This window comes from Psychrobacter sp. PL19 (assembly GCF_017875835.1).
Classification (GTDB): Bacteria; Pseudomonadota; Gammaproteobacteria; order Pseudomonadales; family Moraxellaceae; genus Psychrobacter.
The window spans coordinates 230,687-288,357 of sequence record NZ_JAGING010000001.1 but is presented as its reverse complement, the minus strand read 5'-3'; the positions used below and the strand labels follow the sequence as shown (position 1 = coordinate 288,357).

43 protein-coding genes and 3 tRNA genes (2 of these 46 running past the window's edge) are annotated in these 57,671 nt (G+C 43.5%); 31 read left to right on the top strand and 15 right to left on the bottom strand.

Annotated elements, in window-relative coordinates; all coding sequences use genetic code 11:
- On the bottom strand, nucleotides 1-603 hold the 5' portion of the coding sequence (gene potA / locus H4W00_RS01100; protein ID WP_442966417.1) for a spermidine/putrescine ABC transporter ATP-binding protein PotA. The gene continues 738 nt to the left of window position 1, outside the view; 603 of the gene's 1,341 nt are visible here — the first part of the coding sequence; the start codon lies at nucleotides 601-603; its stop codon lies beyond the left edge, outside the window.
- 398 nt (nucleotides 604-1,001) lie between these two features.
- Between potA and H4W00_RS01095 the strand changes: the two genes are divergently transcribed.
- Complete coding sequence (locus H4W00_RS01095) at nucleotides 1,002-1,640, top strand: carbonic anhydrase (protein ID WP_209955619.1); 639 nt, start codon at nucleotides 1,002-1,004, stop codon at nucleotides 1,638-1,640.
- A gap of 204 nt (nucleotides 1,641-1,844) precedes the next feature.
- Nucleotides 1,845-2,408, top strand: coding sequence for a lactoylglutathione lyase (gloA, locus tag H4W00_RS01090; protein ID WP_209955617.1), 564 nt, complete (start codon nucleotides 1,845-1,847; stop codon nucleotides 2,406-2,408).
- Nucleotides 2,409-2,681: 273 nt separating this feature from the next.
- Here gloA and H4W00_RS01085 read toward each other — a convergent pair whose 3' ends face one another.
- From H4W00_RS01085 to ribA, 3 genes are all read right to left on the bottom strand, one after another.
- A complete protein-coding gene (locus H4W00_RS01085; RefSeq protein WP_209955615.1) occupies nucleotides 2,682-3,155 on the bottom strand; it encodes a c-type cytochrome in 474 nt (157 codons plus the stop codon).
- Between the two features lie 543 nt (nucleotides 3,156-3,698).
- Nucleotides 3,699-4,739: an oxygen-dependent coproporphyrinogen oxidase gene (gene hemF, locus H4W00_RS01080; protein WP_209955612.1), complete on the bottom strand. Its 1,041-nt coding sequence runs from the start codon at nucleotides 4,737-4,739 to the stop codon at nucleotides 3,699-3,701.
- Nucleotides 4,740-4,789: 50 nt separating this feature from the next.
- Nucleotides 4,790-5,464, bottom strand: a complete 675-nt coding sequence (gene ribA, locus H4W00_RS01075) for a GTP cyclohydrolase II (protein ID WP_209955611.1) — start codon at nucleotides 5,462-5,464, stop codon at nucleotides 4,790-4,792.
- Nucleotides 5,465-6,032: 568 nt separating this feature from the next.
- Between ribA and dxs the strand changes: the two genes are divergently transcribed.
- The gene (gene dxs / locus H4W00_RS01070; RefSeq protein WP_209955609.1) at nucleotides 6,033-8,165 is read left to right on the top strand and encodes a 1-deoxy-D-xylulose-5-phosphate synthase; all 2,133 of its coding nucleotides are present in this window, start codon (nucleotides 6,033-6,035) and stop codon (nucleotides 8,163-8,165) included.
- A gap of 318 nt (nucleotides 8,166-8,483) precedes the next feature.
- Nucleotides 8,484-9,311 (top strand): inositol monophosphatase family protein, encoded by an 828-nt coding sequence (locus H4W00_RS01065; RefSeq protein WP_209955607.1) that lies wholly within the window; start codon nucleotides 8,484-8,486, stop codon nucleotides 9,309-9,311.
- Nucleotides 9,312-9,417: 106 nt separating this feature from the next.
- On the opposite strand, the gene H4W00_RS01060 is transcribed toward H4W00_RS01065, so the two are convergent.
- Together H4W00_RS01060 and H4W00_RS01055 are read right to left on the bottom strand one after the other, a co-directional pair.
- A complete protein-coding gene (locus H4W00_RS01060; RefSeq protein ID WP_209955605.1) occupies nucleotides 9,418-10,812 on the bottom strand; it encodes a WS/DGAT/MGAT family O-acyltransferase in 1,395 nt (464 codons plus the stop codon).
- Between the two features lie 224 nt (nucleotides 10,813-11,036).
- Nucleotides 11,037-11,861: a thiazole synthase gene (locus H4W00_RS01055; protein ID WP_209958781.1), complete on the bottom strand. Its 825-nt coding sequence runs from the start codon at nucleotides 11,859-11,861 to the stop codon at nucleotides 11,037-11,039.
- 284 nt (nucleotides 11,862-12,145) lie between these two features.
- Between H4W00_RS01055 and gspE the strand changes: the two genes are divergently transcribed.
- Entirely contained in the window at nucleotides 12,146-13,684 is a 1,539-nt protein-coding gene (gene gspE / locus H4W00_RS01050) for a type II secretion system ATPase GspE (RefSeq protein WP_209955603.1), read from the top strand.
- A gap of 121 nt (nucleotides 13,685-13,805) precedes the next feature.
- Here gspE and H4W00_RS01045 read toward each other — a convergent pair whose 3' ends face one another.
- Nucleotides 13,806-14,516, bottom strand: coding sequence for a DUF4442 domain-containing protein (locus H4W00_RS01045; RefSeq protein ID WP_209955601.1), 711 nt, complete (start codon nucleotides 14,514-14,516; stop codon nucleotides 13,806-13,808).
- A 529-nt stretch (nucleotides 14,517-15,045) separates the two neighbouring features.
- Between H4W00_RS01045 and H4W00_RS01040 the strand changes: the two genes are divergently transcribed.
- The 23 genes from H4W00_RS01040 to H4W00_RS00930 all read left to right on the top strand — a co-directional run bounded on the left by H4W00_RS01040 (nucleotide 15,046) and on the right by H4W00_RS00930 (nucleotide 41,463).
- A complete protein-coding gene (locus H4W00_RS01040) occupies nucleotides 15,046-16,470 on the top strand; it encodes an McrB family protein (protein WP_209955599.1) in 1,425 nt (474 codons plus the stop codon).
- Between the two features lie 9 nt (nucleotides 16,471-16,479).
- A complete protein-coding gene (locus H4W00_RS01035; RefSeq protein WP_209955597.1) occupies nucleotides 16,480-18,192 on the top strand; it encodes a 5-methylcytosine restriction system specificity protein McrC in 1,713 nt (570 codons plus the stop codon).
- Nucleotides 18,193-18,437: 245 nt separating this feature from the next.
- A tRNA-Pro gene (locus H4W00_RS01030) sits at nucleotides 18,438-18,514 on the top strand.
- 108 nt (nucleotides 18,515-18,622) lie between these two features.
- Nucleotides 18,623-18,699 (top strand) — tRNA-Arg (locus H4W00_RS01025).
- A gap of 40 nt (nucleotides 18,700-18,739) precedes the next feature.
- Nucleotides 18,740-18,815 (top strand) — tRNA-His (locus H4W00_RS01020).
- Between the two features lie 483 nt (nucleotides 18,816-19,298).
- Nucleotides 19,299-20,381, top strand: coding sequence for a hypothetical protein (locus H4W00_RS01015; RefSeq protein WP_334684834.1), 1,083 nt, complete (start codon nucleotides 19,299-19,301; stop codon nucleotides 20,379-20,381).
- Nucleotides 20,382-20,491: 110 nt separating this feature from the next.
- The gene (gspF, locus tag H4W00_RS01010; RefSeq protein WP_209955595.1) at nucleotides 20,492-21,694 is read left to right on the top strand and encodes a type II secretion system inner membrane protein GspF; all 1,203 of its coding nucleotides are present in this window, start codon (nucleotides 20,492-20,494) and stop codon (nucleotides 21,692-21,694) included.
- A gap of 730 nt (nucleotides 21,695-22,424) precedes the next feature.
- Nucleotides 22,425-22,844, top strand: coding sequence for a type II secretion system major pseudopilin GspG (gspG, locus tag H4W00_RS01005; RefSeq protein ID WP_209958776.1), 420 nt, complete (start codon nucleotides 22,425-22,427; stop codon nucleotides 22,842-22,844).
- A 444-nt stretch (nucleotides 22,845-23,288) separates the two neighbouring features.
- Nucleotides 23,289-23,861, top strand: a complete 573-nt coding sequence (locus tag H4W00_RS01000; RefSeq protein ID WP_209955593.1) for a protein-disulfide reductase DsbD N-terminal domain-containing protein — start codon at nucleotides 23,289-23,291, stop codon at nucleotides 23,859-23,861.
- A 48-nt stretch (nucleotides 23,862-23,909) separates the two neighbouring features.
- Nucleotides 23,910-26,126, top strand: coding sequence for a cytochrome c biogenesis protein CcdA (locus tag H4W00_RS00995; RefSeq protein WP_209955590.1), 2,217 nt, complete (start codon nucleotides 23,910-23,912; stop codon nucleotides 26,124-26,126).
- A 235-nt stretch (nucleotides 26,127-26,361) separates the two neighbouring features.
- Nucleotides 26,362-27,021: a DUF3465 domain-containing protein gene (locus tag H4W00_RS00990; RefSeq protein ID WP_209955588.1), complete on the top strand. Its 660-nt coding sequence runs from the start codon at nucleotides 26,362-26,364 to the stop codon at nucleotides 27,019-27,021.
- A gap of 409 nt (nucleotides 27,022-27,430) precedes the next feature.
- The gene (locus H4W00_RS00985) at nucleotides 27,431-28,843 is read left to right on the top strand and encodes a phospholipase A (RefSeq protein WP_209955586.1); all 1,413 of its coding nucleotides are present in this window, start codon (nucleotides 27,431-27,433) and stop codon (nucleotides 28,841-28,843) included.
- Nucleotides 28,844-28,913: 70 nt separating this feature from the next.
- Nucleotides 28,914-29,750, top strand: coding sequence for a ComF family protein (locus H4W00_RS00980; protein WP_209955584.1), 837 nt, complete (start codon nucleotides 28,914-28,916; stop codon nucleotides 29,748-29,750).
- A 350-nt stretch (nucleotides 29,751-30,100) separates the two neighbouring features.
- Complete coding sequence (locus tag H4W00_RS00975; RefSeq protein ID WP_334684833.1) at nucleotides 30,101-30,598, top strand: pilus assembly FimT family protein; 498 nt, start codon at nucleotides 30,101-30,103, stop codon at nucleotides 30,596-30,598.
- On the top strand, nucleotides 30,595-31,161 hold the full coding sequence (gene pilV, locus H4W00_RS00970) for a type IV pilus modification protein PilV (protein WP_209955583.1): 567 nt from the start codon (nucleotides 30,595-30,597) through the stop codon (nucleotides 31,159-31,161). Before H4W00_RS00975 ends, pilV begins: the two co-directional genes overlap by 4 nt.
- On the top strand, nucleotides 31,161-32,144 hold the full coding sequence (locus H4W00_RS00965; protein WP_209955581.1) for a prepilin-type N-terminal cleavage/methylation domain-containing protein: 984 nt from the start codon (nucleotides 31,161-31,163) through the stop codon (nucleotides 32,142-32,144). The genes pilV and H4W00_RS00965 overlap by 1 nt, the downstream gene beginning before the upstream one ends.
- Before the next feature lie 22 nt (nucleotides 32,145-32,166).
- Nucleotides 32,167-33,027: a pilus assembly protein PilX gene (locus tag H4W00_RS00960; RefSeq protein WP_334684832.1), complete on the top strand. Its 861-nt coding sequence runs from the start codon at nucleotides 32,167-32,169 to the stop codon at nucleotides 33,025-33,027.
- Between the two features lie 42 nt (nucleotides 33,028-33,069).
- Nucleotides 33,070-37,176 carry a pilus assembly protein PilY gene (locus H4W00_RS00955; protein ID WP_334684831.1) on the top strand — a complete coding sequence of 1,369 codons (4,107 nt, stop codon included), beginning with the start codon at nucleotides 33,070-33,072 and terminating at the stop codon, nucleotides 37,174-37,176.
- A 12-nt stretch (nucleotides 37,177-37,188) separates the two neighbouring features.
- Nucleotides 37,189-37,740, top strand: coding sequence for a type IV pilin protein (locus tag H4W00_RS00950; protein WP_209955579.1), 552 nt, complete (start codon nucleotides 37,189-37,191; stop codon nucleotides 37,738-37,740).
- Between the two features lie 56 nt (nucleotides 37,741-37,796).
- Complete coding sequence (locus H4W00_RS00945) at nucleotides 37,797-38,216, top strand: type IV pilin protein (protein WP_209955577.1); 420 nt, start codon at nucleotides 37,797-37,799, stop codon at nucleotides 38,214-38,216.
- Nucleotides 38,217-38,674: 458 nt separating this feature from the next.
- On the top strand, nucleotides 38,675-39,130 hold the full coding sequence (locus tag H4W00_RS00940; RefSeq protein WP_209955574.1) for a pilin: 456 nt from the start codon (nucleotides 38,675-38,677) through the stop codon (nucleotides 39,128-39,130).
- Nucleotides 39,131-39,327: 197 nt separating this feature from the next.
- Nucleotides 39,328-39,690: a prepilin-type N-terminal cleavage/methylation domain-containing protein gene (locus tag H4W00_RS00935; protein WP_209955572.1), complete on the top strand. Its 363-nt coding sequence runs from the start codon at nucleotides 39,328-39,330 to the stop codon at nucleotides 39,688-39,690.
- Nucleotides 39,691-39,966: 276 nt separating this feature from the next.
- The gene (locus tag H4W00_RS00930) at nucleotides 39,967-41,463 is read left to right on the top strand and encodes a fused MFS/spermidine synthase (protein WP_209955570.1); all 1,497 of its coding nucleotides are present in this window, start codon (nucleotides 39,967-39,969) and stop codon (nucleotides 41,461-41,463) included.
- Between the two features lie 202 nt (nucleotides 41,464-41,665).
- On the opposite strand, the gene H4W00_RS00925 is transcribed toward H4W00_RS00930, so the two are convergent.
- From H4W00_RS00925 to mutS, 3 genes are all read right to left on the bottom strand, one after another.
- The gene (locus tag H4W00_RS00925; RefSeq protein WP_209955568.1) at nucleotides 41,666-42,367 is read right to left on the bottom strand and encodes a hypothetical protein; all 702 of its coding nucleotides are present in this window, start codon (nucleotides 42,365-42,367) and stop codon (nucleotides 41,666-41,668) included.
- Nucleotides 42,368-42,565: 198 nt separating this feature from the next.
- Nucleotides 42,566-42,889, bottom strand: a complete 324-nt coding sequence (gene fdxA, locus H4W00_RS00920; protein ID WP_209955566.1) for a ferredoxin FdxA — start codon at nucleotides 42,887-42,889, stop codon at nucleotides 42,566-42,568.
- A 94-nt stretch (nucleotides 42,890-42,983) separates the two neighbouring features.
- Complete coding sequence (gene mutS, locus H4W00_RS00915; protein WP_209955564.1) at nucleotides 42,984-46,247, bottom strand: DNA mismatch repair protein MutS; 3,264 nt, start codon at nucleotides 46,245-46,247, stop codon at nucleotides 42,984-42,986.
- Nucleotides 46,248-46,573: 326 nt separating this feature from the next.
- Here mutS and secA point away from each other — a divergent pair, with 326 nt between their 5' ends.
- Both secA and H4W00_RS00905 read left to right on the top strand, forming a co-directional pair.
- The gene (gene secA, locus H4W00_RS00910) at nucleotides 46,574-49,393 is read left to right on the top strand and encodes a preprotein translocase subunit SecA (protein ID WP_209955562.1); all 2,820 of its coding nucleotides are present in this window, start codon (nucleotides 46,574-46,576) and stop codon (nucleotides 49,391-49,393) included.
- 409 nt (nucleotides 49,394-49,802) lie between these two features.
- Nucleotides 49,803-50,333 carry a hypothetical protein gene (locus tag H4W00_RS00905; RefSeq protein ID WP_209955560.1) on the top strand — a complete coding sequence of 177 codons (531 nt, stop codon included), beginning with the start codon at nucleotides 49,803-49,805 and terminating at the stop codon, nucleotides 50,331-50,333.
- A gap of 111 nt (nucleotides 50,334-50,444) precedes the next feature.
- On the opposite strand, the gene H4W00_RS00900 is transcribed toward H4W00_RS00905, so the two are convergent.
- From H4W00_RS00900 to H4W00_RS00880, 5 genes are all read right to left on the bottom strand, one after another.
- Nucleotides 50,445-51,161 carry a YsnF/AvaK domain-containing protein gene (locus H4W00_RS00900; protein WP_334684830.1) on the bottom strand — a complete coding sequence of 239 codons (717 nt, stop codon included), beginning with the start codon at nucleotides 51,159-51,161 and terminating at the stop codon, nucleotides 50,445-50,447.
- 161 nt (nucleotides 51,162-51,322) lie between these two features.
- Nucleotides 51,323-52,171 (bottom strand): DUF2382 domain-containing protein, encoded by an 849-nt coding sequence (locus tag H4W00_RS00895; RefSeq protein ID WP_209955558.1) that lies wholly within the window; start codon nucleotides 52,169-52,171, stop codon nucleotides 51,323-51,325.
- Nucleotides 52,172-52,969: 798 nt separating this feature from the next.
- Nucleotides 52,970-54,151: a thiolase family protein gene (locus H4W00_RS00890; protein WP_209955556.1), complete on the bottom strand. Its 1,182-nt coding sequence runs from the start codon at nucleotides 54,149-54,151 to the stop codon at nucleotides 52,970-52,972.
- Between the two features lie 158 nt (nucleotides 54,152-54,309).
- A complete protein-coding gene (locus H4W00_RS00885; RefSeq protein WP_209955553.1) occupies nucleotides 54,310-55,665 on the bottom strand; it encodes a homoserine dehydrogenase in 1,356 nt (451 codons plus the stop codon).
- A gap of 127 nt (nucleotides 55,666-55,792) precedes the next feature.
- Nucleotides 55,793-56,578, bottom strand: a complete 786-nt coding sequence (locus H4W00_RS00880) for a DsbC family protein (RefSeq protein ID WP_334684982.1) — start codon at nucleotides 56,576-56,578, stop codon at nucleotides 55,793-55,795.
- A 578-nt stretch (nucleotides 56,579-57,156) separates the two neighbouring features.
- On the opposite strand from H4W00_RS00880, the gene H4W00_RS00875 reads away from it, so the two are divergent.
- Nucleotides 57,157-57,671, top strand: partial view of a DUF808 domain-containing protein gene (locus tag H4W00_RS00875; protein WP_209955550.1) — the 5' portion only. Its footprint extends 406 nt past the window's final position; 515 of the gene's 921 nt are visible here — the first part of the coding sequence; the start codon lies at nucleotides 57,157-57,159; the stop codon falls past the right edge of the window.

Sequence of the window (57,671 nt, the reverse complement as noted above, 5' to 3'; positions counted from 1 at the left end):
ATGATCGAGCGCTGACAGGGGTTCATCCAGTAGTAGTAATTTAGGACGATTGATGACGGCGCGCGCGATAGCAACCCGTTGCTGCTGACCGCCGGATAAATCTTGCGGCTTGCGGTTGGCCAAATGGCCAAGTTGTACCATCGCTAGAATATCGCGGACGCGCGTTTGAATCTCGTCTTTGGGAACTTTTTTGATTCTAAGACTATACGCAACATTTTGTGCCACGGTCATATGCGGAAATAGCGCGTACTGCTGGAATACCGTATTCACTGGACGTTTATCGGCTGGCAACCCAGCCATTTGTACGCCCTCTAAATAAATGGCCCCCGCTGTCGGCTGCTCAAAACCTGCAATTAGGCGCAGCAAGGTAGTCTTACCGCACCCTGATGGCCCAAGTAGAGTCAAAAACTCACCACGCTTAATATTCAGATTGATGTCTGTTAATACTTCAGTCTCATCATAGGTCTTTTTTAGCCCGGTCAATTGTAATAGCACATCAGTCGCCATGGTATCGATGGTATCGATGGTATCGATGGCATTAGTGCCAGAACTGGCATGAGAGGGCATAGCAGTTGCAGGCACGTTTGCAGGGGAGTCAGGCATGAGATAAATTCCTAAAATACCAGGGTATTAGTACCACTTGAATAGGGCTGTCGATAGCGAGCGCGGTATAAGCGGTATAAAAAGTGCTTTGGTATAAGTGTAAGCGCGGTCTAATAGCTGCGTATTATAACAAACCATCACTAACTATTAGTGCAAGTTCGTTACCAATTACGCAGGCTATAGCGTGGTCATTGATATGATTTGTATGGCTTCTCATCGAAAGCAAGAGGCTACTACACGTAGAAAATATTCTTGGGAAAGTAAATTTTTTAATATTTCCTTACTTTTATTCCTATACAATCATTTTAGGGCTAAAAATTTTTAGTTAAAAAGAGTTAGCCTAATAATCGTTAAAGCCACTTATTATTTTTATCACTCAGTATCCTCAAGGACACCTCATGACTGCTAATACGCGCCCAAAAACAGGTCAAGAAGCATTGGAGCTTCTTAAAGAAGGCAACACCCGCTATGTCGACAGTCTTAACAACGCTGATCCGATGATGCAAAAGCGGCCAGAGTTGGTTAAAGATCAAGACCCCTTGGCCATTATCTTAGGCTGCTCTGATGCACGCGTGCCGGTAGAGATTGTTTTTGATCAAGGTTTAGGCGACCTGTTCGTCATTCGTGTGGCTGGTAATGTGGTCGCGCCTTCACAAATTGGCTCAGTCGAATTTGCAGCCGAGGCGTTTGGTACCCAATTGGTCGTGGTACTTGGGCATTCACAGTGCGGCGCGGTGACCGCCTGTGTGGAGGCGCTGATTAATCCGGATCAACATTACTCACCCAATCTACAATCTATCGTCGATCGTATTCGCCCCAGCGTTCATAACTTGCACGAACTGGCCACTGCTAATGGTCAAGATATCGATACTGATCAACTGGTTGATCGCTCAATCCGTGCCAACGTGCGTATGTCCGTCAGCCAGCTTAAGCATGGTTCGCGCATTTTAGAGGACTTATCAAGTAATGGGCAGCTGTTAATTGTCGGTGCTGAATACGATTTAGAGACTGGCAAGGTACGCTTTTTAGACAGCTAGTTGATATAAATAAGCTCCATAAGTTTACAACACCCTATCAATAAAAATTTGTTTTTTAACTATGATAGGGTAGACATCTGTCCTATTATTGGTTTGATATGCCGATCCCTTTGCTGAGTTTGATTTCGTGATAGGACGACTTTTATAACAAGACAGTGCATTCACTTTATTTAATACATTTTTATAATTAGGATAATAATATTTATGTCTAACTCTACATCGGATTCAACCTCAATCAGCCCCCAACCTGACAATAGTATTCGGGCGGCTGGTGTTCAGCCTATTGCGGCGATAACCAGTGGTTTTACTTTTAACCACACTATGTTACGGGTAAAAGATCCCGCCAAATCATTAGAATTTTATACCGGTGTGCTAGGCATGACATTATTAGCGGTAAAGAAGTTTCCTGAAATGGAGTTTGATCTTTATTTTCTCGCAAAATTGACCGACGACGAGCGTGATAATCTACCAGCTGGTGATGACTTAGCGATTTATACTTTTCGTCAGCGCGGTATTTTAGAACTGACTCATAACTACGGTACCGAAACCCAAGATGACTTTAGCTATCATAATGGTAACCAAGAGCCGCAGGGTTTTGGCCACATTTGCTTTAGTGTACCTGACCTGCCTGCCGCAGTAGCTTGGTTCGATAGCCATGAGGTGGCATTCAAAAAACGTCCTGAACAGGGCAGCATGAAAAACATCGCCTTTATCGAAGACGTTGATGGCTATTGGATTGAAATTGTACAAGCGGACTTGATGGGCTAATTCATTGATACCGCCGGCATCAATATACCGTTGCCAATACGTACACTGGACTTGAGCGACCCTTCTGTAAGAACGGTCGTCAATAAGCTGAATAAGCAAGATAGTAATAGTGAAAATATCTTGAAGTTGTTTTTACTTGTTAATCTTTTTAGTTCAAAATAAAAAACCGCCAATATCTTGTATATTGGCGGTTTTTTACGTGCTAAACGATGGTCTGTTTGCCGCGTTATAGGTTCTATCGTTAACAGTAAATAGACAATACCCAGTTAGATATTAGTCCTCTTTTTTTACTTGGTAGTCATCGTGGCAAGACTTACAGCTTTTACCAACAGCGCCGAAGGCAGGCCTAAAACCGTCAACGCTAGTCGCTGTCTGTGCAGCATTGTTCAGCTCAGCGGTTGCCTGTTGAAAGTTCTCTGACTTAGTGCGGAAGTCATCAGCATTTGACCAAACGGCTTCGGTAGCATTACCAACGGCTTCTTGGTCCTCAAAATGACGCCAAGGGCTTTTAGACTCCTTGGCTAAGAAGGCGGCTTGCTCTTTGACTATTGCCGCATCAAAAGTATCCGGCGCTTTCATCATATCACCCATGACACCCATCGCATCGCCATAGTTTTTCATTATGTTTTGACGTGCTTTGACATCAGGGTTAGCAGGGGCACTACAAGCAGTTAGACCCAGTAAGGCGGTCATTAAAGTGATACCAACAATAGAATTTAACGATTTATTACTGTGAATCCGTGACATGTGTAGACTCCCTTATATGTGGCTTTTCATAAGATGCCGAAGCAAATAAATGCTCGCCAACAAATTAAATCACTGCCATTAAATGTTTTAAAATAAAGTTTTAAAACGACTGGTTTTCTTAATTTTTTCTTTGTTAGCAGGTTGTTAAAAGTATTGCCAAAAACGTAACTGTGACAGTTATAAGTAATGCACGTGAGTCACGTGCTGTATGTAAACAAATTTAATCCAAAATCCAATATAAGAATAAGGTTCTACCTACTAGGTTGGTAGTGGTTAAAGCAACTCCTAAAAAACCGACTAAAATTATTTATACATCATGAAAAACTATAAACACATATGAAACTTATATAAGTAAGGTCAGCTATCACAGCTGACCTTACTTACGGTGTAGCCGTTGTTTGATTGAGAACGGGTCTGGTTACAAACAATACACTACCGTTCAACTAGGCTTTGTTTATAGGTACGAAGCGCTATAGTTGTGAAAATAAGTAGTCCAGTAAAACATTTGTTTGTTTAATTAGTCTTTGATTATGCCAATAAGGACTATAAAGTCAACCAGTCTTGCGGTTTTAGATAGTAATTAGTCAATTCAAACTCTGGCGTGCCTTCAACAGGTTCAAAACGATAATGCCAGCTGGCAAGAGGGGGCATACTGACTAAAATTGACTCAATACGGCCGTTACTTTGTAGCCCAAACAAAGTACCGCGGTCATAAACTAGATTGTATTCGACATAACGACCCCGACGATATAACTGGAATTCACGTTGCTCTTCAGTATAGGGCGTATCTTGACGCTGCTCAAAGATCGGTAGGATAGCGTCAAGATAACCATTGCCGACTGCTTTCATAAACTCAAAGCAGGTCTCAAAGTCCCAGCCACGGCTTTCAGTATTGACATCATCATAGAATAGACCACCGATACCGCGCTGTTCATCACGATGACGCAGATGGAAGTATTCATCACACCACTGCTTAAAATCAGGGTAGATACTGTCGCCAAATGGCACACAAAGGTCATGACAGACTTGATGCCAATGCACGCAGTCTGCCAATACTGGATAAAATGGCGTTAAATCAAAACCACCACCGAACCACCAAATAGGATCTTCGCCCACTGCCTCAGCGACAAACAAGCGTACGTTCGCATGACTGGTTGGAACATTAGGATTTCTCGGGTGGACAACCAGTGAGACTCCCATCGCTTGCGCTCTGCGTCCGGCAATATAAGGATGGCGTGCAGTCGCTGAAGCTGGCAAGTTATGGACATGAATATGACTGAACATGACGCCTGCTTTTTCGATCACCTTGCCATCTGCCAAAATACATGAGCGCCCGCCACCGCCCTCAGGACGCTCCCAGTCATCGGGAATAAAGGTGGCATGATTACCGATATTATCAGAGTCAGACATAGACTCCTGTGTCTCCAACGCCTGACAGATACGTGCTTGTAAATCGACTAAAAAATCACGCACCTGCGTGATGTCATTAGCTGTTGGAACGATTGGATTTGAATCAAGAGGATTATTGGCTATACCGCTAGCTGCATCATCGGTCGGCTTGTTATTTACATTGGGAATGGTCATAAAAATATCTATAATAATGATTTATGTGATGTGTGATGTGAATAGTAACGTTATTTATTATGGTGCTTTTCTGTATAGAGCTCTTTGTCGAGTAAATGCCCCATGCGATCACGCTTGGTTGCCAAATAGCTGGCATTGATATCATTAACGCCCACCACCAGCGGCACGCGTTCAACCACATTAATACCATTTTCGGTTAAATAAGCGACTTTATCTGGATTGTTGGTGATAAGGCGTACCTCATTAACACCGATATGTGCCAGCATTGGCCCACACATCTCATAAGTACGCGCATCAGCGGGCAACCCTAACATCAGATTAGCATCTAGGGTATCATGGCCTTGTTCTTGTAGGGCATAGGCGCGAATTTTATTGGTCAGCCCAATACCACGGCCTTCTTGACGCAAATATAAAACAGCGCCACAGCCAGTCTCTTGGATTGCCTGCATGGCGGTATTGAGCTGGGCACCGCAATCACATTTTAACGAGCTAAAAGCGTCTCCTGTTAAGCACTCAGAATGAATACGTATCAGTGGAATGAGGGGCTCTGCCAGCTTATGATCGCCATTATTATTGGCCATGGTAGTAGCGATGGCGCTATCTACAACCGGTAAACCGACCGTAAGCATTACGTGCTCTTGACCGTCTTCATTTTCAAAGATATGAATATCAAACTCGCCGTGACGAGTAGGTAATTTGGCACTGGTGATAAATTGATATGACATTAATGTCCTGCATAAGCCGATCATCGTGGCGGTAGAGGGGTCTGGCATAGCCATGTTATAATAGCTATGTCGTGATAACCATATTATTATGGCTAGTGTTTATTAGTATAACCTGTTCGTAAGAATAGCACGCTTAGTGAATTTGCGATAAAAACACACAAAGTTCACAGACTACTCACGATGATTAAAGCGGCCGTTTAAAAAAAATGCTATTATGCCATACTATTTTGGAGGATACAGTGACAAGTCTTTGTCCTTAAATTACTGTATCGTCATTAACGCCTAATATTGACCAAATATAACAAGATATAATGATTGGTGGCACTATAGTAAACACCTAGTAATAAAATAAAATAAAAAGACACATCGTAATTTATTATGAGCTGGTAGTCAGTTTAACGTCGCTTGTAGTTAAATTTACGGTTATATAAATCTCAACCCCATAAATCTCAACCTTATAAAATAGTATTAAAAACTTTATTAACGTAGCCGTATCAATACGATAACGGTGCATAATGATATGGCAAGATAGCATCTTGTCAGTAGATGAGTAGGTATCGTACGGTTTATGCAGCAGTCACCTCTTTCCTCACAGTCTCGGTCACCAACGTCGTCACATGGGCCATCTGCCTCTGATTCTGCTGCACATCTATCAAGTTTGCAACAGACATTCACTCAGATTCCACGTGAGCGCCCTCGTACACCCTTGCTTGACGCTATTGACGCGCCTCTTGATCTTAAAATATTTACCACTGCTCAGCTAATAAACTTGGCTGATGAGCTGCGGCTGTTCCTGTTGTATTCAGCGGGTCAAAGTGGGGGACACTTTGGGGCAAATTTAGGCGTGGTTGAGCTGACCATTGCGCTACATTATTTGTTAGATACGCCCCAAGACCAGATTGTTTGGGATGTGGGTCATCAAGCTTATGCTCATAAAGTCTTGACTGGTCGCCGTGATCAGCTAGGTAGCATACGTGCCAAAGGCGGCTTGACGGCTTTCCCTGAGCGTATAGAGTCTGTCTATGACACTTTTGGGGTTGGACATTCATCGACCTCGATTTCAGCCGGCCTTGGTATGAGTCTAGCGCTACGCTACCAAGGGCGTGCGCAGACAGTCGCTTGTGTGATTGGCGATGGCGCTATGACAGGCGGTATGGCCTTTGAAGCGATGAATGATGCGGTGCAACAGGACGCTGATCTATTAGTGATTTTGAATGATAATGATATGTCGATATCCTGCTCTATTGGTGGGTTTTCACGGCATTTAGCGATGCTGTGGGAGTCAGGGTATCAGGTCAATATTTCAGAGTCAGGTGCCCCCGTATTACGCCAACGTCCAATTATGCAGGCTTTTACTAGACGTAAGCGTCATAAAGAACAACGTGATGTAGCGCAATTAGAAGATAATTTATTTAAAGCGATTGGCTTTACTTATTTTGGTCCATTCGATGGCCATAACATCCCTGAGCTATTGCGCGTTTTATCATTAGCGAAACAAGTTAAAGGCCCAGTTCTAGTTCATATTTATACCACTAAAGGTAAAGGTTTTGCGCCCGCTGAGGTAGACCCAGTCGGTTATCACGCGATTAGTAAATTACCTGTTGAAGACAGCCGTGAGCTAGTAGACAGCCATGAGCCAGCAAACAGCCATAAGCCAAAAAGCACGCCTGCTTTAAAATACTCACAAGTATTTGGACAGTTTTTATGTGACACAGCCGCTCAGGACGATAGGCTACTAGCGATTACTCCGGCTATGGAAGAAGGTTCGGGGATGATCGAGTTTGCCCGTCAGTTTCCAGAGCGGTTTTTTGATGTGGCTATTGCCGAGCAACATGCCGTCACGTTGGCTGGTGGTATGGCAACGCAGGGTGTCAAGCCGATCGTAGCAATCTATTCGACATTTTTGCAGCGTGGCTACGACCAGCTTATTCATGATATTGCGCTACAAAATCTTGATGTGACGTTTGCTATCGATCGTGCCGGGCTAGTCGGTGAAGATGGTGCGACTCACGCTGGCGTATTTGATTTTGCATTTTTGCGCTGCGTCCCTAATATGCTGATTGCGGCGCCCAAAGATGAAAATGAATGCTATCAGTTACTCAACACTTGTTATGAATACCAAGGGTGTACGGCGGTACGCTATCCACGTGGTAGTGGTACGGGTGCGACAATTATACGCCCCGCGCAATACTATAAAGTCGGTCAAGCGCTGATAGAGTCAACCTTAGGCTCTGAGAATGCGCCAATTAAATTAGCGCTGCTTGCATTTGGCACCATGGTCGCAACCGCGCAGCACGCTGCAGAAATATTGACCGCTGCTCGTTTAGAGCCAGGTACTCATGAAACGTCTACTCTTGAAATAGACCATAATATAAATGATGCTGTCGACAACTGTCAGGTGCAAGTGGTGAATATGCGCTGGGTGAAACCTTTAGATGTTGAACTATTAGAGCGCTTGCTGGTGCAAGGAATCACTCATATTGCAACTTTAGAAGAGCATATGATTATGGGCGGTGCAGGCAGTGCCGTAAATGAGTATTTGCTTAATGAGTCTGCTGCCTTTAAGAATAACCGTCCGGCAATCTGTAATATTGGCATTGCCGACCGCTTTTTAGCGCATGGCTCGCAAGCTGAGCAATTAGCAGATTGTGGTTTGGATGTTGTCGGTGTCGTTAAGCAGCTCCAGCGTCTGCTGTCATAAGTTAGGATTTATTTTAAAATCGTTTTACCGTAAAAGTATTAAGTTAAATAGATGAAAATAACGCCTGCTAGCCGTAGGTGCTGACTGTTTTAAAACTTGCGCTGTGTGATGGCAACCATTAATGATGGTTAGCTTGGTGAGCACGACGATTTTTTTCGTCTCTACTTAATATTTTTAGTACAATGACGTTAAGATTTTTGAGAGCGTGCAAAAATGGTGTGAGACAACGGCCAGTTGGCAAGTTGCAAACACCAGATTAGCATTATTAATTGGTATTATTCGTTCGTTTTATTCATTCATCAAGCAAATAGGTTATTTATGGAACCCATGGTCGTTATCGCAGCGCGTGCTGCCGAAAAAGTCGGTAAAGAGATTTTATACGCGCATCAAAACCGCCACAAAATTGAGCTGGATATCGAATCCAAAGGCCTTGATGGACTGGTTACGCGCATTGACCGATTTAGTGAAGAGCTGACCATTGAGACCCTGAAAGCCAGTTATCCAAACCATTCGTTCTTGGGTGAAGAGTTTGGTATGGAAGAGGGTAAAGGCGAAGATGCTGACTGGTGCTGGATTATTGATCCGTTAGATGGCACCAAAAACTTTGTTCACGGTGTGCCACAATTCTGCGTATCTATTGCAGTGCAGCATAAAGGTGTCACTCAGCATGGTGTGGTCTATGACCCCGTTCGTGATGAAATGTTCTCTGCCAGTCGTGGTAAAGGTGCGCGTTTAAACCAGCGCCGTATCAGCGTTAGTGAGCGCAAAACTCTCGAAGGTGGTCTGTTTACGACTGGTCACCCACTTGAGCGTAAGCGTAATGGCGAAGTTATTTCTTACGCTAAAGAACATTTTGAAAGCCTACAAAAAGTCTGTGAAGCGGGCGGTCAAATTCGTCGTTTAGGCTCAGCCGCATTAGATTTGTGCTATGTCGCGGCCGGTCGTTTTGATGGTTACTTTGAGATGTCTATTAAACCGTGGGATATCGCGGCCGGTGAGCTTATCGTTACCGAAGCACGCGGTGTGGTTGTCGATCATACTGGCGCCCATGATTCTATGAAAACCGGTTCGATCTTTGCCTGTAATGTGAAGTTGCTAAAACCACTGATGCAAATAGTCGTACCGACATGGCGTGATGCGGTATAAGTAGTCACCTCTCAAAATTTTAGTGTTAAAAAAAGCTGACTTCCTATTGGAGTCAGCTTTTTTATTGTGCTGCTATTAACACTATCATAATGAATAACTACTAAAGTCATTCAGGCAACTCTAACGGCTTCTCTTTACTGACATGTTCCAATAACTCTAGTTCTTCATCAATCAAGGTCAACATATCTTGCACATGCGGTAGCAGCTTACTACAGGCGATAATCCCAAATTCAATTTTATCCAAATAGCTGGCAAGGGTAATGTTGATTCCTTGGCCGTTAAATATAATAGAGGCGGGATACAAGGCCTTGAGTGGTGCGCCATTCCAGTACAGCGGCTTTTTGGAGCCAGGAACGTTAGAAATAATGAGGTTAAAGGCTTGTCTTTTGGGGAACAGACCGGTCAACAAGTTGAAGCCTCCCCAGGCATAAGAGATAGCGCTGTAGTTAATAACCTGTGCTTGATTCATCCGGCTAAAACGGCGTTTACCACTATTCATGCTACGGTGAATCAGCTGTAGTCGGCTTATAGGATTATCCAAATGTGTGCCTAAATTGGCCAATAAAAATGAAATCTGATTACCATTTGAGCTGTCATCACGGCGCAATGAGATCGGCACAAACGCAATGAGTGGCTTACTTGGTAAGGCGTCCATCGATAACAAGTAACGGCGAATAGCGCCTGCGCACACTGCCAAAACCACATCGTTCATACTGACACCCAGCTCATGAGCAATATTGCTAAAGCGTTGCATCTCATAAGATTGTGCGGCGATTCGCCTAGAAGCTGAGATACGCTGATTAAAGATACTCATTGGTGCATCGAAGGTACCGACATAATCGTCATCACCATGATGTTTGATATTGTCCAATAGCTCGGTAAACACGGGTTTGATAGTGGACAGTTGCTCTTTAATAATGCGTCTCACAGAGCGAGCAGCGGGAATTAAGGCATCAACTTGGTTACGATGGCGCGTCATTAGCGACCACACCGGCAGAGTCATGGGCTCGGTTGGGGACTGTGACAGCGACTTTTGAATAAGGCGCATGGCCGCGATGCCGTCAACTAAGGAATGATGAATTTTAAAATATAATGCAAAGCGTTCTGGGCTATCGTCGGACTCGGGCACAATACCTTCGATAACCTGACATTCCCATAATGGCATGGCACGATCTAGCAAGCGCCCATGCTCTCTTGAAACGTACGTGAGCAGCTCGCGGACGCGCCCTGGTTTGGGTAGGGCGATATGGCGAAAGTGATGCTCAACATCGAAGTCCTCATCTTGTTCCCAAAACAATAGATGCTCGAGCACCTGGTTAAATGGGAAACTTGGCGGCACCGTAGACGTTTGCATCTGCTTTACCAACTGATAGACAAAATTGCTATCAGCGTCCTGTGCACCTGCTGGTAATTCGAATAAGAATAAACCACCAACGTGCATGGGTTGTTTACGCGACTCAAGAAGTAAGAATAATTGATCAACTGCCGTCAACAATCGCATGGCGTGTCCTTTAAGGTCAATGAGCTGTGCGTTATAAGTGGCCATTATGACGGCGCATCAATACCAACAGCGGTTAAGTTAAGTTTTTTTAGTATTCCATTACTCGCTTTTTATTATTAAATTTTCCCTATTAAACGGTCATTAAAAAGACTATTAGCTGACAGCTAATCACTTAAAAAATGGCTACTCAAAAATTTATGACAGCAAGCTATGAAGTACTTATTTTACTGAAAAAAGTATCCGGTCTGCGGTGAGCTGGCATGTGCTATTTTACGCATCGGCATACGACCTGCCAAAAACGCCTCACGACCTGCCCAAATAGCGTGTTTCATTGCCTGCGCCATCAGTACTGGATTTTGGGCATTGGCAATCGCTGAGTTCATCAGTACGCCATCACAGCCAAGCTCCATAGCAATTGCTGCATCCGAGGCGGTACCAACACCAGCATCTACCAGTACAGGGACTTTAGCATTTTCTATAATCAAACTGAGCGTATGGCGATTGAGTACACCAAGGCCAGAACCGATCAAGCTACCAAGCGGCATAATGGCCACACAGCCCATACTCTCTAATTCTTGGGCGACTATCGGATCGTCCGAAGTATAAACCATCACTTCAAAGCCATCATCAATTAATACCTTGGCCGCTTTAAGGGTTTCCATTATATTAGGATAGAGGCTTTTTTCATCGCCCAATACTTCCAGTTTAACGAGGTTATGACCACCGAGCAGCTCGCGGGCGAGCTTGCAGGTACGTACTGCGGTTTCGGCATCGAAGCAACCAGCAGTATTAGGTAATATAGTATATTTATCCGGTGAAATGACATCAAGCAGGTTAGGCTCATCCTTGTTCTGGCCAATATTAGTACGGCGGATGGCGACAGTCACTATCTCCGCTGCCGAGGCAGCTATCGCTATGCCAGTTTCGGTCATGTCTTTATACTTGCCCGTACCTACGAGTAACCGTGACGAAAACGTCCGACTACCAACGGTAAAGGTATCTTGAGCAAGAGAGATGGGGTTGGCAGCGTTAACCGCAGATGAGGTCATGACTTGTGACATATGTGGAACCTTAATAACAAGTGAGCTATAAAAGATAAAAACTTAAAATAAGAACAAACATCAAGGTAAGATATCAAGGATAAGGGGCAAATGACATCTTCAATGCAAAAATAAATCAGCATCGTAAATGGTATGTTAGCTGAGCAAAACAAAATGTTAGTATAACAAACTCATGCGGGCTTACTTATGTTGTTTATTAGATTTAATCCTTTAAGCGCTCAACGTTTTTTATATTAGATCCACCACGCTTTCTCACTTATCAGGTCGCCTCTATGATGCAACTGCCGTACAGTTTCGCAAAACGCCATCAGCTGTTGGCTATTCTTGCTATTGATCCTGCGCTGCCGCCAACACTGATATTGACTACAGCAACGCCGTTATCTGCCATCAATGAGGCCGTACGGTTTTTGCAGCAGCAAGGCGTCCGCGGTATACCTACTTACGAAAGTGTCGGTTCAGATGCTTTCGAAAAGCGCATGAACGCGGCCTACGCTGGTAATACTGGCGAATCACAGCACATTGCCGCTGGGCTTGAAGATCACCCTGACCTTGATAGCTTAGCGGATAGCGTCCCTGAAACTGCAGACTTGATGGATCAGCAGGATGATGCCCCCATTATTCGCCTGATTAATGCATTGCTATCAGAAGCTATTCGCCTTAACGCCTCAGACATTCATATTGAAACTTTTGAGAAGCGACTGGTAGTGCGTTTTCGGGTCGATGGCGAACTCAAAGAAATCATCACACCCAAACGCCAACTGGCCCCATTATTGGTGTCACGTATCAAAGTCATGGCTAAACTTGATATCGCCGAAAAGCGCGTGCCGCAAGACGGACGTATTAGCTTAAGACTGGCCGGGCGCGAAGTCGATGTGCGGGTATCTACTTTACCCTCCAGCTTCGGCGAACGGGTAGTGATGCGTTTGTTGGACAAACAAGCCGGTCATCTTAATATGACGTATCTAGGATTGCTAGATAACGATTATAGTGAGCTTAAACGCTTAATTCATCGACCTCATGGCATCATCCTAGTGACTGGCCCTACAGGTTCGGGTAAGACCACTACCTTATATGCTGCTTTGACTGATCTTAATGACCAAACGCGTAATATTTTAACCGCCGAAGATCCCATTGAGTTTCAATTAGATGGTATTGGGCAGACCCAAGTTAATAACAAGGTCGATATGACCTTTGCTAAAAGTCTGCGCGCAATGCTACGTCAAGATCCAGATGTGGTGATGGTGGGTGAGATTCGTGATATTGAAACTGCTGAGATCGCGGTACAAGCGTCATTAACCGGCCATTTGGTATTATCGACTCTGCATACTAACACGGCTATTGGCGCGGTGACTCGTCTGCAAGATATGGGTATTGAGCCGTTTTTACTATCGTCGTCACTGATTGGCGTGGTCGCGCAGCGCCTGGTACGTACTCTGTGTCTACATTGCCATACGTGGCAACAGGCAGATCCTGAGCAAGCAAAATTATTTGCTGAAATTGGTGTTGGAACAGAGGGTGTAGATTCGGTAGAAACCGTAATTAATCTGCCTAGAGCCGTTGGCTGTGATAAGTGTAATCAGTCCGGCTTTAAAGGCAGAACCGCAATATATGAAGTGGTCCCTGTTGATGATGCATTGCGACGGATGATTCATAGCAATACCGCAGAATATGAATTAGAAGCCTATGCACGGCAACAGACCCCATCCATTCGTGCTGATGGTTTGCATAAAGTGATAGCGGGACGTACTACCTTAGAGGAAGTATTGCGGGTGACCAAAGAAAGCGCCTTAACCGATGACGCTATTCTTTGATAAAGTAATTGGTTAAAAAGAGTCTATAGAATAATTGGTCAGCATCGCGCTACATATCGATAATATTAGACTGTTGAGCGTGTGCTGCTATTGCCGCTTGATAAGCGGCTGTCTCTAGGAATTAATTTGTTGTATTCGCACTAACATTTTCATTCTCACCTTTATAGTCATCAATGTTCTGAGTAGTCGATGAGGCACTGTCTTTTTTGCCTTGGCGACGCGCTTCTAGCTCAGCTTTAGGTACCCAGGCCCAGGTCATTTCAACGGTGATGGGGTCACGATCACTATCAGACTCGCGGTCATTTATGACACAGGGAATGACCATTTCGCCTTTAGGCGTATTCAAGATATCTAAGCGTTGCTCGTCAGACAAAGTAGCAACAGCGGCAACCTGACCTTTTTTAAGTGGGCGATAAAAATTGACTGAGTAGGACTTAACCAATAGTACTCGATCGGAAGGTAGGTTCAGTCCCAATATAAAACCAGTGGCAGTCTCGGCCAGTAGGGTAATGGCAACCGCATGGATAGAGCCAATATGGTTTTGGACTGCTTTGCTATTATTTAGACTGACCACCACTTTATTAGGGTCTACTGTTTCGTAATAAACACCAGTCGTGCCCACATACGGTACGACCTTGCCAAAGGCTTTGGATAAAATAGTAGAGCGCGCACCCGTAGGTAAATACTTAGTGACCGATAACAACTTGGTAAATTGATTGTTTATGGGTTTGAGCGTACTGTTTGGTTCTGCAGTTGGACTGAGGGCGTCAGATATCTTGGCTGGCAATTTAGTAGACAGCTTGGCTGGTAACTTTTTTAGTAATCCTGACATACAAAATTCCTCAACTTGAATTAGGGGGCAATCGCTTAAATAAAACAGGCATTTAGATAAAACAGGGGTTGAGCAGAGTTCAACGATAATACGATTGATCAAAAATAATCAACTGATATTAACTTTTGGCCGTTATATCGAACTCGATACAGGGTCAAGATAGCATCTATGCTCTAAGTAACTGTCTTTTGAGACCGCTTAAGGCTGTTGTTAACTATGGTACATTAACTTAAGCATGCCTGCTATTATTACCATAAACTGCTACAGTCATAAAATAATAGTAAGGTAACTGATAGTAGTGGACGTGTAGAAATGTATCTGGATGGCTCTTGAGTGTCATCTGCCACCGTACATAAAAATGATCGTTAGCTGGTATATGGATTGGAAGGACAAGGCTCAAATTCTTTGTTCGCAAGCCCCCAAGCCTGCTCGCTTACCCTTATGACATCACATCGGTAATCCTATCAAAAAACAGTATGCATATTTTTACTGCTTTGTTTTTAACCCTTTTTTAGTGCTGAGTTAAGTTATGAATGACCTGTCCATCAATGACGCTGTAAATATTATTTATACTGGGGTCGCTGGTACTGGTAAAACCTACCGCTTGTTACAAATTGCCAAGCAATACACCGATTATTTTCCTACAGCGGACGATGACCAGATGCTCGCACAGTTACTACAAGATTTAAGCTGGCGTGACGTATTGTGCTTGATATTTTTAGAATTTAAAACTGAGCATCAGGACCTGGTCAAGGTTCCTGAGATTGTTGCTCACGAATTTTTTATTGCCAAAGCGGCACAAAATTCTCGCGACAAAAACTTAAGCAACACCGCATGGTCAGTGCTGCAAATACACAGTTCTGTAACGTCGCAAACGGTGACTTATAAAAACCGAGCCAGCCAAGCTTATTTCGATAAAGATGAGAGCGGGGCATGGTATCTATTACCAGAGAGTATGGCGCTATTAACGACGTTATCGCAGCAGCTAACAGAATTTAAGCAAGCACAGCGTGACAATATAACCAAGCACAATCAGGGTCTTAGTAAGCAGCGCTTCAGTATGGTTAGCTTCCACCAAGCCTATGGTTATGAAGAGTTTGTAGAAGGCATTCGGCCTGTGATTGGCATCAATAGACAAGCACAAATCAGCTACGATATCCAAGATGGGGCGTTTTTGGCATTGTGTCAGCGCGCTGCTCGAGATCCTGAACAGCGCTATGCAATATTGATCGATGAAATCAATCGTGCCAACGTTTCTCGGGTATTTGGCGAGCTACTCAGTTTGATCGAAGCAGACAAACGCAGCGGATTACCAAATGCGATGCAAGTTAATCTGGCTTATTCTGGGCGTCCGTTTAGCGTCCCTGCGAATGTCGATATTTACGCCACTATGAATACTCAAGATCATTCGTTAGCGCCACTCGATATGGCCTTGCGTCGGCGTTTTCGTTTTATTGACTGTCCGCCGCAGCCAGAGCTATTACCCAGTATCAATGTTTATGAAAATTCGGCAGAGCAGAAGTCAGCAGCGATTGATTTGGCCAAGCTGTTATCTGGCTTAAACCAGCGCATTATGCAAACCCTAGGTCAGGAAGCACAATTAGGCCATGCGTTTTTGTTCTCAGTACAGAATTTAAGTCAGCTGCAGTCGGTATTGGTTGAACAGGTTATTCCGCAGTTAGCGCAAGCCGCTGGCGGGCAAATCGCCATTTTACAGTACCTGTTTAAAGACGAGCAGCAGCCCTATAGCGCACAGTTTATCCAGGATAACCAGGTGGCGACAGACGACCCTCTCAATAACCAGCCTAATATCAAAGCTCAAGCCCCAATGTTCGCAGGTCAAAATGCCTTTTTAGGCCAGTCGATGAGCACTGGTGGGTATAGAGTTAATCCAGACCTTGTCGCAAACACTGGTGAGTTCGTGCTGTCCTCTATCTATCAACGCCTGTATTAATCACTATAAATGATGAATAGCAATCAAAATGATTCTGCAAATAAGCCTATGTTAAGTATCGATACTCCTTATACCCCTGATACCCCTGATACCCCTTATACCTCTGATGCATTGATCATCACTGTATTCGAGCATCAACGTTTAACCAGTCATGATTTTGCACAAGATTCTGACTTTACATGGCTGCTCACCCAAGAGTTCGCAGTATTTAGTATTAAGCGCCAACGCGGACAATGGCAGCTTAAAGTGGGTCACTATATTGGACTTATTTTACTGCCTAGTGGCCTGACTCTTGAAATATTGCCCAAGCCTGTCGGAGAACAAGGCACACGGCAGCCTAGAAACCACAGTGATATTTTACAGACTCGTCAATGGGTACAGCGTATGCTGTCAGATTTGACTGATGGCAATAACCGCAAGCGGCCTAATACCAAAAACTTAGGTCAATTGAGTAATAATGTAGCGCCTTTACCGATACCAGCACCGCCGCTATCGCAGTGGTTGGTCGCGCAGTTTTTACAGCGTCTGTCTCGTTATCAGCCTATTAAGCATTATCAGGCGCAGATTCATAATCAGTCCTCACTTCAAGGCAAACTGCTCATTAAGGAGCAACTACGGCGCAACAGTACTCAACCGCACAAGTTTATGTGTGAGACTAGCGTCCTGAGCCCAGATATGTTGAGTAATCGATTGATCAAAAGTGCATTGCTGCTAATCGAAGCAATGGTGCAGGGGGGATTAAGCTATGGTCAATCCAAGCTTAAGCACTCAAGTTTTATTGATAATCAAAACATCAATAATCAAAACATCGATAATCAAAACATCGATAATCAAAGCACCGAGAATCAGAGCGCCGACAATAAAAATTATTATAAACACCATGCCAGCCCTGATCACAGTTATGCACAAGCAACATTATTTTCTGCAGCATTGTCCCCGTGGCGACAGATTGCAGCGCTTAGTCATCATGAGCGGCGGTCATTAGAGCAGATATATCAGCAAGCAAAGCGTCAACTCAACGCTCAGCCGTTGCAGCAACAGCAATTACAATCAGTGCAGCAATTATTAGACTTGGCCTATTGGTTATTACAGCAGTCAAGTTCAGACTCTGGTAGTGGGATCAATACCCAAACCTTACTAAGACAAGCCATAACACCGCCGCGATTATGTTTATTAATTGATATGAATCAGGCCTTTGAGCAATGGGCCAGTCAGCGTATAGCGAGGATATTCAGTCAGCTTGATCCTGTTTATCAAGCATTATATCAACCGCAACGGCTGTGGCTCAGTGATATGACAGGTCAAGCACGCTTATCTATCCGTCCTGACTTATTGATTTATCATGCCGATGTTAATGACGCTATAGCCGATAATTCGCATATTTGTAGCCGCGTTCACAGCCATGTTATTGATATTAAATGGAAACACTTGTCTCACTCAGGTGCTATCAGCGCTAGTGATGCTTATCAGTTGAGCAGTTATGCGCAGGCCTATCAGGCACAGCAAGTCTGGCTGGTATATCCGGTAACAGACAACACTCGGCAACCGCTAGCGTTAAGTCAACAGAGCTACCTGGATAGTGGGGGTAGCGATAATGCAAGTTACGCTAAGCTATGGCTAATGCCGTTTAATGTCCTGACTGGAACACCTAATGGTTGGCCGCAGCAAAATTTGGACAGCGGCCTAAACAGTGACTTAAACAATGATTTAAACAACGAGTAATGACTGTTACTAGATGAAAACTGCCCTCCCTAACGATACCGCTGAGTAAAATTTTTCCTGCTGGAACAGTGTTTCTCTACAGTTATATAAAATTTAGGCAAGTTTATTAAATTAATCAAAAATAGCTGTTGACACAAGCTACCTTACCCTTTAATATGTGCACCTCGATAGCGAGGAACATTAACCAGTTAGCGGCAATGCCAACGACCAGTTAATCAATAAACTATCGAGATAATAGAGTACATCGGAGTGTGGCGCAGTTTGGTAGCGCATCTGGTTTGGGACCAGAGGGTCGTAGGTTCGAATCCTATCACTCCGACCATCTATTTTAAGAGCCTTACAGGCTTTTTTTTATGTATAATGGTTTAGTCTGTGATATTTTAGTATATGTATTTTGACTGTAGCCTGAATATATAAAAAGCCCTTAAGAGCGCCTGTAGCTCAGCTGGATAGAGCATCTCCCTTCTAAGGAGGTGGCCGCAGGTTCGAATCCTGCCAGGCGCACCATTTAGCCTGAAAATCTTGCCTATTATTGGCAATAGTTATGGCGGTTGTAGCTCAGTTGGTAGAGCCCCGGGTTGTGATCTCGGTTGTCGTGGGTTCGAGTCCCATCAGTCGCCCCATATTTTTTATCCCCTCATTTACACAGTCAGTGCCATATTTGGCATTTTTTTGTGCCTGTCTTTTGGCCATAGCGCCTATTTCTACGTTTATATAGTCAATGAAAAGTAATATCGATACATAACCTACTGCTGGCATACGTTTTTCTTGCTTGCTGTGCCTACGCAGACAGAGGCGGCAAAAAGCTTATACCAGCAGTATCATCGCGTTTTTAAGGTATTTTAACTATATATCAAATGACCTTAATGCTCTAATGCTCTTTTTTTTGAGAATGATTTTTTAAGAGTGATTCTTCGAGAATAAGTCTTTGAAAAGTAGGCTTTGAGGGTATTTTGTTGCCAATCATTTCTTGGAGGCTGCAAAGCTGACAATTTGCTTAGGTTCAGGTACTATATAGTAGTCAGTCGCCTAGGCGGGGTAGCTCGTTTTTATGGTAATACCGTGTCATTCGGGTGACGTTTATTTTCTGCTGGTAATAGTATGCTATGACCCAACCGACCTTTAATCCAATTTTTAAGCCAAGTAGCCAACAAGGCCTTGTTGCGTCTGCTGTAGATGAAGACGAACTTAAAAGTAATCCGTACAATCCAAAGAATGTGCCGCAGCATAAGCAACAAAATAGCCCGCCTATAATACCTGATAAAGCTACTTTATTAGCGCTATTTACGTTGCAGTCTGCTGTGGTGAAATCTACTGAAGCCGCGTCTACTGAAACATTATCTGCTAACAGCGCTTCTGCTCAAATATCTGCCAATCAAAGCCTGACTAATGATACTAGCGAGACTAGTGTCGCAAGCCAACGGGTGGCGCTCTACCGTACGCAGCATCAGCGTACGCAGCTATTATATCTAGCGTCTGCCAATACACGCCCGACTTATTTGGTGCAAACCATCAAAACTCAGTTCGTAGAATATCAGCACTATATGCTTGCACAGCAGCTCGATAAGCGTGGTTTGCTTGATACCGAACCGCTAGAGCGTTTATGGCAACAGTTGCATGTGGTTGATGACATTATCGCTGACATTGTGAGTCATATGCCCGCCCAGCAGCCAGCAGGTTGGCAGCTCGCTACTCAAGATGGTCATAATCCGCTACGCTTTCCTACCGTAGGTAAGCTTAAGCATCCCAAGCCTATCCAAGACCAAGCCAGTCTTAACAGCTATGTGTTGGGTCATTTTGGGGTCAGTAGTTTCACTTATGATCGCGGTTATTATATCGGTCATGTGGTTGGCTATTTATTCAGCTGCTATTTCTTTGCTCATTTGTCTATCAGCTATGGCGTCACTACGCTGGGTGAGCAAGTCGTTGGCGATTATGATTATGCCAGTCTGGAGACCCCGCACATGGTGCGGTTGCTACAAGGGCTGGACAGCTACTGTAAAAAACGTATCTATCAGTTGGCCGTTATCTGCGCCCGCCTCAGTGTCTATGCTACTGATAAGCGTATTGAAAAAATGCTAATCGCTGAGGTCAATGACTTCGATAAAAAATTACAACAACAGCATTTAGATGTGTTGTTATTGCAAGGGTTGATGCCGGATAGTAGCGATTCCACACCGCTGTTCTAAATGTACAACTCTACTTGTTTTTACGACACTTATCATTACTACATTGAGTACCGCTAAAAATAACCACCCCTATACTGTCTGTTTTTGACCGCCCTAGGACATCTGCCGCTATGACTGCTTATCATTTTAAAGCGCTTGATGACCAAGGCGGGGCCCAAAAAGGCTTGCTCGAAGGGGATTCTGCGCGGCAAGTGCGTCAGCAGCTGCGGGACAAACACTGGACACCAGTCGAAGTCAGCGCGGTTCATGATAAGCAAAGCCGGAATAAGAGCCGCCATAAAAAACCCTCTGCTTATGAGATGGCCCTATTAACCCGGCAGCTGTCAGTGTTGCTGGCGGCTGGTATTCCCCTTGAAGAAACCTTGGCAGCAGTCGCCAAGCAATCGCCAAAAACCCACATTAAGTCTTTAATGCTTGCTGTGCGCTCGTACGTCCTAGAAGGCTTAACCCTAGCACGCGCCTTAGAGCAGGCCGCTAGCTTTCCGCCCCTATATATCGCCACTATTGCTGCTGGCGAAAAGTCTGGTCATTTGGATCTCATTTTAAATCAGCTGGCAGATTACACTGAAAATCGCTTTGCCCTACAAAAGAAAATCCAAGGCGCCATGGTTTATCCCATAGTGCTGATGGTAATGGCAGTAAGCGTAATCATGGGGCTGATGAGCTTTGTGGTGCCCAAAATTGTCAAGGTATTTGAGCAGTCCGAGCAAGCGCTACCCTTGATTACTCAAATAGTGCTTACCTTGTCAAATGTCATCACTCAGTGGTGGTGGCTAATGCTACTGGTATTAGGTGGTGCGGCTTTTTTGTCTTATCGCTTTGCTCAAACCCAAGCGGGTAAGCTGACCATAGATAGCATTGTACTTAAATTACCGATATTGGCTCGACTTTCTAAAGGTCTCAACGCGGCACGTTTTGCCAGTACTCTTGCAATATTGGTGCGCTCAGGCGTGCCCTTGATAGAAGCATTACACATTGGGGCGGCGGTCACGACCAATCTACATATTCAAAAAACTATTATCCATGCCGCTGATAGAGTAACGGAAGGCGCAAGCTTGTCCAGCCAGCTTGATAAATCGCGATATTTTCCACCGATGATGGTGCAAATGATCAAAAGTGGTGAGAATTCAGGTGAGCTTGAGAGTATGCTAAGCCGAGCAGCTAATATGCAAGAAGCCGAAGCAACCAACTTCATCAGTACCTTATTGTCGTTACTTGAACCACTGATGTTAGTCTTGATGGGTGTGGTAGTCATGATTATCGTGATGGCGGTGATGTTACCGATTGTGAATATGAACGATCTAGCAGGTTAAGTTCAACTCCGTATTACGCTAAATTCTAATTTTTATTACGTTGCTATTTTAGAAAAGGCTTCTTAGCTGTTACCCTATTATTGTACAATTCTAGGCGTTCAGTTGTGGCTTCTAAAACCTATCCCCTCGCTGCCCTTATGCCAAATTAATTTTGCTATTTATTTCTGATTTAATAATTAATCTTAACCTATATTTAGGTTTCTTAATTTTTTCTTAATGTTGTAGATTGTTGTCTAGCCCCTGCTTTTACTACCAGTCATCTAGTAGTTGAGCTATAGTCGCCGTTATTATGTTTTATTGTATTATGTTACCTGCATTAGATTACTTGTATTAGCAATGAATGTTGTTAGAAACAGCATTCTTCTAATATTATCACTTTTTAAGTACCCATAATTAAGTAATAACTATAGGGTGACGATAGAGTAATAGTAGGGTAGCGCGCTACGATTAAACTATCGCGCAAAGGTGTTATCGAAGGCTATGCAAAGAGCTATATTTTGATATTGATTGGGCAATAATCCGCGGCGAAGAGTAGATAAATACAAAATCATGGTCTATAGTAACAATCGTTTAAGCACTCATCTCTACATTATTTAAGCACCAGCTTCTAACAGTGACGACATCTATTATGACCATGAATACTCAAATCAAACCAAATATTATCGAGCCGTGCATGATTAATAATAAGCCGTCTGATTCTGCCATTGACGGTCGCCAAACGCTAGCCCAGATGCATCAAGGTCAGTCTGGCTTTACCCTGATTGAAATTATGGTGGTGATTGTCATTTTAGCCATTCTTGCCGGCCTAGTCGTACCAAAAGTAGTCGGACAAAGCGATAAAGCGCGGGTAAAAACGACAGAGACCGCGCTAGCGACAGTATCTAACGCACTAGACATGTATAAAATAGATAATTCGCGTTATCCCACCACCGCTCAAGGTCTGGATGCGCTCACTACGCCGCCCGCCGACGCCAAAAATTATCCTGAAGGGGGTTATATCAAAGGCGGTTATCCTACTGATGGTTGGGAAAGCGACATGCAGTATGTCGCTCCAGGCAGCGAAGGTCGGCCTTATGATTTGTTTTCTTTAGGGGCTGATGAACAGCAAGGTGGCGAAGGCCAAGATACGGATATTTATACCCGACTGTAGTGGTGCTTAGCGTTATTTATTATAGACAGCTTAATACTAAATGACCTATCAATAAGCAACTCATTATAAAAAATACAGCAGCAAGTCATTCGTATAAATAAGCTCAGTGGCAAATAACTTGATATCAAGCAACCAAATATCAAATAGTACAGCAGTTCGTAACAGGCTATTTAATAGCTAATGAGTACCAACTAATAAGTACCAACCAATAAGTACCAACTAATAAGTACCAATCAATAAGTACCAATCAATAAGTACCAATCAATAAGGCGTTATTGGTTGGTATTTTTACTATTATACGCCGTGGTAGCAATAGCAATAGCAATAGCAATAGCAATAGACATGACAAGTTCAATACTGCGCTAGACAGTCTTTTGTCCTTAGTGACCCTGCTATCAACAGTAAGTTTTGATTTTAAACATTAACCGTCAAAGGTAGGTATTTATGTCAATTAAGACGCCAGCATTAATAACAGTACCAACAAAAAAACCAGACTCTAAAAAGACTTATGTGCTGGCGCTGGTCATCGCAAGTACTTCGTTGATGACCGGCTTATTAATGACCTCTATGACTACTCAGGCTGCAGGTCTAAGTGATCTATTTGGTAATAATGGCAATACGGCGCAATCGAAGTTTTTGCCTGTTGATAAAGCTTTTCAAGTGAGTAGTCGTTCTAAAGCGATGGCCAAGGGCACGCGTTTATCGATCGCTTTTGATATCACGCCAGGTCATTATGTTTATAAAGACCAGCTCACTTTAAATTTTCCTAAAGGCGTGAGCGCCACCCCGTTTACTTTTAGTCAGCCGCCAGTCTCAATTAATGATCCAACTTTTGGTCAGGTACCGGTGTTTACGCAAAAAAGCGTCGTGGCAACCACGACCTTGACCACCAATAATGGTAAAGGGGCGAAGAATGCACCGCTTATTATTGGTTGGCAAGGCTGTGCAGAAGCAGGATTATGCTACCCACCAGTGAAGATTAAAACCACGGTTGATATTACGGTGTCCCGCAAATAAATATTGAATAGGTCGATTCAAATATTAGTAATAAATAGGTAGCCCTTCATGTCCATCAAGACCCCAGACAGCATCCCATCATTAAAAGCATCGTCGCTAACTACAAATGGCCCTGCAAAAAAGTCTTATTTATTGGCATTTGTTATTGCTGGTAGCTCGTTGCTTACTGGACTGTCTGCGACGTCAATGACAACCCAAGCGGCAGGGTTGAGCGATCTATTTAGTAGCAAAAAAACGGATACCCAGCCTAAATTTTTGCCAGTGGATAAAGCCTTTCAAGTCAGTAGTAGCAGCAAACCTGCCAGTATTGGCACCCGGTTGGCCATTAACTTTGATATCACGCCTGAGCACTATGTCTATAGAGATCAAATTAAGCTAACCTTGCCTGCTGGCGTGACCGCCGGGCCTTTTAGCTTTAGTCAGTCTCCTAAGTCAATTGATGATCCAACATATGGACAAGTAGCCGTCTTTGATCAGGCCAATGTAGTGGCGACCACCACGCTGACCAGCAGTAATGGCAAAGCGCTAAATAGTGCAGCAATTGTCATTGGTTGGCAAGGTTGTGCGTATGCAGGCCTGTGCTATCCACCTGAAAAGATCAAAACTACCGTCAATATTGCGGCTGCACCGCAACAGTCCGCGGTAAATAACGTCGGCACTGCTGCCAGAAACTCTGCAACTAAAAATAATCTTGCGAATAACGCCCAAGAAAACCTTAATCCTGTGAATGGAGTGGTAGCTGCAGGTACGACGACAGCAGCAATTAGCAATGTAACTGATGCTAATGGCCTCACGTCTGACGCGGGGCAAGCGCTAACCGATGATGAGGTTATTGACTATGCCTTGATAGATGATGATTCTTTAGAATACAGCTCTCTAGAAGACAGCGCTCTAAATGAAAACACTGCCAATACAATTTCTGGGGCAGATGGTAGCGTATTAGGTGACGCTACTGACGGTGATGCCGGCGCAGTCGATAATTTAGTAGAAAGCGATCCGTTTGGGCTGGCTTCTCATCCGTGGTTGGCCTTAGGCTTATTGTTTTTAGCGGGTCTGGGCTTGGCCTTGACCCCATGCGTACTACCGATGTTGCCCATCGTCGCTAATATCGTCGCGCGTGAGGAAAACCCAACGGTCAAAAGAGGGGTTATCTTAACCACTAGCTATGCCATAGGGGTCGCCACTGCTTACGGTATCTTGGGGGCATTGATTGCGGTATTTGGCGAGTCATTAGGTATCATCGGCTGGCTACAAAATCCCATTATCTTAATCAGCTTTGCTATTATATTTGTATTACTCGGCCTATATATGCTTGGAGTATTTACGGTTCGTTTACCACGATTCATTACCCGTAAAATGCAAGGCTTAAGTCAAGCGGGTGATAGCAAGCTTGGTAGTACCGGCGGCAGTCTAGTGGCTGGGTTTTTATCCGCCTTGATCGTTTCACCCTGTGTGTCCGCACCATTATTTGGGGCACTACTGGCGGTGTCTACCATCGGTAGTCCGTTACTAGGATTTGTGGCTTTATTTATGCTGGGCTTTGGCTTATCAGCACCGTTGATATTAATTGGGGCTACCCAAGGGAAAATTATACCGAAAGCTGGCGAGTGGATGGACTGGGTCAAGCAAGGTTTTGCCTTATTGTTATTCGCAGTTGCCCTGCTATTGATTGAGCGGGTCTTTATCTCGCCAGTAATGCTACTGATATGGGCACTATGGTTCATGGTGGTTGTGACATGGGCATGGAGCTGGATCGGTAAAGGCCGAATGCTCACGCAAGCACTGGGCATGGTAGCGGGTATTTGGGCGGCCTGTTTGATCATCGGTGCAGCACTGGGTAATGATGATAGCTTGCATCCGTTAGCGTCATTAGGCGCGGCGTCAATGATGCTCCAATCGACTGATGGTCAATCTATAGGTAATAATAAATCGACCGATGAGACTATTACCACCCTAGCACAGCTAGACCTCATCACTGCTGCAACCCCTAAAGTCTTGGTCGATGTCACCGCTGAATGGTGTATTGAGTGCCGTATTATGGATAAAAATTTATTCTATAATCGTCCCGCGCAAATGCAGGGTTGGAAGCTGGTCAAATTAGACATCACTGAGACCAGCGCTGACTCTAAAGCTATTTTAGCGCGTTATCAGCTATTCGGTCCCCCAACGCTACTGTACTATCAAGAGGATCAGCTAGTTGCGAAGCAAGTGGGTGAAGTGGGTCGGCAAGAGTTTGAACAGACGTTGACTAGACTCAATAAATAACGCAATATGCTGAGGGGTATAGATTGATATAATTGATTCAATATAAAACAGAGCCACTGGTATAAAATTTTCTTGCTTGCTGTGCCTACCCAGACAGAGGCTACAAAAATCTTATACCAGCAGTACCCTAGCGTTTTTAAGGTAGTTCATCTATAAACTATGGCTACCAAGGTATAACGTTAGTTTTTACTCAACCATACCCTTAAGACTATCCAGATAAATTGACTCTATCTCTATGACTATTTTTAATGTGGTAGCTACAGTTGCCAGGCCAACGCAGCATTTATCAATTGGCGTACTGACGGGTTTGCTTGTTAGTGTAGTGCTGCTTAGCGCCTGCCAACCAAGCGACTCCGTGTCTGCTGACCAGCAAAACAACCTCCAAGGCAGCACTGACCAACCCGTTAATAATGATGGGGTCAGTGCTGTAGTTGAGGATGATTTATTCTCTGATATCGTTCCTACTTACGCAGACGCACCAACCGATGAGGCGATAGCAAGCGGCGTAGACGTTAACAGAGATTTCAGCGTCATAACGGTTGCTACTGCCTGTCAAAATGAGACGCTAGTCAATGCTTTTAAAGCACAGCAATCAGACCGACAGGTTAAAGGTTGTGGGATAATTATCAAGGCCTTGCCTGACGACAACGACGGTAGCCGCCATCAAAAAATACTGGTCGAGCTTGAGGGGGTTAGTCCGAAGCAGACGGTATTGTTGGTACACAATATCGATTTGGCACCGCGGGTCGCTGAGGTTTCCAAAGGAACTTCGCTGAGCTTTTATGGCGAGTATGTTTATAATAATAAGGGCGGCTTGGTACACTGGACCCATCACGATCCGGCTGCTCGCCGTCAAGGCGGCTGGATTGACAGTAATGGCGTACGCTATCAATAATCATTCAGGCATGACAGTTGATTATAGTTGCCTGCATCCCCTATTATCAGCCAGCTGTTAAGTTGCTATCAACTAACTATCAACTAACTATAAACTAAATATCAACTAATTATCAATCAATTCCAAGCCAAAAAATATATCCTATAAAATGACCATAGAATGCTCAATCGCTGCTAGCAACTGGGACACATTTTCGTTACAATAAATCAACAATTTTGAAGTCACTGTTGCTGTTCTCAATATCCAAGTCCTGTTTATTTTCTAGCTCATTTTTACTATCGTTTATTCTATTTCCTATGTTAGCGGTTACGATAACTTTTATGTTAGTTACCTCATATGTTAGTTACCTCATATGTTAGTTACCTCAGATACTCTGCTGGCTGCAATGCCAGTAAGATAAAGGACATCTATGTTTGCCAGTATGAATTCACCGCGCCAAAGCATTAACTATCAAGGTACGCCGACTTATTTAACTATGGCTATTGGTTTGACGCTCAGCTGTTTTGCGTTATCAGCACAAGCAGCCACTAACGATTCATCGAAGGTAGAACCGCTAGCGATAAATGCCTCTGAATCGCCACAGGCCATTTATAAGGGTTTAAACAATCCTAATGCTGACTTTAATGACAGTGAACTGGCTAATGATGCCTTTGTTGCTCAGCAGACTCGATTGTTTTTTGAATGCACTCAAGTGCAGACCAGTGCGGCGCGGCTAGCCTGTTTTGATAAGGTGTCGCAAGAAGGCAAAACCCCAAGTTACACTACTATTAAGCAGCCGGTAGATCTAGTAAAAACCTTTCAAAGTACGCTCTCAGGCAATCCACAAGTAGTATTAGCTGAGAATGTGATTACCATTAATGCTGCTGCAGGCGACGACGCCAAAACCCTGTCGGCGACCAACCAGCCATTCACCCAAGGCAACTTGGAAACGGGTGAGTTTGTCAAAGATGAAGCGCAAATTTTAGAAGAAGTGGGCGTTACTCAAGATGATATCGACAAGTTCAGCGCACTAAGTCTAGCCTATGATTTAGATAAAAACAGTGAGCGTGGCACTTATTCGGTACGTCCGCATCGTCCCATGTATTTGTTACCTTATTTTTATAATTTCAAACCCAACCGTAATCCTGGTAGCCCGACTCGACAGCTAGAAGAGCCTTTCACCTCCAATGAAATGCGCTCTACCGAGCTGAAGCTACAAGTGTCTCTTAAAACCAAAGTCGCTGAAGATCTATTTGGCACCAGCGCTGATATGTGGTTTGCTTATACTCAGCAGTCGCATTGGCAGGTCTACAATGAAGACAACTCACGACCTTTTCGTGCCACTGATTATGAGCCTGAAGTGTTCATCACTCAGCCTGTGAAAGCCAACTTACCGTTTGGTGGACGCTTGCGCATGCTAGGGGCAGGGGCGTCGCATCATTCTAATGGGCAGTCTGATCCTCTATCACGCTCGTGGAATCGGGTGTTTTTGATGGGTGCTGCTGAATGGGGCAATTTTTCTATTCTACCAAAACTTTGGACGCGAATAGGTGAAGAGAATGGCAGTGATGATGACAACTCTGATATCGAAGACTTCATGGGTTATGGCGATGTAACTTTCTTATATAACTTGCCAAGTAAACAAAGCATCGGTGGCACAGTACGCTACAATACCAAGACGGATAAGGGCGCAGTACAGCTTGACTATGTTTATCCCTTAACCAGTAATGTGAATGGCTATTTGCAAGTGTTCCATGGTTATGGCGAGTCTCTCATTGACTACAACCATGAAAATACTACCGTCGGTTTAGGGATAGTGTTGAATGACTGGAAAGGTTTGTAGACTACGTCGTTGAATGGCTTATGTCATTGAATAATTTATGTTGTTGCCTAAATAACAGGTATGGTGTTTTATGCGACGTTTAGCACCTTACCAAAGTGGACTATGGTTGGCAGAGTATCTAAGGGTAAACTGCCAGCTATGCCGCATTTATCGCAGCGCCCCTAATCCGCAACCCACCACCGAAAATCCGCCACATACTGATATCTTACATACCTTACGTACCTTACATACCAATCATTCCTTTATTGCCAACCTGCGCCGTCGATTTAATAACCGTTTTAGTAGCGGTCTGCTCTGTCCGCGCTGTCATAACAGCATCGCGTGGCTACCCGAACCCTTTCATGTTGATCTTGCTGCTGGCACCGCGCTGCCCATTCAAGCAGCTAGCTATTACGACTACCCTATACGCCAAGTCATCCGTGCCTTTAAGCAGCATGAAGATATGACCAAGCTGCCTTTATTGCTACACATCTTGCGTCAACTGCCACGGCCACATGGTTGTCATCGTGATAACAGTGTCATTGTTGCTATGCCGACTACCAATCAGCGGTTGATCAAACGTGGCTTTGATCCGGTCAGTATTTTATCCGCGCAACTGTCCAAGCATTGGCAAATACCACTGTGGCAAGGCATACAGCGGGTCGATGATACTATCAGTCAGCAAGGATTGAGCCGCGCTGAACGCTTAAGCAACCTAAACGATGCCTTTGCCTTAACTGAAAATCCACCAGTTAAGCGCTTTTTGTTATTTGATGATGTGGCCACAACAGGTGCTAGCTTACAAGCGCTAGGACGCACATTATATAATCAGTCTACTGGCTCCTCAGAAGCAAATTCGCACATTTCTTCTAATCCCACTAATGCTTACCACCTCTCCGCTTATACCCTCGCTCATGGCAGTCAATAACCATATTCCACAATCATAGCCCCATCATCTCTCACCACTAGCGTGTTGCTTATGTACTATCTTAACGTTATATTATTTATACAGTGGGTCTAAACTTGTGTTTAATCTCATTAGAGGCAATCGCAGTCTTCTCTTATATACAGCAACGACTAGTAATTATGGAACAAGAATTGCACTGGTTGTAATATAAAATCATTAACCATAGTTTTAGTAAATAAACCATATAATATCGATAAATTAGAGTAGGAATAGACACCTTAAAAATAAGGTGTTAATTACCATTGAACGATTAGCGGCATTTATAGCTAGTGGCACTCATAACTAGCGGCGCTTATATATAGGAATATGATGTGAGCGCACCTGTTAATAGCTTGTCATACCGATTCACGACCAGTTTAGGATTTACCCTAATTGAGTTGATGGTCACTATTGCCGTGCTGGCCATCATCGTGAGTATTGCCGCGCCCAATATCAGTACTCAGCTGGCCAATCAGCGGATCAAGTCAACGACGGCAACTTTAACGAATGCTCTAAAAGAAGCTAAAGTTGAAAGTGTCATCCGTCGGCAAGTTTTGACCTTGAGCGTTAATAACAATGGCACGGCTTTAGGTACTATTATCATCAGAGATCCTGGCCTAGATCAAAAATTAAACATAGTGGCTACTTATCAATATGATAGCAAAAGTACGATAAATTCTACACAAAGTAGTATTGAGTTCAAGCCTAGTAAAACCACAAATGAGAGAACTTATACCATTTGCGATAGTAATACTAGTATCAGCCCTAGACAAATTATAGTCAGTACTATTGCGAACATTACTAACAAGTTGGGAGGAACGTGCCCATGAACAGTTTTATCTCGCAGCGTGGTGTCGGATTGGTGGAAGTACTAGTGGCGTTACTGTTATTGGCAGTGGCGGTACTGGGATTTACAGCCATGCAAATGTCGGCAATCAAGGCAACAGATGAAAGCTTAATGCGTACACGCTCTTTGACTATCATGAGAGGAGGGGCGGAAACTATGCGTGCTAATCCAAGTGGTATTGCAGCCTTTAAAACAGCGATAAATGGGGCTTCGGATTCTATAAGTGTTGGTAGTGTGAGTATAACAAAAGATAGTTGCGTGAAGAATACGAGTACTGTACCCATACCAGCAGATAGTTGTACTATCAATCAACTTGCGACACGTGATGGGTTATTAATTAAATCATATGCAACTGCAAATGACATTACTATTGGCTTAGTACCTGATGGTTGTCCTGGTACGTCAGGCAACCAAGAACGTCAATGCTTTGTGGCTACCTGGGGAGATACCACAGTGGCATTAGATGATACTTTAGCAAATGCTTGTGCCAATGCCAACGGCACTTATAAGAATGGAGCAGAGTGCTTCATTATGGAGGCTTACTGATGCTATCCAATCATAATTATGAATATATTTACGACCGTCAGGCAGGTTTTACATTAATAGAGTTAATGGTTTCTTTAGTGCTGGGACTTCTCATTTCCGCGGCTGTTATACAAATATATATAGTTAATATAAGAACGAGTAGTATCCAATCTAGTGGCAGTGAATTACAAGATGCAAGTGTATTTGGATTACAGCAGCTAGAAAAAAATGTTCGCTTAGCAAATTTAGGCAATCCTTCTACTCAAATCGACGGTACCACAGTCAATGGTGGTGTTGTATTAACGGGTGCTAACCTTGGTATTACCTCTGCACCTCTTATTAATACAGACTATCTAACGAGACGTGCTGGTGATACTCCTAACGGCACAAACGGATGGACAGGTATCTCCAACACAGCTATAAATAGTGATCAATTGACTATTCAGTATATAAATATAACAGGCAGTCCACTGAGAGACTGTGAAGGGTCGGTTGCTGCTGTTAACGATATCATCGTTGAGCGTTATTTTTTGCGACTAGCAACGGGCAATACTAGCAGTGGCGCTATCAAAAATTTAGTATTAGCCTGTGACGCAGGGCGCGTTAATAAAACAGGTGGCATAGAAGTTGTGACATCAGCAAGTGATTCGCGTAACTTTGGTCAAGCAGGACAAGAGTTTATGGTGAATGTTGATCAGTTTAAAGTTTTATTGGGTACACAAGCAACAGCCTCTACTAGCGTAGGACAGATGATGTATTTACCTAGCAGTGCCTATCTTAAAATAACAGCCGATAAGCCTGCCATAACGTCTATTAAGATGGGTTTTATTGTTCACGGTAGCACTCCTATATTAGGTAGTGATGATCAAACATCGTTTACCTTATTAGGTCAAAGCAACGTACTAAAAACAGATACCAGCCGTCAAAAACAAGTACGTACCACTTATGAGACTACAACTTTATTGCGCAACGCACGTGTGATAAGCATAAGTACTAGCTTATAACGTTTTAGTAGAGAGGCTAAAAATGGTTCATCGCTATTATTCATCAAGCGCAACAGGAAAAAATATCAATATGAACATGACATATCGGAGCTCCGAGCGAGGCGCAACGCTGATAGTGGTCTTGTTGTTTTTAGTGCTTATAATGCTAGCAGGTGCAATAGCGGTTAGACAAAGCAATACAAATCTTAAAGTTGCGACTAGTGATCAAATCAATACGGTTTTATTACAGTCATCAGATAGCGCTAACCAAAAGTTAGAGATGATGATTAATGGTAGTCCAACCACTTCTGAATACCAGGATGTGGTAAGTGTGGCAGGCGTATTTGGTCATTTTTTATTGAATCCAAATAATGCAAAAAACGAATTTATCTATTGCTTCAATCCCCGTACAAAAAGATATTTGACAGCAAATGCGACAGTTAGACAACCTGATGGTGGATACTGGAGCAGTATGAACAGTGGTATATGCGATTATACAAAAGCAGGCGACTATACAAGTGCTAGACAAACCGTTATGACTCAGATGAGTGTTACAGTCACTCCCACCAGTCCTAATGCCGAAAGGTTTGGGCATGTGGTTGTTGGTAAAGAAGTCGAGGATAGAACCAGTAAAAAATACAAATTCGACATTAGAGCCACTTCTGCACTACCTGCCTATAGTGAACCTAAAGTAAGTAGTGATAAGTGCTTTGAGCAAACTAGTATCAAGGCTAATGTAGCAGCGAATAAAAAATCATTGAATGAGTGTATGTTAGCGGCTACAACCCCAAGCAAAATGTTATATGAGCAAGCGGATGTTGAGAACGTATCTTCCTCTACCGTATGTATTCCATTTGGTAAAGGCACATTAAATCCAAAATGTGTACTCTCACCAACATCTTAGTTAATTTACTCATTGTACTTATCTCCCATAAGGATAATCGTCATGAAACGACTTGACAACATACCGCTAGCTACTGACAAAATTGCGTTATCACTGAAGTGTTTAGTCGTTGTCGTGGCTTCTATGATGTCTGTATCGGTAGCAAGTGCAGATGTATTAGGTAAAAAAATCGGTGATTTAGAAATATACAAAGCTGCTGAAGGCGGTAAAACTACGATTACTATGATGTTGGATACTTCAGGTAGTATGGCTGCTAACGTTACTATAAATGCCTGCGACATGCCTTCAGGAGTATCTTCTAATAGAGTTAGAACTGAAGACTCTTCCACTACACCAACTTATCCTAGAAGATATTGTGAGACAAATAATAGGTACTTTTATCGCTTGTCTCCTGCCCCTGAAAACCAGTGGTATCGTTGCGGGATTAATGATGGTTCTGGTAATAACGATTATAGTTTTGCCATTTGTGATACGACCATTGCCAACCCTCTAATTGGTAATGAATACGGCGTTATAACATCTGGTAGTAGTAATAGATATTACTACAAAGACAAGTTTTATGATCGCTTAACTCGTCTAAAAGATGCACTCTTTACCTTGATGGATAATACTCAAATAGATGCTAATAAAGTAGCTATTGGTATTGGTCAGTACTCTACACAAAGTGGCATTAATAATATATATACAAGTGCTGATGGCACGAGCGGTAAGATAGTTGTACCCGCAAAGCTAGTTGATCAAGCACAACGTAATGATATTAAAAGAGCAGTTGCAGCACTAATAGGAGAGAACGGAACACCGACAGCTAATGCCTATGCTGAAGTCGGTGCATATATGCTAGGGAAGAATACGTCGGCTTCGTTTCCTTCTTTTAGAGAAGAGTATATTAAGGTAAATAACCTTAATATATATTATGAATGTTCGAGTTGGAATAATAATGGTTTAAACTGTTCGCAATATTTTGTTAATTCATTTATTACAAGTACAGCAGGTTTTAAATTTGCCTCATGCCAAAACAATAACTTATTTATCTGCTTAATAAAAAATTCACAATCTGCAGAAGACTTAGGATACAGTGGTTTCGCAAAATCTACCAGAGATTCAAAATCTGGAGCCAATTATATTAGTCCACTATCATCGCCCTCTAGCTGCGATGGACGTGGTATTTACTTTTTGACCGATGGTGAGCCGAATAGCTCTCCCAACCCTCTACCTTTAATGAAATCCGCTTTAGGCTCTTCATCGTTCAGTTTACCGTCAGTCACATTGCCTAATGGTAGTCAAAACAATAATGGTATGCCCGAAGTCGGCGCATTTGCCCAAGCCTTACGTGACCCAACAAAGAATCCATTGGGTACAGATCGAGAAATATTCACCGCAGTGGTTGGTTTTGGTTCAGTCTTTGATGTTAATAGAGCTATAGATGCAGCTAAGCCTCCAGTAGATCGAGTCATTCGCAACCTTCCTTATACCAATCCAAAAACAGGTGTTACAGCAAATCGTGATTTTTATAATTGCGAAAATATTACTAATACTGATGCTAAAAATGCTTGTAATTGGGGCGAAAAAGCGAATACTTCTTTACCAGGTGTCGGTGGCTTCGGTGAAGGAGGATTTTATTCGGCTCAGTCTACAGACGATATTGTCAACAGTATCATAACCTTTGTAAGTGATTTGAATCAAACCTTACCGTCTACGCCATCAGGTACTATTATCATTCCAGATGATCCTTATCGTGCTGATAGTCAGCTCGCTGTTGCCTACTACCCAACTATACAACCCAAAGTAGCTGATAATGCAGTGATTTGGGAAGGCAATATGAAAAAGTATAGTCTAAATGAAGGCACGCTCTTTGGTAAGAATAATATCAAATTATTCAAAAATATAGCGGGTGAGCTAAATCCAGCGGCACAAGACTTGTGGTCAGATCAGAACTATCCTAGTGCCAATGACAAAGTAGAGTCTGGGGGATTTTACTCACAATTAAATACGCCTGCCTCTGGTGTTGCCTCAGTCAGAACCTTGTATGTAGAGGATTGGATTAGTGTCATTGATAAAAAACCAGTCCTAAAAAAGGTAAGTGTTAATGGTTCAGGGAAAGTATTGGTTAATAATGCTGTATTAACTAATACTTCTTTTAACGATACGAGTACCTATAATCAAACAACTTTAAGAAAGCTACTAAATTTTTTAGGGTTTGAAAACCTCCCTGCGACAACGATAGATGTCAAAGATATGACACTTACCAATGCTAATGCGACCCAACCGATTAAAGTGTTGGGTGCTACGATACATTCTACTCCTGCTTCAGTATCGTATTCTGCAACGCTAGATGCTGATGGTAAAGTTACTACTACGCGTGATGATTATGTGTTGTTTGGCTCAACCGAAGGTGGTTTGCATTTAGTTAATGCTGACAATTCAAGTACTGGCGGTAATGGTGGCAAAGAGAAGTTTGTCATTGTTCCAAAAGAGATGTTAAAAAACTCAAGTCAGTTAGATTCACTCATTAAAGGCGCAACTAAAGCTGCTCTAGGGTCACCGAACTTTGGTATTGATGCTCCTTGGTTAGTAACCGCTGATTATAAGTATGATTTTCCTGCTAAAAAAGTCAATATTGACAAGACTGGTAACAAAGGTCTCTTTGCTTACGGCGGTTTACGCATGGGTGGTGAGGCTTTTTATGGTCTAGATATCCATGATAATGATAACCCTAGCATGATGTTTTCTATTACGCCAACGACTACAGGTTTTAGTCGTATGGGCCAGATTTGGTCAAAGCCTACCAAAGCTAAAATAAAAACCAGTACCTCGGACACTGGAACTGATGTATTGGTGTTCGGTGGTGGTTACGATACGTGTTATGAAAACGAAGGTTTTCAAGTTGGCGTGACAGATACTTCATTAAGCAGTGGATGTTCAGGAATAGCTTTGACTAAAGGTAATGCGGTATACATCATAAATGCCAAAACAGGTGAGCTATTATGGTCTGCCTCTAGTAGTGGGAGTCCATCAAAGACCGTCGCTACCATGACAAATAGTATTGTTGCTGGTATCACTACCTTAGATCGTGACAATGATGGCTTTATGGATCATATTTATTTTGCAGATCTAGGGGGTCAACTATTTCGTGCTGATTTTACCAATGCTGGTTTTGTTAAGCCTACCTCATCAACAACAACATCACCTGAATCTTCTTTCACCAACACCCGAGTCACTCGTGTTCTCAAGAGTGCCTATACAGGTAACGATACGAAATACAGCTATCGCTTTTACCAGCGTCCCGTTGTGAGCTTCTATCGTAACCCGACAACCAACACACTATTTGCATTAGTTAATATGATTTCAGGGGATCGTAGCTCGCCTTTATCTAAGATACGCGATATCAGCAAAGCCGATAGGCTCTACGGTATTATAGATAGTGACGTGACCAAGGCAGACAATATCTTTTATGCTAGCAATTTTACCACTGCTGGTGGTCAGACAGTAGTGGACTTGGTAGGTGATAGTTCAAGAAATAGTGACTTAGTCGAACTACCATCAGCCATAGGTACTCTTACTGCTTCAGGATATACATTGGCTCAAAAAAATTCAGTTATTAGTATCTTGCAAGCAGGCACAAAACAGGGTTGGTACTATCCTCTGACTCGTTTTGACGGCTACGGTAATGTCAGATATACCAAAGGTATTGGTAAATCTGAAGTGGTCGACAGCTTCCTGTATACGACAGTTTATAATCCGGATATGAGCTACGGTGCTGTAGACTCTTGTTCTGCCAAAATCACCGGTGGTTCAGAGAGACAGCTTTATTGCTTACCTTACGGTATCTGTACTGATATAGGTTCTAAGAACGGTACTGGCGGATTTATTAGGGCAGGTAAAGGCATCCAAGAGCTTACTCTAGGACCACGTAGCTCGACCCTTTCTAATCAACGCTTGCTTATTGGTACGCAGACATTGATTGAAAGTACTAATGATCGAGTCGGGTTTGGAACAGATAGCGGTAAGGGTGTTTACGACCCTAATCCTCAAGGTCTGACACAAGGTTTGACAGCTGGTGATCAATTAATTGGTAACGGAACTGCTCCTAGTTTGATATTTAATGATCGTTTTATTCTACAGCCAAAAATATGGTACGAAGTAGACTGATAGGATAGTTATATGAGCATAAAAGCGCTAAAACACCAGTCAGGCTTTACGCTCATTGAGCTGATGGTCGTGGTATCTATTATAGCTATCTTAGCAGTTATCGCTATTCCGTCGTACCGGCAATATGTTGTAAAAAACGCGGAGTCACAAGCGCAAGTACGTATGCAACAGTTGGAGATAGAGCTCAACCGTTGGCGCGCTACTGCCCTGACTTATAAAGGCTTTCAGCCAAGACAATTGGCTAATGATGGCACTATTAGTTATGGTTATGATGATAAACCTGTCAACAAAACTATCTATGAGCCGGCGGGTAGCGATATCACAAATTATCGCTACAAGATTACTCTAGTAGATAGCAGTACTGGCAATAGCTTAGCACCTACGAGCAGTAGTTATTCTACTGCAGGCAACGCATGGCGTATGCTAGCAGAACCAAGTGCGTCACTAGTAAGTTCAAACGCTTACATCATCATGACCAATAGCACAGGCTTACAGTGTAAAAGTAAAGATAGAGCAACCTCTAATATCTCAGTAAACTGTGGCATTGGACAGGAAATCTGGTAATCAACTTCTAAAATAATAATAGATAAGCTAAAGCACTAAATAATAATGGAAATATTATGTCTATTGCACTAAAACAATCCAGTGGCTTCACTCTCATAGAGATGATGATTGTCGTCGCTATCATCGGTATACTTGCTGCTATCGCTTATCCTAATTATCAACGCTATGTTATCAAGACCAAACGTACTGATATGATGAGTGAGATGCACAATATTGCCAGCGAGATTAACAGTCGTAAGCTGGCGCAAGGTAAATATAGTAATGCGTTAAAGACAGGTCTTGAAGGCGATTACCCTAGACAGGGTAGTGCGCTATATAGTATTGCTATTAGTCCAGATCCACTGACCGCAAAATGGACGATCACTGCGACGCCTAGACCTAATACTCAGATGGTGGGTGACGGGGCACTAAGTCTTAATTATCAAGGCATAAAATGCCGAGTAGCAGTTTGTGGCACGGGTAATGAGTGGAACTAAGTTATCGCTAATGAAACTTTGGCTATTACTGGCCATACCTGACAAAAAACGTCATATAAACTTACAATATACGCATAAAACTTACCTAAAGTGACAATTTTTAGCAATAATAGCGCAATATTAACAATTGAATAAACTTTGTTAAGATAAGGATGACCATAAATAGAGCCTACCGTTCACGCGTTAGACTTTTTTGCCGATATAAGACGATTAATTTGCTATACAAGGCTTCCAGTATCTTAATCAAGCATTATAAGACCACTAAAGTAAGAATACTTGTCGCATTTCTCAGGAATACTAAAAAATTGGCACGCTACCTGCAACAATAATAGTAAGACAGTCAGCATGTTAAATTATTAACTTCGACTGACATTTATAATATTAATCATTAATGGCAGTTGGTGACGCTAAATAGCGTAACAATCAACCGGTCATCACCTTATTACAAAGGCATGCTTATGAACGCTCAAAAAGGTTTTACCCTAATCGAACTAATGATCGTTGTTGCTATTATCGGTATCTTGGCTGCGATTGCGATTCCTGCTTACCAGGATTATACCGCTAAAGCAAAAGCTTCATCTGCTCTAGCCGAAGTGGCGGCATTGAAAACGAATTATGAATTAGTTTATAATGAAGGTGTTAAAGCATTGGACCTAGCAGCTGTAGGAGGCCAAACACCGACAGGTAATTGTGCCACTATGGCAGTTAAACCACCTACAGCTAATACTGACGGTTCAGGTGCAGCCACAGAAACGGAAGGCGCGATTTCATGTATTATTAAAAATCCGGGACGTTTAGCAACAACAGCGGCAGCAGAACCAGTTATTCGCTTGGATCGTACAGTCGCAGGTACTTTCGTATGTAAGTCTACTATTGCTACAGATTTCTTACCATCCGGTTGCACCGCCCCTTAATAGTTTAAGATGAGCAGTAAGCGCAGGCTGCTACTTTAGACTAGCTCATAGTCCAAACACGCTACATATTACCTAAAAAGCTAAACGTCATGTTTAGCTTTTTTTATTGTTTGATAATCATAATTTTATAGAAATAAATGAGAGTTTTGGCATGGTTACTGCTGTGTAGTGTTAATTAAATATATTTATGATAGTTTATGGACTTCCAGCAGACTCAAGATGGTTTTACACTAATAGAAGTCATGATAGTAGTCGTTATCATTGGTATTTTGGCAGCTATTGCCATACCAAGCTATCGTTCATACGTTGGAAATGCTCAGAGTGGTGCCTGTCTGTTAGAAGTTAAAGGCTATAGTAATAAGGTTTTCCATACACTAAATGACCAAGACGATAGCACACTTCCTGTAGCACCGGTTACAGGTGCCTGTCAGTCTATTACCGATGCCACAGGCTGGACGTTGGATACTCAACAAAAAATTATAGCTACTGTCAAATCTTCTTTAAACGCTCAAATTGAATGCGATATTCCTAATGGAGCACCTTGTCGCGTATTGCCTTAAATTTTTATCTTTTTTTCTAACAGAGAGCGTAGGCAAGGAGGTAGGCTGTGGCTTTAGCCCAGCTCATAACTTTGCAATATCATAATGCTGGGCTAAAGCAGCAGCCTACAACATCGCTAATCTCAGTATTCGAAAGCCAAACCTAACGTTTGGCTTTCTTCATATTTCAAGCTTTGTTAATAATTGAACGCTATAAATAGTAAGTCGCATCATCCTGCCCATTTAACATAGTGTAAACTCCTTGTATAAATAGTTGTCACGCTGATGAGTCATTTTATGCAAAGAAAAGTCTTAGGGATATGTTTGGTCATCGCGCTACTCGAAGGCTTTGCCGGTCTCGGTATCGAGATCTATGCGATTCGGATATCAGCGACTTATATTGGCTCGTCCATCTCTATCACCGGCGTCATATTGGCGATGGTACTGATTGCAATAGCAGTTGGCTACTGGTATGGCGGACGTTTATCGCAAGATATCAAAACCCCAAGGCAAGCCTTATTAAAGGCGGGCCATGTGTTGTCGCTATCTGCTATTTCTCATGCTATCGCTTGTATTGTTCAACTGCCATTACTAGCCGCTATGACCTCGAGTACCAGCAGTCCTATTATAGCGGCTATGGGTGTCGGGCTGCTATTTGGCGTGGGGCTAGCGTTTGGCTCGACCGCTATTCCGCTGATTACCCAGTTTTTGTCATTGAAATATAAGAATCTTGACGGCAACAGCGGCGTGGATGCTGGCAAAAATGCAGGCATGATGGTGGCGATTACCACGGTTGGTAGTGTGCTTGGCTCAACACTAACACCGATTTTATTGTTGCCTTACATCGGCCTTACGAGCAGCTTGGCGCTATTTATAACGGCACTGGCGCTAAGTGCCTATCTGTGTACTCGGCTTGCTGTACAAGTGCACAGTGATGAGCCTATCAGTGAGCTGACACATAGCAAAAATAATTTACTGGCCATCTCAGCGGTGATAATAACGGGCGTTTTTATATTTTTTAATAAAGTCGATACCGGCTATCAGACCTCGACAGGCGCTTGGTTTGTTGATGAAATCATTGTAGATAATCAGCAAGCGGTCACGATTACCGATAAGCCCGGACAGACGACCAGTAGCTGCTGGATATATCTAACTAAAAAAAACTGTCACTGGTATGGCAAGATCACCGTAGCCGCTATCGAGCAAACAGCGCCTGACACCCTAGTGTTTTTAGGCGGGGCGGGTATGGGAACGCCGAGCGAAGTGGCGCATCATAACCCTGAGATGGCACTCACCGTCATCGATATCGACAAAGACTTACCAGACATTATCGAAGCGCATTTTTTAAAGGCATCTATAGCCAACAATATTGAATTCATAGGTGATGATGCTAGAGGTTATTTGACCCGTAATAGCGACGCTCGTTATGATTTTATGCTTATCGATGCCTTTCAAGGTCGCTATGTCGCCAGTAATTTATACACCCTTGAGGCCCTCACCCAATTTAAAAAAAACAGCAAATATATCATGGCGAATATAATAGGACAGCCAATCAAAGAGCACGGCTACACTCAAACACTTTTTAAAAACTGGCATGAGGTTTTTGGCGATAGCGCCTATGTACTTACCAGGAATGACAGTACAGATTTGCAAAACATCATGCTATGCAATTTTGCCTGTCCGGGCAGTCAAAAGCTGACTCAAGCGGAGTTTTTTAATAAAAGTCAAAAGGTACATACCGATGATCTACCAAGACTGGATAGATACTACTATCGATCCATTGAGAGCTTGTGAGTCGTTGGCTAGGTAGTGATTATAGACTTATCAATGTGACGAGCAGTTGTAATATTATTATAGTCAATATTTAATAAAATATAGCCATAATATTGCGCGGTTTTGTAGGGTGTGGTTAGTTTTATCAAATTCAACGACGTAAAAAAGGCTATAGCAAAAGCCATAGCCTACAAACAAATATTAAGCCAACACAAGAACGCTATCATATATCTGCAAAAGCTAGTTTTTCTACCACGTCAGGCATATAAGCACTGAGTACCGGTTGATCATCAAGTCCTAGCAGCTCATAGACTTGTCCACCGATACCGGGGATAACTTCTCCTGCTGGACTACGTTCTTCATCGATGGCAAAACATATAAACTTAAATTTATCCGAGATAGCATTCGGAAATTCAGCTTTCAACTTTTTTTCCGACTGCGTGTGAGCCACAGGCGTCAAGATAAATATATTCTCAATGTTTTTTATGTTTTCTAGCATCTCAATCAAATTGGTACGAACCACACAACTGCCTGACATTACCGACTTTACTATGATGATATTGGTAGCGGTCTCATATCCTGACTGGATAAATTTATGAACAATAGGCGCGACACTCGTCCGATTGGGCAGCTGATAATGATGGTTCCAAAAGACAGCAAGCTTAGTAGGTACGTTTTGGTCATGTAAAACGCTTGCCACACCGCGCTGCAAAAAGTCGGCGTCTTCAGCAGTTGAGATAATCAACGTCTCTTCATTATGCTGATGAGGCAATAGGGTAACGGTATAAGAGGCGAGCAGTTCACCAAGCGCTGTCATGTGCGTGCGATATTCGGCAGGCCTATTGACACTGTCCAATAAGCCTTGCAGATGGCGTTTAGCAGCTGTTGAGGCAATAGGCGTGTAAGTGCGATTAGTCATAGTCATCTTATACCGCTCCATTATCAGAAGAGCTTGAGTTTTTTTCGAGCGTGGGTTAGACATTCTGCCCAGCTAGGTTATGCAAGGTAAAGAATGCTGGGCTAAAGCCGCAACCATCATAGCAAATAAATAACCACCCAGCAGCATATCGCCGTTAGGTGGTTATTTTATTATCTTGAGAGATTAAACAGTATCAGTTTTTACTTACCTCTCTAAATACTGCAACTTACCTTCGACACCATCCCACTTTTCAGAATCTGGCATACTTTCCTTGATTTCTGTGATGTTTGGCCATTTTTGTGCCAGCTCTGCGTTGAGCTCAGTGTATATCTCTTGACCCTTCGGCACTTCATCTTCAGAAAATATGGCATTGGCAGGGCATTCAGGCTCGCATAGTGCGCAGTCGATGCACTCATCAGGATCGATGACTAGGAAATTAGGTCCTTCATAAAAGCAGTCCACAGGGCAGACTTCCACACAGTCGGTGTGTTTGCAAAGGATGCAGTTATCTGTAACGACAAAGGTCATATTGATGTCTACCTGTTATTGGTTCGGCGTATGAATAAAATAGATTGAAAATAAGGCATATTTTAGCGCTTTTACGTCCATTTAACAAACCCATTTAATGATTGATGAGTTGCTTAAGGTTATAAAGCAGATCATGGGCTTGTTTGGGCGTTAGGCTGTCAGGATCAAGGTCGTTGAGTTTATTATATAAGCTAAGCAGTTGTTTTTGTTTATTATTATAGATTGATGCTTCGTGTTGCACACGAGTAGTAACAGCGCCGATAGTCTCATTATTGCGAGTACTGGGTTGACGTTCATCGTTTCTTGACTTAGCTAAGTCATTTTTGTCATCAGTCAAAGACTGTGCAGGTGTCAAGTGTTCTGTTAAATAGCGTTTGGCATCACTAAGCACCTGGGTAGGAATGCCCGCCATTTTCGCCACATGCAGTCCAAAACTGGAGCTTGCCGCGCCATCACGAATTTGATGCAGTAGCAGCAATTGTCCGTCGATATCGCTTGCTGCCACGTGCACGTTACGGATGCCGTCCTGCTTGCCATTATCTTTGTTATCACTTTTGCTGTTATTGTTAGTATTGGCACCATTGTTATCAGCAAAACGACTGCTAAGGTTTTGGCCTAATTGGGTCAGCTCAAAATAATGAGTAGCAAATAAGGTCAGGCAGCCGATTTCTAAGAGTCGATTGACACAGGCATGAGCAATAGCCAGTCCATCAGTGGTTGATGTGCCGCGTCCAACTTCATCCATCAGCACGAGTGATTTATCAGTAGCTAGATTCAGAATATTGGCGGTCTCAATCATCTCGACCATAAAGGTTGATTTACCGCCAGCCAAATCATCTGCCGAGCCAATACGGGTAAAGATCCGATCGATATCACCGATATGCGCCTGAGTTGCTGGTACGAAACTACCGCAATGAGCGAGTAGAACAATCAGTGCGGTTTGGCGCATATAGGTCGATTTACCACCCATATTAGGACCGGTGATAATCATCAGTCGTTCAGGATGTTGCTCGCTACCCAGCTGGCAATCATTGGGCACGAAATGGCTGGTATGTTCGGTATTATGGTTGCTTGGATTGAACGCTGCTTCCACCACCACATGGCGACCGGCTCTGATGTCGATATTGGTTGCACTGTGAAACTCAATTTGGTTCTGATTAGGGCTATGTTTGTGTTTATAAGCTTTGTCAGTCTCTGCTGAAGATTTATTAATTAAGCCTTGGTTTTCTGAGTTGTTGCCTTTTAGATTACTGGTCATGATTGGACGTTGCCAGTTATAGGTAATGGCGAGTTGGGCCCAATTGCTGAGGACATCGAGTTGGGCAATGGCTGAGCTGAGCTGTTGCAGTTCTGCTAAATGGCTGCTGAGAGTAGTGAGAATTTCTTGATACAATTGCTTTTCGCGCGCCAACGCCAAAGTCTGTGCACTGAGATACTCAGTCTCGACTTCTTTTAACTCATCAGTGATAAAGCGTTCGCTACTTTTGAGAGTTTGCCGACGGATAAAATGGCCAGGTGCGTTTTTGGCTTGCATCTTGGGTAACTCAAAATAAAAGCCACTGACTTTGTTAAAGCCTACTTTTAAGCTTGGTAGTTGGTGCGCTTGCCGAGTGCGCTCTGCCATCTCATCAAGCGTCGCCTGGATATTGTCATGAAGATGGGTGAGGCGATCAAGATCTTCATCAAAACCGGCTGCCAACATACCGCCATCACGGACATGGGCAGGCGGCTCTATAATAATAGCGCGTTCAATCAAGTCAGCCACCGCTTGTACGGCTGGTAACTGCGCGGGTAATTGCTGCATCAACGACGGTAATAAGCCATCATGCTCAGGACGAATGCTGGATTCGGTCAGCAGGGTAGTTAGGTTTTCGCTGCTGACAATACCCTCGGCCAGCTTACGTAAGTCGCGCGGTTTGGCGCTCATGAGTCCGATACGACTGCTAATACGCTCGATATCACCAATCGCATTTAGAGTCTCGCGTAGATGCGCGACTAGTTTATGACCTGAAGATTTATGACCTGCAGGGGTTTTATTTAAAGCAGTATGGTTTAAAAGGTGGTTATTTGAACGACTATTATCCGAATCAACTGGCGCATAGTCCGTCTTATTATCTGTAGTTAATAGACTGGCAATGGCATCCAAGCGCTGATTGATTCGGGCATGTTGACGTAATGGACGTTTCATTTGTTGTACTAATAATCGGCGTCCCATTGCGGTTTTGCAATGATTAAGCACAGATATCAATGAGGTGCCATTGGCGCTAACTGGTGTGAACAGTTCAAGGTTCTGCTGGCTATTGGCATCAATGATCAGATAATCGTCGCCATTTTCAACAATCAGCTGGTTAACTTGTGGCACGTGGCGCTGCTGAGTTTGTCTAGCATAATGAATCAGAGCGGCGCAGCTGGATTGAGCCAGTGGTGCATCAGCAATACCCAAACCATCAAGTCGTTGCACTTCAAACTGCTGACATAGTGTCGCTGCTGCATGGTCGCGATGAAAGTCAGTGGCGGCTACTTCTATGATGGGACAATCGAGCTTACTGCGTAGCCACAGCAACCATTCTTCACTGATGGCTTCGCTGACAATGCATTCACTGGGCGCAAAGCGAGCTAACACGGTAAGCATCTGCGCTTGTAGGTCGCTAATGCCATTGTTAGCACTTTCAGCTGTTTTGTCAGTGGCTGTACTTAGCGTTTGCGTGGTCAATGTCCCTGCGGCCAAGTCCATTTGGCTGATTGCCGCCTGTAACGGCTGATTGCTACTGGCTTTAGGGCTGGCAATATCAATAGCAACCACAGTAGGGGTATGGTTAGGGGCAATCAGCGCATCATCGGTAATGGTGCCTGCAGTGAGGGTCTTGACCACTTCTCGGCGCATGATGGTGGCCGGCTTACCTTTACTACTGTCATTATTCTTTTTACTTTTATCACCGATAGCGGGTGAAGTAGCAGCGGATTCGTCAATTTGCTCACAGACCACCACCGTTTGTCCAGCGGCAATCAGTCGCGCCATATAGCTGTCTGCAGCGTGAAAGGGTACGCCTGCCATCGCAATAGTGTTGCCGGCTTTATCGGTACCACGGCGAGTAAGAGTAATGTCTAGCAGTTGGGCGGCGCGTTTGGCATCGTCAAAAAATAGCTCATAAAAATCGCCCATCCGATATAGTAGCATCGCTTGGGGGTAGTTGGCTTTCATGGTTAGGTATTGCACCATCATTGGGGTATGGTCAGCCAAATTATAGACCGCAGCGCCGATGGTTAACTGCTCAGAGGTCTTTGGTTTTGATAAATCATGCTCTGATGCAGTAAGTGTCAAGGAAGAATGGTTTTGAACAGATGGCTTAGCAGTCATGCAGGGTCTCTTATTTTTCTGAGCGTAATGGGTGTTTTAAATGAATCTTAACGCCAGTATTTTATTGGCTATCGCCGTTATATTTTTGATATAAATCGTTAAAAATAATACAAAAATAAGGCAACAATAAAGCTTATTTTAACATGACTAACTGGGTTTTGATGCGGACAAATATCTGCCCCTTGCTCTTGTATCCCTCAGCGCGATAACCATATATAATGACGGCACACTTAATTGGGTGATACTTAGTCGAGTGATAAAAAGGCGGCAGGCAGGCCTTTGATGACTATGTGCTGATTATCGAATATTTCCATAGGTTAAAAATTATGTTATCAAAGATTGTAGGCAGTGTAGTTGGCACCAAAAATGACCGAGAACTCAAGCGCATGCGCAAAGTGGTCAGCAAGATCAACGCACAAGAGGCTGGCATACAAGCCCTGTCTGATGAGCAGTTGCAACAAAAAACAGCAGAGCTCAAAGCGCGTTTCCAAAAAGACGAAAGCCTAGATGCGCTATTGCCTGAAGCGTTTGCGGTTTGCCGCGAGGCGTCGCTACGTATCACTGGCATGCGTCATTACGATGTGCAGCTGATTGGTGGTATCACCTTGCACGAAGGCAAAATCGCTGAGATGAAGACTGGTGAGGGTAAAACCTTAATGGCGACCTTGGCTATTTATCTGAATGGTATCAGCGGCAAAGGCGTGCATCTAGTTACGGTCAACGATTACTTGGCTGCCCGTGATGCGGATTTGAACCGTCCACTGTTTAACTTCTTAGGTTTGACAGTTGGGGTCATTTATTCACAGCAGCCGTCGCAAGAAAAAGTAGATGCTTATCAGGCCGACATTACCTACGGTACCAACAACGAATACGGCTTTGATTATCTACGCGATAATATGGTCTTTAGCCTAGGCGAAAAAAAGCAGCGTCCTCTGAACTTCTGTATTATTGATGAAATTGACTCCATCCTGATTGATGAAGCACGTACGCCACTGATTATCTCAGGACAGGCCGAAGACTCATCACGGATGTATGCCTTGATTAACACTATTATTCCGGTATTGATTCGCTCAAAAGACGAAGAAGCCAATAAGAATAATGAAGAAGAAGACTTCTGGATTGATGAAAAAAACCGCCAGATTGAAATCAGTGAAAAAGGCTATGAGAAAATTGAGCGCTTTTTAATTGAAGTCGGTGAGCTTGGCGAAAATGAAAGCCTTTACAGCCCCAGCCGTTTGCCATTATTAGCACACGTACAAGCCGCTATTCGCGCCCATCATGTGTTTGTCAAAAACGTTCACTATATCGTTGATGAAGGCGAAGTAGTCATCGTTGATGAAAACACCGGTCGTACCATGCCCGGTCGTCGTTGGTCAGAAGGCCTGCATCAAGCGGTAGAGGCCAAAGAAAACGCTGAGATTCAAGCCGAAAACCAAACCCTAGCGACCACCACCTTCCAGAACTTCTTCCGCCTATATAACAAGCTGTCAGGCATGACGGGTACCGCTGACACCGAAGCGGCAGAATTCAAATCGACTTATGATTTAGACGTGATTGTGATTCCGACTCATGAGCCGATTGCTCGGGTAGATATGGATGATCAAATCTTCTTAACCAAGTTAGGTAAATACAAAGGTATCATCCGCGAGATTAAAGAGATTCAGGCCAAAGGTGCGCCAGTACTAGTAGGTACGGCAACCATTGAAGCCAGTGAAGAATTATCGTATTTACTGGACCAAGAAGGCGTTAAGCATAACGTCTTGAACGCCAAACAGCATGAGCGTGAAGCAGAAATTATCGCGCAGGCGGGTAGCCCAAAATCAGTGACCATCGCTACTAACATGGCTGGTCGTGGTACCGACATTATCTTGGGTGGTAACTGGCAGTCTTTTATTGAAGATATAGACTCAGTCGGTCCAGAAGAAATGCAGCGCCTAAAAGCCCAATGGAAAGTGAAGCATGACCAAGTGGTCGATGCCGGTGGCTTACACATCGTTGGCTCTGAGCGTCATGAGTCGCGCCGTATTGACAATCAGCTGCGTGGTCGTGCCGGCCGTCAAGGTGACCCAGGTATGTCGCGTTTCTTCTTATCATTAGAAGATGACTTGATGCGAATCTTCGCCGGTGATCGCGTGGTCAATATGATGCGCGCTATGGGTCTGACAGAAGACGAAGCTATTGAGCATAAAATGGTCTCAAAATCGATTGAAAATGCGCAAGGTAAGGTTGAAAGTCGCGATTTTGATGCCCGTAAAAACCTACTAAAATATGATGACGTGGCCAATGATCAGCGTAAAGTCATTTACGGTCAGCGTGATGATTTACTCGCTGATATGGATTTGCTAGAAGCCATCAGAATCATGCATGGTGAAGTTTATAACGCCATGATCAGCCAGTTCATCCCGCCAGGCTCGGTCGATGATCAATGGAACGTTGATGGACTTGAAGACGAGCTTGACAGTGAGTTTAAAATAACCATGCCGGTTAATGATTGGCTCGATGAAGACCGTCGTCTGGACGAAGAAGGTCTACGTGCGAAAGTTATCGACACCGCCCTTGAACATTATCACGGTCGCCGTGAGCAAATGGGTGACAAAAGTGCTGCTCAACTTGAGCGTCACTTTATGCTACAGAGTTTAGACAAGCACTGGAAAGACCATCTAACGCAAATGGACCAACTGCGTAAAGGCATCCACTTGCGCGGTTATGCGCAAAAGAATCCTGAGCAAGAATACAAACGCGAGTCATTTGAGCTGTTCCAAATGATGCTCGGGGCCATTAAATCTGAGACCGTCCAAGACTTGTCACGCGTCCATATCCCGACTAAAGTAGAATTAGAGGCATTAGAAGCGCAACAACGCTCAGATGCGGCAAAAATGCAAATGCAGTTTGAGCACAGTGATGTCGATAATCTAGATAGCCTAGATATGATGGCAGCAGGCGAGTCGCAACCAGACGAACACAATCAAAACCAAGGCGCACGTGCCAATGGTCAGATGCGCGTCAATGTTGCTGGTGCAGCAGGTGCGGGAGCTGGGGCAGCTGCTGCTGAATCGAACCCTTATGCGGGTATGAATATTAGTCGTAATGCGCCTTGCCCCTGTGGTTCTGCGCTTAAATATAAGCAGTGTCACGGTAAGATTTAATCATTATTAGATCGTCCCATAATAAAAAAGTCCCTCGCTACCTCTTGTAGACAGGGACTTTTTTATACTGATAAATCAGGTATAGTCAATGAAAAGTAATATCGATACATAAGCTACTGCTGGCATAAGCTTTTCTTGCTTGCTGTGCCTACGCAGACAGAGGCTGCAAAAAGCTTATACCAGCAGTACCCTAGCGTGTTTAAGGTATTTTAACTATATTTGACAAGCAAGGCGCTTGACAAGTTAGGTGTTGGGCAAAATAGGCAAGTGGTTTGGCATTATGCAAACGTTAATGCGGCAACTGCCACAGCAGTTATGAGGTACTCTGTAGTCCCTGCTTACAATTTCGACATAGGCGTGTATATGTGGACACGCTATAGTATTTAGCATCTTAATATAGGAGAAAAACATGAATCTAGGACGATCAAAACAACTGCGCGCTTCTGTATTTGTGACCAGTTTATTGGTCAGTGCCATTGGCCTTAGCGCTTGCCAACAGCAATCAGAGATTGAGCCCAGTTTAGAAGACAGCATTAATGCGGAAGAGTCAGTTCCTATGTCGGCCGAACCTGCTGAGCCTAATAATGTGGTGGTCACTAATGAGGATGCCTCGTTAAATGAAGTGCAAGAGGATACGGTTGCCACGGTAAATACCGATGTGACTCAGATAACGTATTTGTGCTCACCTGAGCTTAAAATCGAAGCGACTTATAAAGACGCAGACAAGCAAGTGGTATTGGCAACAGAGCAAGGGACCTTGATGCTAACCAAAACCAATGACAGTAGCAGTCCTGAAATGTTTGAAGTAGCGACCGCGCTTGATGGCAGTAAAGGTGCTACCCAATGGCGTGTGGCTCATCAAGAGCGTGCAACTGGCGTAATGCGTACGGCGGGTGCAGATGAAGCCGATATAAACACTTACGAATGTAATAAAACCTAATAGGCTGAATGAGCTATATTCCACGGCCTAATTTTTATAACGGCCATAAAAAAAGCAACGTTCGCGTTGCTTTTTTCGTGCTTGATTTTTACATCGTTCCTAAAGGTTCACTTATTTATTATGAGTACGCGTACCTTCATGCTGCAAAAACCCTTCTTCTGTGATGTCTAGCTCTTCATGCTTGAGCTCGACTGTAATGTTGTCGGTATGGGTATGGGTGGTTTTACTGATCTCGACTTCTTGGATAGCATAAGTGTCTTTCGTAATAGTAGCCACTTGCCGCGATAAGACGATTTCCACTGGGGTGTCACCAATCTCAACTTGCTTACCGTTGATGGTAACCACCGCCTTGCTGTCTAATGAGGGTTCAACGTGACGCAAGATATCTTGGTCATCGTAATTGCCCGATAATAAATCTTGGCTCTCGGCATCGTTATATTCGGTTCGAATAGTGATATATTCCTCCACCAGCTCAATAGGCACTTCAATCATCTTAGTGCGCGAGTGCTTGGTAACAGTCACTTTTCCAACGTCTAAACGCTCTTTATTGACCACAGGGCGCTCTTCTAACAGTTCTAGATAATTGGTGGTACCTTGTTTGCTGATAGTACTAACAGCAGCGTTCTCTGTCAAATTAGGCGACTCTATTAAATTAGGCGACTCTATTAAATTAGGTGATTCTATTAAGTTAGGTGACTCTGTCAAGCTATCAGCATTCTGGTTGATACTAGGATCATCATGCTTTACGGTATTAACATTATCAACATCAGTAGGCGATAAGCTAGCAGTGGTTTGGTTGACGTCATTGTTATTATGATCAGTACTCATGATTGTAGTCCCTATTATTAACGGTGAAGTATTAATTATTAAATATGAGTTATTAAATATGAGTTATTGGCTGCCCACTCGAAAAGGTCAGAGACCCACTCTGACCTTAATTTATAAACTAGACGTCGTTATTAATAATGGTTATTAATAGTAGCTACTCATTACATACCACGAGCGCGGCGCACGTCGTCAGCAGTGATATCATCACGGTCAATAATATTACCTTCACGGTCTACAACGTTACCATCACGGTCAATATCTAACTCTTCACGTTGGATAGTCTCAATGATAGTCTCGGTACGACGCTCAGTCGTTTTGCCTACGTTGACTTCTTCTGCAACATAAGTTTCTTTACTAACACGCGCACGTTCAGCTTCTAACTCGACTTCAATGGTCTCGTTACCATCCACATCCCCGATACGGCGATCTGTTGGGCGATCGACATTCGTACGTTCAATGTGAGCATGCTCTTCTTCTAGATCAACTTCAACATTACGTTCTTCAGTAACGACATGCTTACCTACTTTTACTAAACCTGCGACAATGTGGTCTTTATTAACGGTCAGACGCTCTTCTAATAGTTCGAGAGTATTTGGTGCATTGTAATCAGTATCTTGCATTTCCATGCGTTCTTCAGTAGGAACTGTGTCTGCAACGAATGCTTTACGATCGTTTTCGTACTGCTCTTTGTAACTGTACTGATAGTCGTGATCGTATACTTCCATTGCCTCTACTTGTGATTCAGTCAGGCTGTCAAAGAATACATCGTCACCAATGATACGTGCCAAGCCTGCGGGTACCAGCACGTCTTTTGAGCTGAACCAACCGCCGGCATCAACAATTAAATAACGGATACGACCAGTAGTGTCTTCTACTAGTGCGCCCTCGATCTTACCTATTTTTTCTTCATTAGCACCATAAGCAGTTTTGCCTGTTGGATCGTAATAATCGTCACCGATTAGGTCGCGATGAGTCGCTTGAATGTCTTGTAAACGAATGAGTTGGCTCATTATTGTCTTCCTTTTATGTAAGTAAATTGGTGTCATTGAATAAAAATAAAAATAAAAATAAAACGTAAAACAATTGCGTCAAAATCTAACGCTAGCTATCAATGTATTATTGAACATTCCTATAAAACACTTAATAGTCATTTGATTTTTCTATTTGCTTTTGCTATTAAAAGTTCAATGCGACAGCTGAGAAAATTATAATATTTAAAGAATTACCATTAGCTGCTGCTCTTGCACCTTATGATTATCGTAACATTGGTTTTTTAAATGAGATATATAAGCCAAGTAGCAAAGTGTGCATCTGACGTAAATCTGTGTAATGGGCTGTAAGCGTAATAATATCGCATAGGTACAAGTTAACGCTTTTTTACAATGCAAACTATTCTTGATATTCTCATAAAGTTTCAGTACACAAGCTTTCAGCTACCAAAATACTTACCTATAAGCTTAAGGTAGGAGCATAGTGCAACACCCTTACGCGAGGATAAGTCTGCGGGTACAAAAAAACCGCATTGTACGCTGACAATGCGGTCCTATTTGATTCTAACAATCAACTATAGTCACTGAAAAGTAATATCGATACATAACGTACTGCTGGCATACGTTTTTCTTGCTTGCTGTGCCTACGCAGACAGAGGCTGCAAAAAGCTTATACCAGCAGTACCGTCGCGTTTTTCAAGGTATTTTAGCGATACCGATATCTTGAGCCCTATTAATCTATCTTAAATCAATAAGACTTCATTAATATAGTTTGCGACAAAACTCATTATATGATGAGTCTGGTCGCGAGCTAAAGGTTTAGGCCAGTTCGATAGCCACAGCTACTGCTTCACCACCACCGATACATAAGGTTGCGACGCCTTTTTTGCCACCAGTACGTGTTAGCGAGTTAATCAGGGTTACCAAGATACGTGCGCCTGAACAGCCGACTGGATGACCAAGAGCACAAGCGCCGCCTTCGATATTAACCTTAGCGTGTTCAATTTTTAGCTCGTCCATGGTCAGCATAGTCACCATCGCAAAAGCTTCATTAATTTCCCACAGATCGACATCTGCAACTGACCAGCCTGCATTGGCCAATACTTTTTCGACAGCGCCAACTGGCGCAATAGTAAATTCGCTTGGGTGACGCGAGTTTGAAGATGTCGCAATTATGCGTGCCTGATATTCTAGGCCTTCAGATTTGGCTTGTGACTCTTTCATCAAGACGACCGCTGCCGCGCCGTCTGAGATTGAGCTGGCATTGGCTGCAGTAATCGTACCGTCTTTGGCAAACGCAGGGCGTAAGGTTGGAATACGCTCAGCATTGGCAAGACCAGGCTCTTCATCAGTCTCGACTGTTGCTTCACCCTTACGAGTCTTAAAAGTAACCGGGGTAATTTCATTTTTGAAGTGACCGTCTTTGATAGCGGTCAACGCACGATTGAGCGACTCAATCGCAAAGTCATCCATTTGCTCACGGGTATAACCCTTCTTGTCAGCGACTTCTTGAGCAAACTGCCCCATAAGCTTGCCAGTCTCAGCATCTTCTAGACCATCTAAGAACATGTGGTCCTTTACTTCTTTATGGCCCATGCGATAACCCTCGCGCGCACCTGGCATGAGGTAAGGGGCATTAGTCATAGACTCCATACCACCGGCGACCGCCACATTGAAGCTACCGGCCTTGATGCCGTCATGGGCTTGCATAACGGCTTTGAGTCCTGAGCCGCACAGTTTATTAATGGTGACGGCACCCGTGGTATCTGGCAGGCCTGCTTTACGCATGGCTTGACGAGCAGGACCTTGGCCAAGTCCAGCGGTCAAGATACAACCCATAATCACTTCGTCAACACTATCAGGGCTAACACCAGCGCGGGCAACAGCAGCTTTAATAGCGGTAGCGCCTAAATCGGTAGCAGTAACATCCTTGAGAGCGCCTTGAAAGCCACCCATTGGGGTACGTGCGCCATTAACAATTACAATCGCATCATTCGACATCGTTATTCTTCCTTGTTTATCTGTTTTAATTAAAAACTTATCAATAAATAAGTTAACACCCTGTTATACCCAGTTTCTTAGCGGGTAACTATCATCATCCACATTGGATGATTAAAAAGCAAGCACGAGAGAGTCAAAATCAAGCGCGCGTTATTATCTTAAGCGAGCTCATCTAAACGAATGCGTACTACCTTATCGGTAACAGTAGCCAGTTTTTCAATTCTTTCGATGGCTAAATTCATTTGGCTTTCAACCACCGGTAGTGTCAAAATAATCACCGGAACCTGGCCCACTTTATGAGCAGGTTTTTGTAAAATAGCGTCAATATTAATGCCGGCATCGCTCAAGATACGGGTAATATCGGCCAATACACCTGGATTGTCATAAGCATGTACGCGCAAATAATAGCCGGTAATCATTTGCTCAGCGCGTAGTATGGGCGTATTAGATAGCTGCTCAGGAATAAAGGCTAAATGTGGTACATGATGGCTGTTGTTGCCGGGATTATTGTGATCGTCAGATCCCAAAACCCGTACCAAATCCATGACATCCGCCATCACGGCAGAGGCCGTGGCACCGGCACCGGCGCCATCACCATAATATAGGGTCTGACCAAGCGGATGCGAATTCACCAATACTGCGTTTTTGACCCCATTTACATTTGCCAACAGGGTATCTTGTGGAATTAGCGTTGGATGTACACGTAGCTCGATACCCGCATTATCATCATTGCTGGTTTCATCACCAGTACTGTTACGACGAACTGCAAAGCCGACATGCTTGATGCGATAGCCCAGCTCTTCGGCATAATTGACATCTTGCAAGGTGATGTTTCTGATACCTTCGCAGTAGACTTTATCGAACTGTAAAGGAATACCAAAGGCGATAGAAGCCAGTAACGCCAGTTTGTGCGCAGCATCAATACCTTCAACATCGAAAGTAGGATCCGCTTCTGCGTAGCCAAGCTCCTGCGCCTCTTGAAGCACATCCTCGAATGGACGACCCTTATCACGCATCTCAGTCATGATAAAGTTGCCCGTACCATTAATGATACCTGCCAGCCAATCGACTTTATTGGCGGCGAGGGCCTCACGCATTACTTTAATAATAGGAATACCACCAGCAACGGCCGCTTCATAAGCAACGTGCACCTGGTTTGCTTCAGCCAAGGCAAAAATCTCATTGCCATGTTCAGCCAGTAATGCCTTGTTGGCAGTGACCACATGTTTGCCATGTCTGATGGCGTGCATGATGACCTCTTTGGCAAGCGTGGTACCACCAATCAATTCGATCACAATATCGACGTTATCGCTGGCGGCGGTTGCCATTAAATCACTGTTTTGGATAATATTAGGGTCAATATCGTCACGCTGACGACGCGTACCGACCTCAGTAATGACGATATCACGTCCGCTGCGACGCTTTAGCTCGCCTAAATTATCGTTTATTAGATTGACCACGCCAGTACCGACGGTACCTAGGCCAAGTATCGCTAGTTTGATGGATTTACTCACAGTATCCTCAAGAGATTAAATGGGTGGATAAAAAATATAGACAAAAAGGGTGCTGCAGATTTTGCATAGCGCTTTATCTTATCATACCGACAAGCATTTGTTGCGTCTACTCACTGTCGCACGCTGATTAGTTAGCGCCTACGGCTTGTGCCAGTTCCGCCGCTGGTAGATAACCGCCCACCTGCTGTCCGGACTCAGTAAAGATAGCAGGGGTACCGCGTACACCCAAGGCTCTTCCAAGTGCCATTTGTGCTTGAACGGGGTTGCTACAGCTAGGTGCCTGTACATTGGCCCCCATTTTGGCTTGATCCATCGCCGCGTTGCGGTCTTGACTACACCAAATGGCCTCCATTTTTGGAATGGTTTCTTCACTACGGGGCCATGCTAAATAACGTACTTCGATGCCGCGAGCGTTGATGTCATCCATCTCTTCGTGCAATTTACGACAGTAACCGCAATCAGCATCCGTAAAGGCGTAAACCACCGCTTTGGTCTTACCTGCTGCCGGATAGATAACCATGTCTTTTTTATCGACTTTTTTTAGCGCATCTCGTGCCGTATTGGCGACTAATTCGCCACTGATATCAACGGGTGCGCCTTGTCCAACAGCGATAATTTGCCCTTGAATAATATGTTTGCCTGACTTGTCAGTAAAAAACGCTGGTAATCCTTCGGCAGTCACCCAATAAATACCATCCATATCCGTTGGCACTGCTGAGAGAATTTTTTCTTCAATACCTGAGGTTTTTAAATTGGCTTGTAAGGCCTTAACCACGGCAGCGTCGTTACCTTCTGCTGTTGTTATACTGGTCTTTGCTTGTGCGCTGTTTACAATCGCAGTATTACTACTACTAGTAGCATCGGCGGCGTTATTAGAGCAACCAGCGGCAACCATGACCAATAATCCACTCATTAAGGCGCGTGATAAATTATTACCCGCCGGTTTTTTGGTAGACGTTTTCACAGTAGCATTAGAAAAAGGTGAGAAGGACATATGACGTTTCCTATAGGCAGGCGTGCCCAATCGTGTGTACATGACAAGAGCATCAAGGTAAGGGTTAGAACGACTGATAAATAAAGGTGACAATACGATGCAGCTAAATGATGCAGCTAAATGATGCAGCTAAATGATGTTGCTAAATGATGTTGCTAAATGATGTTGCTAAATGATGTTGCTAAATGATGTTGCTAATTAAACGCTTCTTGATGGATCGTTTTAAATGGTTTTTGATACTAAAAAATGCATAATTGATTGAGATAAAATGCTCTATATTAACATATTTTCATAAATGACAGCCAAAAGCTGTCTGCTCATCTTTCTAAATACATCATAAGTGACGCTTCATAATAAAAAACAAGATACATTTTTGCTATGTTATATGATTACGTGTCTAGGTAATCTACAAGAAATTGTATAGTCTATAACTATTAGATTTAACGCTCGTTATTTGATATCCACTCATTTAAACCAACTTATACTAAGGAGACCCCATGGCAGGTGGCAGTCTATTACTATTGCTTGATGACATTAGTCTATTGATGGATGACGTCTCTGTCATGACTAAGGTGGCGGCTAAAAAAACAGCGGGTTTGGTAGGCGATGACCTAGCACTCAACGCCGAGCAAGTGACTGGTGTCAAGCCCAGCCGTGAGCTGCCTGTCATTTGGGCAGTCGCTAAAGGCTCTTTTATTAATAAATTGATTTTAGTGCCCGCTGCTTTATTAATAAGTACCGTCTATCCACCGTTAGTGACGTTATTGTTAATGTGCGGTGGGCTGTTTTTGGCCTACGAAGGGGCGGAGAAGGTCATTCATAAGTTTTGGCCTACCTTATTGCCGCATGATGAAGAGCAAAATGCGCGCCGGCAAGCCAACGCCGATGAAACGGTCGATTTGGTCGCCTTTGAAAAGCAAAAAATAAAAGGGGCGATTCGTACCGATTTTATCTTATCAGCTGAAATCTTAGTCATCTCTTTAGGTGCAATAACAGCAGCTGGGGCCGGTAT

Bases quoted from the DNA above. Each gene is read 5' to 3' on its own strand.
- H4W00_RS00980 (WP_209955584.1), top strand. From the start codon at position 28,914: ATGCGACGTTTAGCACCTTACCAAAGTGGACTATGGTTGGCAGAGTAT.
- mutS (WP_209955564.1), bottom strand. From the start codon at position 46,247: ATGACTGCTAAGCCATCTGTTCAAAACCATTCTTCCTTGACACTTACT.
- H4W00_RS00895 (WP_209955558.1), bottom strand. From the start codon at position 52,171: ATGAGCCAACTCATTCGTTTACAAGACATTCAAGCGACTCATCGCGAC.
- H4W00_RS00900 (WP_334684830.1), bottom strand. From the start codon at position 51,161: ATGAGTACTGATCATAATAACAATGACGTCAACCAAACCACTGCTAGC.
- H4W00_RS01085 (WP_209955615.1), bottom strand. From the start codon at position 3,155: ATGTCACGGATTCACAGTAATAAATCGTTAAATTCTATTGTTGGTATC.
- ribA (WP_209955611.1), bottom strand. From the start codon at position 5,464: ATGTCATATCAATTTATCACCAGTGCCAAATTACCTACTCGTCACGGC.
- H4W00_RS00985 (WP_209955586.1), top strand. From the start codon at position 27,431: ATGTTTGCCAGTATGAATTCACCGCGCCAAAGCATTAACTATCAAGGT.
- H4W00_RS00960 (WP_334684832.1), top strand. From the start codon at position 32,167: ATGGTTCATCGCTATTATTCATCAAGCGCAACAGGAAAAAATATCAAT.
- gloA (WP_209955617.1), top strand. From the start codon at position 1,845: ATGTCTAACTCTACATCGGATTCAACCTCAATCAGCCCCCAACCTGAC.
- gspE (WP_209955603.1), top strand. From the start codon at position 12,146: ATGATGCAACTGCCGTACAGTTTCGCAAAACGCCATCAGCTGTTGGCT.
- H4W00_RS01095 (WP_209955619.1), top strand. From the start codon at position 1,002: ATGACTGCTAATACGCGCCCAAAAACAGGTCAAGAAGCATTGGAGCTT.
- H4W00_RS01055 (WP_209958781.1), bottom strand. From the start codon at position 11,861: ATGACCTCATCTGCGGTTAACGCTGCCAACCCCATCTCTCTTGCTCAA.
- H4W00_RS00990 (WP_209955588.1), top strand. From the start codon at position 26,362: ATGACTATTTTTAATGTGGTAGCTACAGTTGCCAGGCCAACGCAGCAT.
- H4W00_RS00995 (WP_209955590.1), top strand. From the start codon at position 23,910: ATGTCCATCAAGACCCCAGACAGCATCCCATCATTAAAAGCATCGTCG.
- H4W00_RS00905 (WP_209955560.1), top strand. From the start codon at position 49,803: ATGAATCTAGGACGATCAAAACAACTGCGCGCTTCTGTATTTGTGACC.
- H4W00_RS00935 (WP_209955572.1), top strand. From the start codon at position 39,328: ATGGACTTCCAGCAGACTCAAGATGGTTTTACACTAATAGAAGTCATG.
- hemF (WP_209955612.1), bottom strand. From the start codon at position 4,739: ATGACCATTCCCAATGTAAATAACAAGCCGACCGATGATGCAGCTAGC.
- dxs (WP_209955609.1), top strand. From the start codon at position 6,033: ATGCAGCAGTCACCTCTTTCCTCACAGTCTCGGTCACCAACGTCGTCA.
- H4W00_RS00965 (WP_209955581.1), top strand. From the start codon at position 31,161: ATGCTATCCAATCATAATTATGAATATATTTACGACCGTCAGGCAGGT.
- H4W00_RS01035 (WP_209955597.1), top strand. From the start codon at position 16,480: ATGATGAATAGCAATCAAAATGATTCTGCAAATAAGCCTATGTTAAGT.
- fdxA (WP_209955566.1), bottom strand. From the start codon at position 42,889: ATGACCTTTGTCGTTACAGATAACTGCATCCTTTGCAAACACACCGAC.
- H4W00_RS00945 (WP_209955577.1), top strand. From the start codon at position 37,797: ATGTCTATTGCACTAAAACAATCCAGTGGCTTCACTCTCATAGAGATG.
- H4W00_RS00940 (WP_209955574.1), top strand. From the start codon at position 38,675: ATGAACGCTCAAAAAGGTTTTACCCTAATCGAACTAATGATCGTTGTT.
- H4W00_RS00890 (WP_209955556.1), bottom strand. From the start codon at position 54,151: ATGTCGAATGATGCGATTGTAATTGTTAATGGCGCACGTACCCCAATG.
- H4W00_RS01060 (WP_209955605.1), bottom strand. From the start codon at position 10,812: ATGCGATTGTTGACGGCAGTTGATCAATTATTCTTACTTCTTGAGTCG.
- H4W00_RS01000 (WP_209955593.1), top strand. From the start codon at position 23,289: ATGTCAATTAAGACGCCAGCATTAATAACAGTACCAACAAAAAAACCA.
- H4W00_RS01040 (WP_209955599.1), top strand. From the start codon at position 15,046: ATGAATGACCTGTCCATCAATGACGCTGTAAATATTATTTATACTGGG.
- H4W00_RS00930 (WP_209955570.1), top strand. From the start codon at position 39,967: ATGCAAAGAAAAGTCTTAGGGATATGTTTGGTCATCGCGCTACTCGAA.
- H4W00_RS01045 (WP_209955601.1), bottom strand. From the start codon at position 14,516: ATGTCAGGATTACTAAAAAAGTTACCAGCCAAGCTGTCTACTAAATTG.
- H4W00_RS00925 (WP_209955568.1), bottom strand. From the start codon at position 42,367: ATGACTATGACTAATCGCACTTACACGCCTATTGCCTCAACAGCTGCT.
- gspF (WP_209955595.1), top strand. From the start codon at position 20,492: ATGACTGCTTATCATTTTAAAGCGCTTGATGACCAAGGCGGGGCCCAA.
- H4W00_RS00955 (WP_334684831.1), top strand. From the start codon at position 33,070: ATGAAACGACTTGACAACATACCGCTAGCTACTGACAAAATTGCGTTA.
- H4W00_RS01015 (WP_334684834.1), top strand. From the start codon at position 19,299: ATGACCCAACCGACCTTTAATCCAATTTTTAAGCCAAGTAGCCAACAA.
- H4W00_RS01065 (WP_209955607.1), top strand. From the start codon at position 8,484: ATGGAACCCATGGTCGTTATCGCAGCGCGTGCTGCCGAAAAAGTCGGT.
- secA (WP_209955562.1), top strand. From the start codon at position 46,574: ATGTTATCAAAGATTGTAGGCAGTGTAGTTGGCACCAAAAATGACCGA.
- H4W00_RS00880 (WP_334684982.1), bottom strand. From the start codon at position 56,578: ATGAGTGGATTATTGGTCATGGTTGCCGCTGGTTGCTCTAATAACGCC.
- H4W00_RS00950 (WP_209955579.1), top strand. From the start codon at position 37,189: ATGAGCATAAAAGCGCTAAAACACCAGTCAGGCTTTACGCTCATTGAG.
- pilV (WP_209955583.1), top strand. From the start codon at position 30,595: ATGAACAGTTTTATCTCGCAGCGTGGTGTCGGATTGGTGGAAGTACTA.
- gspG (WP_209958776.1), top strand. From the start codon at position 22,425: ATGCATCAAGGTCAGTCTGGCTTTACCCTGATTGAAATTATGGTGGTG.